The organism is Nonomuraea sp. NPDC049607 (assembly GCF_040675375.1).
GTDB lineage: Bacteria > Actinomycetota > Actinomycetes > Streptosporangiales > Streptosporangiaceae > Nonomuraea.
This window is the reverse complement of the sequence record NZ_JBFAOV010000011.1, coordinates 55,438-110,310: the sequence shown is the minus strand read 5'-3', so window position 1 is coordinate 110,310 and position 54,873 is coordinate 55,438. Positions and strand designations below refer to the sequence as shown.

Here is a 54,873-nt window from a genome sequence, read left to right as displayed (position 1 = left end):
TACTCCGGCGGCATGCGGCGCCGCCTCGACCTGATCACCAGCCTCATCCTGCGCCCCGAGGTGCTCTTCCTGGACGAGCCGACCACCGGCCTGGACCCGCGCAGCCGCGGCGAGATCTGGGACAGCGTCCGCGAGCTGGTGGCCGACGGCACCACGGTGCTGCTCACCACGCAGTACCTCGACGAGGCCGACCGGCTGGCCGACGACATCGCCGTCGTCGACCACGGACGGGTGATCGCCACGGGCACCCCCGACGAGCTGAAGGCCACGATCGGCGACCGCCTCGACGTCGTCCTCGAAGACCCCGCCGCGCTGCCCGCGGCGATGACCGTGCTGAACGCCCTCACCGGCACCGATCCCACCACGACGGGGGCCGACCGGCTCAGCGTCGCCCTGCCCGGCGGCCGCCTCCGACTCGCCGACGTCGTGCGCGACCTCGACCACGCCGGGGTCGCCGCCGCCGACGTGAGCCTGCGTCGCCCCACCCTCGACGAGGTGTTCCTGCGCCTCACCGACCGCAAGGAGACCGTTCGATGACCGCCCTCACCTCACCGATGGGCCGCCTGCGCTGGACGTTCACCGACGGGCTGACCCTGGTCGGCCGCGAGCTGAGCCGGCTGCGCCAGGAGCCCGGGCAGATCGTCGCCGCGCTGGTCTTCCCGGTCATCATGGTGGTGCTGTTCGGTTACGTCCTGGGCAGCGCCATCCAGGTGCCGGGCGGCGGCGACTACCGCGAGTACCTCATGCCCGGCCTGTTCGCGATGGTGACCTTCACCGCCGCGCAGGGGGTCATGGGCCGGATGGCCGCCGACGGCTCCCGCGGCGTGATGGACCGCTTCCGCTCCATGCCGATGGCGCGGCTGGCGGTGCCGTTCGGGCACACCGGCGCCGACTCCCTGATCGGCGTGCCGTTACTGGCGGCCATGGTGGTCACGGGCCTGCTGGTGGGCTGGCAGCCGCACCGCGGCCCGCTCCCCACCGCCGAGGCGTTCGCACTGATCATGCTGCTGCGCTACGCGCTGGGCTGGGTCGGGGTCTACCTGGGTCTGGCGGTGAAGGACGAGCGGATCGCCGAGGCGATGGTGCCACTGTTCCTGCCGGTCACGATGTTGTCCAACGCGTTCGTCCCGACCGGCGGCATGCCCGCCTGGCTGCGGTTCGTCGCCGACTGGAACCCGATCAGCGCGCTCACCGCCGCCATCCGGCAGCTGTTCGGCAACCCGGGCGTCGTGTCCGCGGACATGACGTGGCCGCTCGCGCATCCGGTGGCCGCCGTCCTGCTCTGGTCGGGCGCGCTGCTGGTGGTGTTCGTCCCGCTGTCGCTGCGCGCCTACATGCGCAAGGGACGCTGATCGGCCCTGTCCTCATGGGGCCGGGGACACCAGGCCGGCGTCGTAGGCGGCGATGACGAGCTGGACGCGGTCGCGGGCCCCGAGCTTGGAGAGCAGGCTGGCGATGTGGGCCTTGGCGGTGCCGGGGCTGATGTGCAGGCTCGCGGCGATCTCGGCGTTGGACAGGCCGCGCCCGGCCAGCGTCAGCACCTCGCGTTCCCGGGCCGTGACCCCGGGGAGCTCGCGCGGGCGAGGCTCGGGACGCCCGGCGAACTCGGCGATGAGCCGGCGGGTGACGCCGGGCGCGATCAGCGCGTCCCCGGCGGCCACGACGTGGACCGCGGACAGGATGTCCTCCAAGGCCATGTCCTTGACCAGGAAGCCGCTGGCCCCGGCCCGCAGGGAGGCGTGGACGTTGGCGTCGTCGTCGAACGTGGTGAGCATGATCACGCGGGTGGCCGGGGACTCGGCGGTGATGATCTGGGTGGCCTCGATGCCGTCCGTGCCGGGCATGCGGATGTCCATGACGACCACGTCGGGACGCGACCGCCGGGTGAGCTGGACGGCCTGGGCCCCCGTCCCGGCCTCCCCCACGACCTCGATGCCGGGCGCGGTGTCGATGACCATGCGCAGGCCGGCGCGGATGAGCGGCTGGTCGTCGGCGAGCAGGACGCGGATGGTCAACATGCCTCCACAGGGGCGTTCCGTCCGGACTCCCGCGCCGAGGCGGGACCGGGCAGCGGCAGGGTGGCGGTGACGCGGAAGCCGCCCTCCGGGCGTGGCCCGGCGCTGAGGCGTCCGTCGAGCAGGGCGGCTCTTTCGCGCATGCCGGCGATCCCGTACCCGCCTCCGGGCCCGGCCGGGGCGGTGGCGCGGCCGTCGTCGGTGATGTCGATGCGCAGCTCGCCGGGCGTGTGGTCGAGGACGACCCGGCAGTGACGGGCGTCGGCGTGGCGGATGACGTTGGTCAACGACTCCTGGACGATGCGGAAGGCGCACCGGTCCACCGCCGGGGGCAGCGGGCGCGGGCGGCCCCGGCGGCGCACGTCCACGCGGAGTCCGGCGGCCGCGGTCGTCTCGGCCAGCCGGTCGAGGTCGGCCAGCCCCGACCCGGGGGGCGGCTCCGCGGCGGCGGGGTGCTCGCGCAGCAGACCGAGCATGTGCCGTAGCCCCTGCAGAGTCTGCCGGCTGGCGGTCTCGATCGCGCCGAGGGCGTCGCGGGCCTGCTCCGGGCGGGTGTCGAGCACCCGGGCCCCGGCCCCGGCCTGGATGGCGATCACGCCGATGCTGTGCGCGACCATGTCGTGCAGCTCACGCGCGATGCGCAACCGGTCGGCGGTCACCGCCTGGAGCTCGGCCTGCGCGCGCAGCGCGGCACCGTACTCGCGTCGTTGCCGCAGGACCGTCCCCGCCGTCCAGGCGATCACGACGCCCAGGCCGAGCAGGACCGACAGCGCGAGGAAGCCCGGCGCGAGCACGCGCAGCCCCTGCCCCAGCAGGGCCGCGTGCCAGGCCGCCTCCTGGACGGTCAATGCGACGGCCGCCGCCACCAGCCCGGTACGGCGCGCGCGGGTGGCCGTGACGACGCAGACCAGCACGTCGGCCGCCGGCAGCAGCGGCCAGACCCGCTCGACGGGCTGCGCCGCCGCCACGGCCACGAGCAGTTCGGCCAGCAGCACCGCCAGCACCACACCTGGCCGCCGACGTGCCCAGACCAGCGGAAGCGCCATCGCGACGGCGACTCCCGCATGGACCGCGTCCGCCGGCAGCGGGTCCTCGCCGTCGGTCAGCGTCACGACGTACAGCAGCGGCAGGGACGCCACGACCGCGCACCAGGCGAGCGCCGTACGCACACCGTGCGGCAGCCGCTGCGTCAGGGGTGGCCTGGGCGTTTCTTCGCGCACCCGGACGATCGTAGTCATCCATGGACACCGCGGGCATCGGCCTACGGGCATAGGCCCGTGGGCCACCCCGCTCGCGCGTGAACCGGCCCGCGGCCAGATGTCCCGCCCGCCCTGCCTGCGACAACGTTGGCCGGGTGATCGAAGTCAACGAACTGACCAAGCGCTACGGCGAGGTGACGGCCGTCAACGGCCTGACCTTCACCGTGCGACCGGGCTGCGTCACCGGGTTCCTCGGCCCCAACGGGGCCGGCAAGAGCACCACGATGCGGATGATCCTCGGCCTGAACCGCCCCACCAGCGGAAGCGCCACCGTCGAGGGGCGCCCCTTCGCCCGGCACCGCGCCGGGCTGCGGCATGCCGGCGCGCTGCTGGACGCCGGCGACGTGCACGGCGGGCGCACCGCCGCCGCCCACCTGGGCGCGCTGGCCGCCGGCAACGGCCTGCCGCGCCGCCGGGTGGGCGAGGTGCTGCGGGACGTGGGCCTGGAGAGCGCTGCGCGCCGCCGGGTGGGCGGGTTCTCGCTGGGGATGCGCCAGCGGCTCGGCATCGCCGCCGCGCTGCTGGGCGACCCGCCGGTGCTGCTGTTCGACGAACCGGTCAACGGCCTGGACCCCGAGGGGGTGCGCTGGGTGCGCGGCCTGTTCCGCCGCCTGGCCGGCGAGGGACGCACGGTGCTCGTCTCCAGCCACCTGATGAGCGAGATGGAACACACCGCCGACCGGCTCGTCGTCATCGGGCGCGGCGAGCTGATCGCCGACGAGAGCGCGGCCGAGTTCGCCGCCCGCGGCACCGGCGCGGGCGTCATCGTGCGCACGCCCGACCCCGCCGAACTGGCCGCCGTCCTCACCCAGGCCGGCGCCCACGTGCGACAGGACGACGGCGACGCCCTGACCGTCACGGGACTGACCGCCGCCCGCGTCGGCGAACTCGCCTACGAGCGGCGCATCCTGCTGCGGGAACTCGCCCCCCGCGCCGCCTCGCTGGAGCAGGCGTTCATGGAGCTGACCGCCCGTCATGCCGACTACCGGGCCATGGACGGGGCCGGTGCGCCTTGACGGAACCCGCCCGCTTCCGCGGCCTGCTCGCCGCCGAATGGATCAAGCTCTGGTCGCTCCGCTCCACCCGGTGGCTGGTCGGCCTCGGCGTGCTGGCCATTGTCGCGTTCGCCGTCCAGAGCAGCCTGAACGCCCACCACAGCTGGCCCGGCTTCACGGCGCGGGAGAAAGCCCTGTTCGATCCGCTGAGCGAGGCGTTCAGCGGGCTGGCCGCCACCCTGCTCATGATCGGCGCGGGCACCGTCGGCGCGCTGACGATCGTCGGCGAGTACGCCACCGGCCTCATCCGCACCACCCTGGCCGCCGTCCCGGCCCGCCACCGGGTCGTGGCCGCCAAGCTCGTCGTCGTGGGCGCCGTCACGCTGGTGACCGGCGCGCTGGTCTCGGCGGCCACGTTCGGCGTCAGCCAGGCCATCCTGTCCGATCTCGGCGTCGCCGTCCGGCCGGGCGACCCCGGCGTGCTGCGCGTCCTGGCCGCCAACGCCCTGCTCGCGCCGGTGTCGGCGCTGGTCGGCATGGGCATCGGCGCGCTGGTGCGGCACACCGCGGGCGCGGTGGTCTCGGTCTGCGGCGTGCTGGTCATCGTGCCGACCTTCTTCCGGCCGACCGTCCACCAGTGGCTCAACGACCTGTACGCCCTGGTCCCGTTCTACGTCTGGCGCACCTGCCTGGGGCTGCCCCAGCTCCGCGACGACCCCGCCCTTCCCACGGTGACCGGCTCCTGGGCCGTCTTCGCGGCCTGGCCGCTGGCCGCCGCCGTCCTGACCCTCGTCGTCGTGCATCGCCGCGACGTCTGACCGTACTGAGAGGAATGCGATGATCTCGCCTCTGCTGACCGTCCCGCTGACGGCCTGCCTGGCCCTGACCGCCACGACCTGTGCCACGGCGACCGCGTCCGCCGCGCGAACCGGCGCCGGGTCCCCGTCGCCGGCCACCCTCCGGCTGGAACTGCCCCGCCCCACTGGCCCCGATCCGGTCGGCCGCGACACCCTGTACCTGGCCGACCAGAGCCGCAAGGATCCCTGGGTGCCCTCCTCGGGGCCGCGTCGGCTCATGCTCTCCATCCACTACCCCGCCCGTTCCGTCACCGGGCCGCCCGCCCCCTACATGAGCACGGAGGAGGCCGCGTCCCTCTTGCGGCGCAAGGCCCCCGGCGCCGACGTGCCCGCCGAGGTCATCAGCGGCATCCGCACCCACGCCCGCGCCGGCGCCCCGCCCGAGAAGGGCCGCCACCCGCTGGTGGTGCTCTCGCCCGGACTCGGCCTGCCCCGTGCCAGCCTCACCTCCCTGGCCGAGGACCTGGCCAGCCGCGGGTACGTCGTCGCCTCGATCGACCACGCCTACGAATCCTCCGGCACCGTCTTCCCCGGCGTCGGGCTGCTCACCTGCGCACCCCTGTGCGACCAGCCCAGACCTCCCGAGGGCGGCAAGGCCACCATCAGCAGGAACCGCGCCAAGGACGTCTCCTTCGTCCTGGACCGGCTGACCGGCCGCCATCCCGCCTGGAAACGCGCCGGCCTGATCGACGCCAGGCGCATCGGCATGGCCGGCCACTCGATCGGCGGCGACGCCGCCTCCACCACCATGCTCACCGACCCGCGGGTCAAGGCCGGGATCAACCTGGACGGAACCGTCGACGCCACCCTCCCCGCCACCGGACTCGGCAAGCGTCCCTTCCTGCTCATGGGCAGCCAACGCGACCACACGCCCGGCAAGGACGACACCTGGGACAAGACCTGGAAGGTCCTGGACGGCTGGAAGCGCTGGCTCACCGTCGCCCGCGCCGAGCACAGCACCTTCACCGACCTGGCCCTCGCGCAGAGCAGGCTCGGCCTGTCGTCCCCCGACGCCATCGACGCGGAACGCGGGACGGCGCTCACCCGCGTCTACGTCGCGGCCTTCTTCGACCAGCACCTCAAGGGCAGGAAGCAACCCCTGTTGGACGGCCCCTCCGCCGCCAACCCCGAGATCGCCTTCCACCGGCCCGAGTGACGGAGGACGCCCCTGACCCCGCGCACGGACGGGGGCGTCCAATCCCGGGGGCCCGTCGGGGGCATCCCTGATGCAGGCCGGGCGGCATCCCGGACAGGATGGACGACATGAAGATCACTGCGATCGCGGGCGGCCTGCTGGCCTCCGCGGTACTCCTGACCGGGTGCGGCCTGGACGCCATCGGCAAACCGAAGAACGAGGAGACCAGCACGTACCAGGTCAAGGAGAAGGTGCAGCGGCTTCACCTCAGAAGCGGCAGCGGGGACGTGACCGTCACCGAGTCGGACGCCACGAACGTCAGCGTGACCGAGAGGCTCTACTGGAGCAACGACAAGCCGCAGGCCGCGCACAAGGTGGAGGGCGACACGCTGTCCGTCTCCTACGACTGCCAGAAGTCGTGGGGCACCTGCGGGGTCGAGTACAAGGTGGAGGTCCCCAAGGGGACGCAGGTCCAGCTGAACTCCGGGTCGGGCGACCTGACGCTGAGGTCGCTCACCGGCCCTCTTGACGTCGAGGCGGGCTCCGGCGACATCAAGGGCGACGGCCTCGGCGGCAAGAAGCTCCTGGTCAAGGAGGGATCTGGCCAGGTCACCCTGAAGTACGCGGTCGCGCCGGAAGGCGTCGAGGTGTCGGCCGGCTCGGGCGACGTCGTGCTCACCGTCCCCGACGAGACCTATGACGTGCGGGCCAGAACGACCTCCGGTGACGCCGACGTCTCCGTCAAGAAGGACAGTTCCTCGCCGCGCAAGCTGTCGCTGACCACGGGGTCCGGAAACGTCACCGTCTCGGCCGGGTAACCGGCTTCCCCGCCCACAGCTGTTCCGGTCCGCAGGACGGGACGCGCCCGGCGCCGTCCCCGTCGGCCGGGTGCCGAGGGACGGGCGCCGGGCGCGGTGGGTCAGCCGGTGTAGTCGGTGGCCTTGGCGGTGCCGGCCGGCCACAGGTACTTGGCGTTGTCGGCCGGCGTGTAGCCGCGGTTGCCGTCGCCGGTGCGCGCCTGGACGCGGTTGTCGCGCCAGGTGGAACCGCGGGCCGTGCCGCCCCAGATGCCGCCGTACAGGAAGCCGTGCAGCTGGTCGAGCTCGGCCGAGAACACGTTCCCGGTCACGGTGATGTTCTTGGCGTTGTCGGCCGTGCCGATGCTGAGGGCGTAACCCCATCCGGAGATGTAGTTGTTCGTGACGGAGACGTCCTGATAGACACCCTTGCCCTGCAGCGCCAGGCCGTTGGTGTTGCCCAGGGACGCCAGGGTGTTGTGGTTGACGATCATGTGGCCGCCGTTGCCCTCGCTCTGCGGACCGATGCCGTCATGGTGGTAGACGTCCCGTGCGGTGTCGGCCATGTCGTGGATGTAGTTGTTCGTCCACGTCGAGGGTCGGCCGGGGAACCCGGTCACCATGATCAGGCCGGCGTTGCCCCAGATGTCGTTGTGGTCCATGACGGCGACGGCTTCCTTCATCGTCGTCATGAGCTGCCACGACTTGTCGAACGGCGTGCCCGGCTTGGCGTGCGCGGACGACACCTTGCCGTCGTTGCCCGGAGGCATGGCGTAGGAGCTGGGCTTGAACGTCGAGTACAGGAACTTGATGGTGGTGTCGGAGTAGATCTGCACCAGGTTGTCGTTGGGGTTCGTGCCCTCGAACAGGCAGCCCACGAACGTCAGGTTGTCACCGTAGATGTACACCTTCGAGGCGGTGAAGCGCTTGAAGGAGATGACGCTGTTGTCGGGGTACTCGACCCGCAACGGCTTGTCGGCGTTCATGCCGGCCGCGTAGTCGGTGAGCTTGCCGGGATAGGCGCCCAGCCCGAGGCCGGCGGCGTTCGCGGGGGTGCGGGAGTAGCCGGTGTTGGAGAAGTCCGGCCAGTAGCCCGAGCCGTCGTTGGGCCGCGCCGTGAGGGCGGAGCCGTTCGAAGGGGGCGGCGACGCGGTCGGCGTCTTGGTGGGGGTCGGTGTCTTGGTGGGGGTCGGTGTCTTGGTGGGGGTCGGTGTCGTGGTCTTGGTGGGGGTGGACGACGGCGTCGGCGTTTTCGTCGGAGTCGGCGTCTTCGTCGGCCTTGCGGTGGCGGTGGGACTGTGAGTGGGCCTGTGGGTGGGCCTGCGCTTGCGGGTCGGCCTGGGCGACGCGGTCGGCGTGGCGACCCCGGTGTTCCCGCTGGTCATGGCCATCAGGTCGGCGTCCTGGATGGCGGCCTGGCCGTTCCAAGCGTCCGCTCCGGCCACCATGACCGAGGCGACGAGCGCCGCGGCGGCCGAGACGCCGCCCCATCTGATCAGGCGGTTGACCAGGAAACGGCGCGATCGAAATAATTGCTGAGGTGACATATGAGGGGTCCCCGTGGTATTCGGCGATGAAATCTTCGGCCGGACGCCGAACACCATAAGCCATGATGATCACTTGACACAACAAACGGGAATTCGACCGGCGAGGGGCCGTTCTGACTCGGAACGGGCTTCCGGGGCGCTTAATCATTCGGCTGACAACTCGCAACGCGATGCGCTAAGGTCTCCGAAATTCCGACCTGAACGGCGAATCGCGAGCATTCATGGATCGGTAACGTCGCTTTCCGTGTCCGGAGCGGTTCGCTGTTAATTCACCGGCATGACGGTGACGTATTACCGGCCAGGCCGCGGGCACCGCGCTCGGCCGAGTGCCGAGCACGATGCCCGCGAAGGTCACTCCCCGGTGGTGAGGTCGGCGTAGAAGGCCCGCACGTCCTCCACCAGCAGCTCCGGCGACTCCAGCGCCAGATACGCCCCGCCCCCGGCCAGCTCGGTCCACCGCACGACGTTGGCATCGCGCTCGGCGAAGCGGCGGATCGTGACGTCCTCCCTGGCCAGCAGCACCCCGGTGGGAACCGTCACCCGGGGCTTGGGCGCGTAGGCGCCCGGGTCGTGGCCCATCTCGTAGTAGAGGTTGGCCACCGAGCCGGCGGTGGCGGTGAACCACATGACGCTCACGTCGGTCAGGATCCGGTCACGGGAGAAGGCGTCCTCGGGCAGCTCGGCGGCCGAGTCGGTCCACTCCTTGAACTTCTCCACGATCCACGCGAGCTGCGCGACCGGCGAGTCGGTCAGCCCGTAGGAGAGGGTCTGCGGCCGGGTGGACATGATCTGGTTGAAGCCGAGGCCCTCCTGCATGAAGTTCTGCATGATGCCCAGGCGTCGCTGCTCGTCCGCGGTGAACTCGCTCTCCTCCGGGGAGGGGAAGGCGACGAAGGCGTTGACGTGCACGCCCACCAGCCGCTCCGGCACCTGGCGGGCCAGTTCCAGCCCCAGGTTGGCGCCACCGCCGCCGCCCTGCGTGCCGTACCGCTCGTAGCCGAGCCGGGACATCAGCTCGGCGAAGGCGGCAGCCGTACGGGGGACGGTCCAGCCCGGCGAGGAGAGGTAGCCGGAGAAGCCGACCCCCGGGCACGAGGGGACGACCAGGTGGAAGTCTCGCGACAACGGTTCGAGGACGTCGAGGAACCCGATCACACCGCCCGGATTGTCGTGCAGGAGCAGCAGCGGCAGCGCGTCCTCCGAACTGGAACGCAGGTGGAGGAAGTGGATGTCCTCCCCGTCGATCTCGGTGACGAACTGCGGGTGCTTGTTGTACTCGGCCTCGGCCACCCGCCAGTCGAAGTCGTTGAGCCAGTAGTCGGCCAGCCCCTTGAGGTAGTCGAGCGGCACGCCCCTGCTCCAGCCCTGCCCCGCGATCTCCCCGGTCCACCGGGTGCGGCGCAGCCGTTCGTGCAGGTCATCAAGGTCGGCCTGGGCAATGTTCACACTGAAGGGCTTCATGTCCACAACGTTAGGCAACAGGCGACACGCCAGCATGAGTCATCTCATAGGTAATACTGCGACACATGCTTCGGGGGCGAACGCGCGAGACGCGCATCATTGACACGTTGCTCGCCGACGCCCGAACGGGTGTCAGCGGCGCCCTGGTCCTCCTCGGCGAGCCGGGCATCGGCAAGACGGCCCTGCTGGATCACGCCGCGGCGGCCGGCGACCTGCGGGTCCTGCGGACTACCGGCATCGAGGCGGAGGCCGAACTGCCGTTCGCCTCGCTCCACCTGCTGTTCAGGTCGGCGCTCGACCATCTGGACCGCATCCCCGAACGGCAGGCCGCCGCGCTGCGCGGCGCCTTCGGGCTCGGCCCGGCCGGCACGGGAGACCGGTTCCTGATCGGGCTGGCCGTCCTGTCGCTGCTCGCCGAGCTGGCGGAGGACGGCCCCGTGCTGTGCCTGGTCGACGACGTGCAGTGGCTCGACCATGCCTCGGCGGACGCGCTGGTCATCGCGGCCAGGCGGCTGGCCGGCGAAGGGGTGGCGATGCTGCTGGCCGCCCGCGCCGGGTTCACGGCGCCCGGCCTGACGGTGCTGGAGCTGGCGGGCCTGGACGAGGCGGCCTCAGGTGAGGTGCTCGACTCCGCCGCCCGCCCGCTGACCGAGGAGTTCCGGCGGCGCATCCTCGCCGAGTCCGCCGGCAACCCGCTGGCGCTCCTGGAGCTGCCGAAGTCCGGCGAGAGCCAAGGGGAGCTCTCGCTCACCTCACGGCTGGAGGAAGCCTTCGCCCACCAGGTGGACGGGCTGTCGGCGGCGGCCCGCGTCCTGCTCCAGGTCGCCGCCGCCGACGCCACCGCCGAGTCGGCGATCGTGCTGGCGGCGGCGCGCGTGCTGGGCTCCGCTCCCGAGCACCTGGAAGAGATCGGCGCGGCCGGTCTGATCCGGACGGCCGACGGCTCGCGGCTGGAGTTCCGGCATCCGCTGGTCCGGGCGGCCATCTGGCAGCGGACACCACTGGCCCGGCGCCTGACCATCCACCACACCCTCAGCCAGGTCCTGGAAGGCACGGCCGACGCCGACCGCAGCGCCTGGCACCTGGCCGCCGCCACGCTCACCGCCGACGAGCAGGTCGCGGGACGGCTGGAGGAGACCGCCACCCGGGCCCACGCCCGCAGTGGTTACGCGGCGGCGGCCGCGGCCTACGAGCGCGCCGCCGCGCTGAGCCCGTCGGCCGGGGAACGTGCCCGCAGGCTCACCTTGGCGGCCGAGGCCACCGAGTTCAGCGGTCGCTTCGATCGGGCCAGGGCTCTGGCGCTCGGCGCTGGGAGCCCGGGCGCCGAGCTGACCTCCCGGCTGATCCGCGTGCGGGCCTGCTCCGACTACGGCGAGGGCCACCTGCAAGGGGCGCACGCGATGTTGTCGGCCGGCGTGGACCACCTGGCCGCCACCGACCCGGGCTCGGCCGCGTGGCTGCTGCTGGACGCCGCCTCCATGATCTGGCTCGACGGCGACCGCGACATGGCCCACCGTACGGCCGAGCAGCTCGACGCGCTGGAGGTGCCGCCCGGCGACGACGTCGTCCCGGTCCACCAGCTGTGCCGGTGGTTCGTCACGCTCACCCTCGGCCGCCCCACCACCGAGCTGCCGCCGCTGGCCGAGGTGGTGGAGCGCGCCCGCGCCCAGGCCGGACCCGACCGGCGCGGCCTGTTGCTGATCGGCGGACTCGGCCTGGCCGACCAGGACGCCCGCACCCACCAGCTCGCCCTGGCCGCCACCGCCGCCATCCGCGCAGAGGGCCGCGTCGGGCTGCTGCCCCAGGCGCTGACCTTCATGGGCCACGTCGAACACGCCCGCGGCCGCTACGCCGACGCGCGCGCCTTCGCCGAGGAGGCCGTGAACATCGCCGCGGACACCGGACAACCCGCCTGGTCACGCCTGGCCACCGCGTTGCTGGATCAGCTCGCCGCCGTTCAGGGAGAGCCGCTGGACCCCGCCACCGCCACCCCGGCCGCGCTCGCGCTCCTCGACCTCGGCCAGGGCCGTCCCGAGCAGGCGCTGCTCGGGCTGGAGTCGCTGGTGTACGGCAAGGCACGCAACAGAACCCCCGCCATGCACCTGGTGCCCGACCTGGTCGAAGCGGCCCTGCGCAGCGGCAGGAGCGCCCGCGCGGCCGAGCCGTTGGCCCGGCTGGAATCCTGGGCCGGGATGCTGCGCCAGCGGTGGGCCGACGCCCTGGTCTCCCGCTGCCGTGCCCTGCTGGCCACCACCATGGCCCCGGACCCCGGAGCCGACGCGCACTTCCGCGCCGCGCTCGACGCGCACGAGCGCCCCTTCGACCGCGCCCGCACCGAGCTGCTGTACGGCGAATGGCTGCGCCGGGCCCGCCAGACCGGCGACGCGCAGGAGCACCTGCGGGCCGCGCTGGAGACGTTCGAGTGGCTCGGCGCGCGCCCCTGGGCCGACCGGGCGCGCACGGAGCTGGGCGCGACCGGCTGGAGCACCCAGCGCAACACCGGCGCCGACCGCTTCGCCCAGCTCACACCGCAGGAACGGCAGATCGTCAACCTGGCCGCCCAGGGGCTGTCGAACAAGGACATCGCCGCGCACCTGTTCCTCAGTCCGCGAACCGTCGGCCAGCACCTCTACAAGGCCTTCCCGAAACTCGGCGTGACCGCCCGCGCCCAGCTCGCGGAGCTCGTTCTCCCCTGACGACACCGGCGGACAGGAGCGTCGCGGTGGCGAGGCCGCCCCAGAGGGCGGCCGGGCCGTGGGGTGCGAGAGCGGTGATGACCGCCGGGGAGACGGCGAGGCCGAAGCCGGTGGAGAGCTGGAAGCGGGCGAGGGTGCGTCCCAGGACCTGCGCCGGGGCGAGGGCGGTGACGAGCGCGGTGGCGCTGCCCGCGTAGATGATCTCGCCGAGGGTGCAGACCACGGACACCGCCGCGACGGCCGGGGCGCCCCAGCCGGGTCCCAGGAAGGCGGCCGCGAGGAAGCCGAGGTAGGACGCGGTGAGCACCACCCCGGCGAACGCCAGCACGGACCGGCGGGAGAAGCGGGACATCAGGACGGTGACCGGAACCTGCAGCGTGACCACCAGGACCGTGTTGGCCACGAAGATGGCCGCCGACCACACCGGGGACGCGTGCATCTGCGTCACCAGGACCAGAGGAAGCGCGATCTCGGGGACGTTGAGGCAGAAGACGTAGATCACGTTGGCGGCCAGCAGCCCGCGCATCCGGGGTGCGGGCTCGCCGTCCCCGTCCCCGTCCGTGGCCGCGGCCGCGGCGGCGGCCGGATGAGCGTGCACGCGTACCGACCACGCCAGAGCCGCCGCCACGAGGTAGGCGAGCCCGGTGACGGCCGCCAGCGCCTGCAACGCGGCGGCGCCACCCGCCAGGCAGGCGGTGGCGAGGAGCGCACCGGCGCCCAGGCCGGCGTTGCGCAGCGCGCGGCCCCCCGCCAGGGCGGCGTCGCGCTCCCGGCCGTGGGAGAGCGTGGCCACGAGGGCGGCGTGGGCGGCCGGCCAGGCCTGGTTGCCGATGCCGAGGAAGAGCGCCGCCGTCGCGAACAACCAGACGTTCCCCGCCGGGGTGGCCGCCAGCAACACCACGCCCAGCACCCGCACCAGCATCGACGCCGCCACGACCGTGCTGCGCGCGCCCCGGTCCAGCCATCGGCCCACCGCGGGCATGCACCCGAGACCCGCGACGACACCGGCGGTCATGGCGGCGCCGGTGACCGGCCCGGACAGTCCGAGCACCGTCACCCCGTAGAGCAGCAGAAAGGGCCGCAGCAGGCCGGTGCCGAGCGCGTCCACGGCCAGGGCGACGGCGTAGCGGGGGCCTCCGGAGGCGCGGAGGAGGACGCGGAGCTGGACTCCGGTGGTGGGTGCCATGGCGCCAACGGTCGTGCCGGGTCGCCGCACGCGGCACGTCGGTTGACGGAGATCGTCAACCGACGCCGTCATCGGCCGTCCGGCCAGGGATGATGGAGGGATGACGCTGCGCATCGACATCACCGGGCTGCCGGCCGAGCGGCTGCGGTTCGCCGCCTCCCCGCTGGCCGAACTGACCGCGATGTTGCACGTCCTGGCCGAACCCGGGCATCATCCGCGGCTGGCCGGCTGGGCCGGGGACGTCTGGTCCGGGATGCCGCCGGAGCTGGCCGAGCGGTTGCGAGAGGCGGAGTTCCTCTGGCGTTCCTCGCGAGCCGATTTCCTGGTCCCGGCCCGGCCCCGCCAGACCCTCGCCGAGGAGCTGGACGATGTCGACCGGATCGACGACGAGACCTATGTGACCGCCGCGCTCGTCACCACGTGCGGCAGCAATCGGGTGCACTTCGCCGCGCCGTCGCCGCTCGCCGACGCGACCGCGCGCGAGCGGGCCCTCGACCTGGCCCAGGCGCGCGGCGAACGTCAGGAGGCGTTCGCGGAACGGCTGCTCGCCGACCCGGCCGCGGTGCGGGCGCGGGTGCGCCACACCCTCGAACAGTGCGCCGAGGCGTTCTTCGACGCCGCCTGGACAGGCGTCGCCGTGCGGCTGGCCACCGACCTGCGGCTGAAGAACGACCTGCTGAAGCGCCAGGGCATCGGGGCGGCTCTCGCCTCGGTCTCCGGCGCGGTCACCCTGACGCCGGACGGCAACCGCATCGTCGTGGACAAACTGCAGGACAATGCGACCGCCGCCCACGGCGCCGGGGTCACCTTCATCCCCAGTGACTTCGGCCGCCCGCACCTGGTGGTGGTCCACGCGCCCGGATGGCAGCCGGTGGTGCAGTATCCCGTGGCCGAGCCGGATCCGTCCGAGCCGGTGTCGCTGGAGACGGTCACCCTGCGGCTGGAGGCACTCGCCCATCCGGTACGACTGCGGCTGCTGCGCACCCTGGCCCGCGGCCCGCACACCACCGGCGAGCTGGCCCACGCCTGGGAGCTGTCGCCCCCGGAGGTCTCCCGCCACCTCGCCGTCCTGCGCCGCGCGGGCCTGCTCACGACCCGGCGGCACGGGCGCTACGTCCACTACACGCTCAACCTGCCCGAGATGACGACGCTGGGCACGGACCTGCTGGCGGCCGTCCTGCGCTGACCTCCGGCTCCTGTGTCGTCCGGCAGGCGGCCGGTCACCTGTCAGCTGGTGAAACGTCCCTCACGGGTGTACTTGCAGGCTCCGCTGAGGCAGTTGGGGCTGGACCCCCAGCCGTCGTCGTAGCTGACCCTGCGGTGGAGCTTGATCTTGCCCTTGACCTCTTCCGCCTGGTGCCCGGGGGCGACCTTCTCGTCCGCCTGCTTCCACCAACTGGTGCCGTTCCAGTAGTACAGCCGGTGCCGGGCCCACAGGGAGCTCGGCGAGCCCACCGGCAGGCAGTTGAAGATGAAGCTCTCCGCGCGACGCTCCTTGAAGCCGCCGAAGTCGAGGGTGGTGTACGACTTCGGCGCCAGGCCGGCCTGGGCGTTGTCGTGCCAGAGGTGCGACCCCCAGTGTTCGGCGGTGCACGACGCGGAGAGCACGGCCGCGGCCGGAGCGGTCAGGCCGCGTACGGTGACCGGCTCGCTGGTGATCCGCCGCCCCCGCAGCTCGGCGGGGAGGTCGGCGCCGTGGTCCTCGACGAGGCGCTGGGGCACCGGCACGTCGGGCGGCGTGATCTCCAGGTAGGTCTGCAGGTAGCTGTTGCTCCGGTCCCAGGCGATGAGCGGCGCGCTGCCGATGATCCCGACCTGGGACATCCCCACCTCGTCGGACGGCTGGCTGTCGGAGAAGCTCACGGTGAGACCGGTCGTGTACTCGATGTGCGCCAGGGGGATCTCCCGGTCGCTGTCCTCGGGTTCGGCCGCGGCCGGGGAGGAGGCGAGCATCAGCGTGGCGGCGATGGCGGCGATTGTCCTCATGTCACTCCTTGCGGTTGACGTTGCCGCGCAGAACGTTAGACACCGCCCTTTCAGCAACCTTAAACCTGAGCTCAGCGCACACCGGAGACCCGCGAGGAGAGGGTCGCCTTCGCTTCCCGCCGCCCCGGCTTGTGAGCCGTGTGCCTGCTCCTCACCTCAGGAGCTGGTCGGCGTTGATCTTCACCTCGAACTCGAAACGGTACGGGCTTCCTCCATTGGTCGGCACGGGCCACAGGTAGGGCAGTGGCTGGGTCAGGTCGAAGGAGATGGGCGGGTTGGTCGGCCGGACGGTGTCGACCGGATAGATGGTCCACCGCGGCGTCTGGTCCGGCGTCCCCGTTCCCGAGGTGGGCTGTGCGCTGGGCTGTGAGCTGGGCTGGGGACCCGGGTGGAAGGGCGGCGGGTCGATGTTGACGAACCACATGGTCGAGCGTGGGCCCACGTGGGGGGTGCTGGTGCCGCCTCCCCCGCCACCGGTGCCGCCGCTCGATCCGCCGCCCTGGGTGGCCGTGGCGGGCAGATAGTGGCGGTCGCTGGGATCGGCGTCGCACGGCTCCGCCGCCCCGGCCGGTGGGGGCGCCCCGTCGGCCGCCTTGAGGCGCAGCCCCAGCTCACCCGCGATCATCAGGGCGTAGTGACCCGCCAGCGCCTTCTGCCCCTGCTGGTTGGGATGCCCTGTCTGCTGCGTCATGTTGAAGTCGTCCCCTCCCTCGGCGGGAGTCCAGCTGAGGCTGCGAACGTAAGGGGTCTTGGTCCCCAGCTCGTGGCCGGCGAAGGCGTTCGCGAGGTCCAGCATGTCGGTGGCGATCCCGTGGTCGGCCAGGACCTGCTGCGCCTTCTTGATGGAGGCGGTCAGCCGAGGTCCGAGAGTGCGAAGAGGCTCCAGGTCCCCCGAGCTCACCAGCCACCTCATCAGGCCTCCCGGTGTGAGACCTTCCGCCAAGGGCTGGGGATAGTTGACCATCATGATCCTGGCCTTGCCGCTGGTGGCGACGTTCATCGCCCGCACCAGCCGCACCAGACGCGCCGAGAGGGTCGTCGGCTGCGTCAGCGGGCGGACGAACGGCGGACGCGGCGGCTCCGAGTCCGCCCATTCCTGCTCGGAGGTGCGGGTGACGTCGAGCAGCGGCGCGACCTCCGCCACGATGCTGTTCCGGAGGCCGATGTTCTTCGCGAGTATGGCGGTCAGCATGGGCCCGAAGCGGGCGTCGTTGCCGCCGAAGCCGGAGATCACCAGGTCGGTGGCGGCGTCCAGCCCCTCGTTCTGCGGCGGGTTGACGCGGCCGTGGTCGTTCTGGCCCACGAAGAAGTGCTCGGTGGCCGCGCCGGAGGAGGCGTTGAAACGGACGTCGAAGAAGACCTCGGGATTGGCGCGGCGCAGCAGGTCGATGGCCTGCAGGACCGCGGCGTCGGCCGAACGGTGACGGAAGTCCTCGTCGTAGTCGGCCTCGGTGTGACCCTCCGCCGGGACGCGGCCGCCGTTGGGACCGGGAAGGAAGCGCATGGGTTCGGGCAGGAAGCCGCGCTTGTTGTAGTAGAGTCCCGCCCCCTCCCCCGACATGTACGAGTCGCCATTGATGACGATCTTCACGACCCTCTGTCCGGGCAGCGGGACGCCCTGGCGGAACTGGGCGGGCTTGTCGTCCCCCCAGAACGGCGGCCCGCCCGGCCCGGTCCCGACCGGCGGGCAGGTGTCGGTCGGCGCGTATCGCTGCTTCAGGTACTCCAGGCCGCCGACGGCGGGGAGGTTCGCGAGCGATTCCGCGTCGTAGTCGTCGAGCAGCGGGACATCGGTGATGGGGGCGGCGTGCGCGGGTGTGAAGCCGGAGGTCGCGACCAGGGCCAGGGAGAGTGCTGCGCCTGCCAGCGCACGTGGCAGTGGCCCAGGTAAGAATCTTCGTGACATGCCGTCAACTATGAGCGGCACTCATCTGCGGGTCCTCCTGCTCAGGGAGGAAGCCGTTTCTCCGCCGACTGGCCGCCACCTCTCCTACGACAGGCCGCCGCACCACCACGTCCGTCATGGGTCCTTTGTCCCTGCCCGTGGCAGGGGAAGGCAGACATCGGCCAGTTGCGGGGAGTGATCTGGTGACACGTCAACGTCCCCCGGCGAGCGCACTGCTCGGCCGCCGGGTTCCGCGCTTCCCCGAAGGCGGGTCGGTCCGATCAGTTGTGCCCGGCTTCGCCCAAAGCCTTAACGCCCGTCCCGCGAACCGGGCGTGTCTCCCCGTCGAACACGAGCTGCGGAACGCAGCATCGAGCAGTGCGGGCGTAGAACGTCGAGGAGGCACGACCTGCCGTACGCGGGCCGCTCCCCGCGATCGACGGTTGTCGGCTATCGCCCGGTGTGCCGGAGGATCGCGGCGGAGATCCGAGGAATCACCGGCGGCGGGAACCCGTGCCCCATTCCCTCGATGGGCAGGAACTCGCTGCCGGGAATCGCCGCGGCCAGGGCCTGGCCATGAGCGAAGGGCGCCATGGGGTCGTCCGAGCCGTGAATCACCAGAGTCGGAGCGGTGATCGAGCCGACAAGCCCGGAACGGTCGCGGGAGGCGAAGGCCGCGAGGATGTGGTTCTTCGAGGCGTGGCCCGCATCGGTGGCGTTCTCGATCTCCCGCTCGATGATCGCGCGCGTGGCCGCCTCGTCGAACGCCGTCAGCCGTCCGGCGAGAATGCGCGCCAGCTTGAGATGCGACTCGACGTGCTCCTCCCGGGTGCTGGGCGGATTGGCGATCTGTTCGGCGTCCCAGGCGGCCAGCCGTGGATCGCGTACCGTGCCCCGGAAGGTGTTGGTCGCGGGGTCGAGGGGCTCGGCGCTCGACATGATGACCGTCAGGGTGCGCAGCCGGTCAGCGTGTTCGAGCGCGATCTCCTGGGCGATCATGCCGCCCATCGACGCGCCGACCACGTCCGCCGTGGCGATGCCCAAGCCGTCGAGCAGGCCGACCGCGTCCTGGGCGAGGTCGACCATGGTGTAGGGGTTGGCCTCGTAATCCACGCAGCCGGACAGCCCGGTGTCCCGGTTGTCGTAGCGGATGACGGACCGGCCTCCCTCCTGGAGAAGCCGGCAGAGCTCGTCGGGCCAGGTGGCGCCCCGGGCACCGAGCCCCATCACGAGCAGCAGCGCGGGGTCGGCGGGATCACCGAACGTCTCGCACCACAAACGGATCCCGTTGGCCTCGACTATGCGTTCCATCATGTTCTGCCCCTCGTTCTGGCTCGCACCAGTGGCGACGACTGGCGCTACGACGTCCCGTAAGAGGACGAGCGCTCACGGACCGTGCGCCGAGTCCGCTCCCACGGCGCCCTCCCATGGCAAAAAGTATATACAGATTAACTTTTTGCTTGATCCAGAGCCGTCACAACCCAGCCGGCACATGCAGGACGGCGAGCATCTGGGCCCGCAGGTGCACACTCAGCGCCCGGACGTCGTCGCTCAGCCGGGCGGCGAGCACCGCCGTCACCATCCCCATGACGGAGGTGACGGCGATCCGCGCCGCGAGGTCCGACAGCTCCGGCCGTACCTCGATCAGCAGCCCGACCCACTCCTCACGTATCTGCCGCATCTGGCGGTTGAGTCGCCGCCGATCCTGCTCCGGCAGCCACAGCAGCTCGGCCTGCATGATCAGAGTCAGACTCCGGTTCTCGACGGACGACCGGGAGAACCAGTCCACCAGGGCGATCAGCGCCTCCTGCGGGTCCCGGTCCCGGTCGGCCAGCGCGGCTTGCGTCCCCTCCTGAAGGCGTTCCAGCGACAACTCGATCAGGGCGAGGAGGATGGCCTGCTTGCCGGGGAAGTGCCGGTAGACCGCGGGGCCGGAGATGCCCACCGCGGCCCCGATGTCGTCGATCCCGGTATCGGCGTAACCACGCTCCACGAAGAGCCGGGCGGCCTGCAGCAGGATGACCCGCTTGCGCACCCCGTGTTTGCGCCCCTGCGAGATGAGGGATTCCAGCTCGTCGGACTCGGCCACGTACGTACCTCTCTGAAAGAAACGGGAACCATGGTTAACATATTGGATAGAGGCTGGCCAGGCACACCGCGGAGGGCACCCCGTCAGCTCCGCCGTTGCCGCCACAACCCTCGTCAACCAGACGAGGCCGCGGCCCGGTCGAGGCGGTCGCGGCCCTCGCGCAGCACCGGGGCCAGCTCCGGCGGACCCAGCACCTCGAAGTCGAATCCGCTGCGCGGTCCTCGTCGGCGCTCTCCTTGCGTCACTCGGCATCGGCCGGGACCAACGGCGCGGCCCAGTGCTTCTTGGTCTGGCACCAGGTGAGCCGGAAGGTGATGACGGCGCGGTTGCGGTCGAGGACCGGGGTGTAGCTCGCCCGCCGCGCCATCGGTGGTGTGGTGGATCCACTGCTGGGGTGGCGGTGGCGACATGCTGGTCGTCTCCCCTGGTGATGCAGGTGCACACCCCTATCGTCGCCCTGTCGCGGGCGCGGCGTTCGGTCAGGCCTTTGGTGCCTGGATGCGTGATCACCGAGGGGGTGCGCCGCGCGAACTGGGAGATCACGCTAAGGGTGATCGACGGGGACAGCAGCGACTCGCCCCGGGCCACCACGCGCACCGCCTGTAACAGCTCGGCCGGGTCGGCGTCCTTGAGCACGATTCCGCTGGCGCCGTCCCGCAACGCCTCGAAGACGTATTCGTCCAGGCCCAAGGTGGTCAGCATGACGACCCGCACCGATGCCGGCGCTGGATCGCCGGTGATCTCCCGCAGCGGGGTCAACGTCCCGTTCGGCCAGGCCGGCGGCCTGCCCGTGACCGGCCGTTACGAGAACGTCGAGTACGACAACCTCGCCGTCTGCCGGCAGCAGAGCAGCACCTTCCACATCCGCAGAGCCGACAACACCGCCGCGACGGTGTTGTTCGGCGACGGCACCCAGGGCGACGTCAGCGCGTCGAGGAACGTCACCATGTCCGGCCGGCCGCGAGCGCGGCGTGGTGGTCCTCACCGACGGCACGATCTCTCCCGTCGCCGGCCAGGCCGCGATCGTGCCGGCGACCGAGGTGAGCGAGACAGGTTTCAGCACCGAGACGAGCCTGAGGGCGGCACGCCCAGCCGCTCCACGACACGGGCCAGGCAGCGTGCGGAGCTGGACCAGCATGCCCAGCCGATCGACAGGGCCCCGGCCGCCGGGACTCGTGAACGCCGCGTCGGCCGCCGTCGGCGTGAACACCGGGTGGTCGGTGAGCACCTGCTTGACCTCGGCCGGTCACGGCTTGGAGGGAACGGCCATCCGGCAGCAACGCGGCCGGCGGCGCGCCCACCGCGTGCCGCGACGCCGAACAGACCGGTTACCGTCCCCGGTCGCAGCCGCACTCCGACCAGGGGGCCGCCCCCGGGCAGCGGTCCCCGCCGGACGCGTGTCTCCGGACCGGCCGGCCTGTTCCGTCAGGCATGACCAGCAGATCGACGGCGGGATGCGGCAACCCTCTCGGCACCACTTCCCCGCCACCAGGTGGGCCAGGTCGGCGGGCACGGGCAGAGTGGTCGCCAGTGCAGTCAACCCGGCGACCGCCACGTCCGCCAGCGATCAAGCGGCCCCAGGACGGGCACCGCGACATCGAACTCACTGCCCGTCTTGGCCGCCGTCGCGGGCGCGGCGCCAGATTCGATCAGCCGATCGGTGGTGCCAGGTACTCCAGCGCATAACCCTCGCCGGACGGGCTCACGCGGGCGATGCCGGGTGAGTCGAGGTGGGCGCCCGCCACGAAGTGCTGCGGCCGGATCAGCTGTTCCAGGAGGTCCGCTCGTGCGGCGCGGGCCTGGGACTGGTCGCCGTCGAACTCCCACGACACCTTCGGCCGGTCGAACTGGAGCGTGGGCACATGAACGGTGTCGCCCCAGACGAGAAGGCGGCCGGCGCCGCTCCTGACCTCGTAGACGGTGTGACCGGGCGTGTGGCCCGGTGTCGGGATCGCGGTGGCCCAGTCGTTGATCGCCACCTTCTCCGACACCGGCACGACCCGGTCGCGGATCGGCTCCAGCCGCCCCCTGAACACCGAGGTGTCGCCCGCGCCGATCCACACGCGTTCGAGTCCGGGGAACGCCTCCGCACCTTCCGGCGTGATCAGGCCACTCACGTGGTCCTCGTGGTTGTGGGTGATGGCCACGTCGGTGACCTGCGCGCGGTCGATCCCCGCCTCGTCGAGCGCGTCGTAGATCAGCCCCATGGTGGGGTCGTGCCAGACGTCGGACGCGCCGGTGTCGACGAGCAGCGACCGCGTGCCGTCGGTGACGAAGAAGGCGTTGACCGCCAGGCGCAGGTTGTCCCCGGCCAGCGGGACGGCGGCCGGCAGCTCGTGGAGCGTGCGCCCGTCCTCGTCGCGGAGCCGTGTCGGGGGCATGTCGATGTACCCGTCCCGCAACGAGACCACCTGTAGATCGCCGAATTCGAACGTGGCATAGAGCCGGCCACTCGACATCAGACGCATGGAAACCTCCGTCGTGCTGGGCGCACAGCCCGCCCGTCTTCAATAGAAGACTCTATCTTCTTTAGAAGAAACCCTACACTGTGCACAGCGACGTACCCATCGATCGAGGAGCACGGTGATCGAGCAACACGGCAACGCGGCCGGACCAGAGCACGGTGACGACCTGGCCGGCGCGTTCGGCGGCAACGTGCGGCGACGCCGCGAAGAGGCGGGCCTGACGCTGGAGCAGCTGTCCGCGCAGTCGTCGGTCAGCCGGGCGATGTTGTCCAAGGTCGAACGCGGTGAGAAGAGCCCGACGATCGGCGTCGCGTCCAGGATCGCCCACGCGCTCGACGCGTCGCTCTCGGACCTGATCGGCGCGCCGGCCGCCGCGTCCGGGGTGGCCATCGTCATGCGCAAGGACGATCGCCCGATCTTCCGTGACCCGGAGACCGGCTTCGAGCGGCACATGGTGTCAGCGGCCCCGGGCGCGGGAGGCGCCGAGATGATCGTCCACCACCTGCCCGCGCAGGTCTCCACCGGGCTGCTGCCCGCGTATCCGCCGGGCACGGAGAAGCAGCTCGTGGTGCTGGACGGCACCCTCACCGTCGCGATCGGCGAGATCGTCGAGACCCTGAACGCGGGCGACTCCCTGTTCCTCCAGGCCGACGCCGACCACGGCTTCGCCAACCGCACGAACGCCCGCTGCGAGTACATCATGTTCATCTCGCGCAGAACCTGATCGGCCGCGGCTTCCCGGCCTGGACGTGCTCGATCCATCGTCTGATGTCAGGCTGGGTACGTTCAGGTCGGTCCCCTGCGCCTTGGAGGTCTGATGCGGGCGGGCGTCGTGGTCACGGCACACCCCGGCGTGGAGGACCTCGCCGTGCGGGCCGAGGAGCTGGGCCTGCACAGTTTCTGGGTCAACGACACCCCGATGGTCCACGGCGACCCCTTCATCGCCCTGGGGCTGTGCGCGAAGGACACCAGCCGCATCAGGCTGGGCATCGGCGTGACCTCACCGGCGCTGCGCTCGGCCCCGGCCGCCGCGAGCGGGTTCGCCAGCCTCAACGCCCTGGCCCCGGGCCGGATCATCTGCGGGATCGGCACCGGCAACACCGCCCGCCGCACGCTGGGCATGCGGCCGACCACGGCGGCGACGATGGAGAACTTCACCGCCGCCCTTCAGGACCTGTGCGCCGGACGGAGCACCGAGTACCGCGAGGGCGACCGGGTGCGCGACGTCCGGTTCCTGCACGCCGGGGCGCACGTGAACACGGCCGACCCGATCGAGTTCGTCGTGGCCGCGCAGCTCGGGCCGAAGGCCGCCGCCGTCGCCGGCCGCCGCGGCACCGGCCTGATCTCCTTCGGCCTGCTCGACCCCACCGCCTGGCACGCGCTGCACGACGCCCGCCGCCGACACAGGCGCCTTCGCCGAGCGGCTCGGCCCTGAGGAACGCGAGGCGGTGCGGCGACTGCTCGACCGGCGCGGCACCACCGCCACCGCACCCGATCAGCACACCAAGCTCTACCCCGACTACCTCGGACGCATCGCGCCGCAGGACCGGGACCTGATCCTGCCCTCGCTGATGAACAGCCTGACCCTGGTCGGCACCCGCGACGACCTCCGCGCCCGCATCGCCACCCTGGAACGGGCCGGCATCGACGAACTGCTCATCCAGCCGGTGATCGACCCACCCGCCGAGATGGCCCAGCTCGCAGGCCTGCTCACCTGAGCAGATCGTCCTCGTCCCGCACATGCGCCGAGGCGGCCCCGGAGGGGGCCAAGGCCGGTTAACGGGCTGGGCGGGCGATCAGGGCCTCTATGCCGTCCAGCAGGAGGTTGAGGCCGAACCGGAAGTCGGCGTCCTCCGTCCAGCCGGTGGAGTCCCTGAGCAGGCCGGAACGCATCATGGCCGACAGTGCCGGGTACGTCGCGGGGTCCAGGACCTCGGTGAGTGTCTCGCCGTACTCGGCGGCCCCCTTGGCCCTGGCCGCGAGCTCCGTGCCGCCGGCGCCGAGCGAGTGCGTGAGGGTGGCGTCGGTGAGAGCGTAGCCGCTCAGCACCGTGGCGGCGTTGAACTTCTGGGCGTCGCCCAGCCCGGTGTCGGACAGCGCATCCAGGGCCCGGTCGAGCCAGAGCAGTCGCCGTGGGCCCATGGGCGGGGTGCTCTGGCGCAGGTCCAGCAGCCAGGGCCGGGACAGCAGGAGGTCGCGGGTGAGCCGGGTCCACGTGGCGAGGTAGTCGCGCCAGGACAGGTTCCCGCGTTCAGGCGGTGGGGGCACGGCGCTGTCCGCCATGACGGTCAGCAGTTCGTCCTTGTTGCCGACGTACCGGTAGAGCGCCATCGGAGCGACGCCCACCTGGGCGGCGACGTTGCTCATGGAGACGGCGGCCAGCCCCTCGGTGTCGGCGATCTCGATGGCGGCCGCCGTGATCGTGGCCAGGTCCAGGCGCGGCCTCGGGCCTCTGCGCGTGGTGGGTTCGCGGCCCCACATCCGCGCCACGACGGGTGGCAGCTCTGCCATCGAACATCCTCTCGTGCGGTCGGAATCTGTGTACGTCCTATAGTCTAGTAATTGCGTATGTCGTACAGAGTAGAGCGTATATACAACGGGAGGCGTCATGGAGATCCGTACGTTCGCGCCGAGCGACCGCGCCGAGCTGCGCGGGCTGTTCGAGCGCGTGGGCGAGGGCGCTCCCACGGCGTCGCTGTGGGGGCACGTGGACTCGGAGGCGGCCGTCTACCTGGACCCCTACATGGAGCTGGAGCCGGACTCGCTCTTCGTCGCCGTCGCCGGGGGCGCCCTGGTGGGCTACCTGACGGGATGCCTCGACAGTGCGAGGTTCCCCGGCGAGGGCGAGCGCATGGAGCAGGCGATGCGGACCTACCGGCTGGTCTTCCGTCCCAGGCCCGCGGCCTTCTTCGCGCGCAGCCTGGCCGATCTGGCGTGGGCCGCGATCCGCAGGCAGCCCGGGGTCGGCGAGTTCGCCGACGCCAGGTGGCCCGCGCACCTGCACATCAACGTGGCACCCGAGGCGCGAGGGACCGGCGCCGCCGACGGGCTGATGAGCCGATGGCTCGACCGGCTCAGGAAGGCCGGATCTCCCGGCTGCCACCTGCAGACCCTGGTCGAGAACGCCCGGGCGGTGCGGTTCTTCGAGCGCATGGGCTTCGCCGAGCACGGCCCGGCACCACTGGTGCCCGGCCTCCGGCACGACGGCCGGCGGGTCCACCAGCGGACGATGATCTGGAGCGCCGGCCGCGCTGTCGAGGAGGCCGGAGCGCGGACGTCCGCCGAACGTCACCAGTCCCGGCCGCACCGGGCCGTAGGGGCTGACGTGCCCGGGGACCGGCGTGCGCCCACCGACGACGAGCCGAAGCAGTGACGGTCAGCGCACCCTGGGCCGGCTGCCGGGCCGGGGTCCTGGGATTCCTCGTAGACCCTGGTCTTGGTGGGCCATCACCGGTGCGCGGCCTCACCGCTCGGACGGCACCTGCGCGCGCCCCATCAGGACCCGCAAGCCCTCCAGCAGGTCCGCCGGAGCCGGCGCGCCGTCCGGGTCCACCAGCCACTGCGCCGCCAGGCCGCCCACCAGCGTCTGGATCACCGCCCCCACCTTCTCGGAGTCGGAGCCGAACAGCTCCGCCAGCCCCAGCCTGGCCTGCCGTCCCGCCTCCGCGAACGACTCGCGCAACTCGGGGGTGCGCGCCATGTGCGCGACCAGCTCGAACTGGATCACCCAGAGCGGCCTGGCGCGGGTGAAGGACTCGATGACCTTGGCCCAGGTCGTCTCGAAGTCTCCCGGCTCGGCCAGGGCCCGGCCCAGGTCGTCGCCCCATTCCTGCATCGCCTCCACCACCGCCTCGTTGAGCAGCGCGTCCTTCGTGCCGTAGTGGTAGCCGATCGCCGCCAGGCTGACCCCGGCCGCGGTGGCGATGTCACGTGCGGTCGTGTGGAAGTAGCCCTTCTCGTAGAGGCAGAGCTTGGCGCCGTTCAGAAGATCCTCTCGATTTCCCATGACGCCATCTTACACATCCGTGTTGCACATGCGTCTAACACATGCGTACTATTCAGGACATGAAGAACATCCTGATCTCCGGCGCCAGCATGGCGGGCACGACCCTGGCCTACTGGCTTCGCGAGCACGGCTTCACCCCGACTGTCGTCGAGCGCGCCACCGACGTCCGCGAAGGCGGCTACAAGGTCGACATCCGGGGCGCCGCCCTCGACGTCGTCGAGAAGATGGGCCTGCTGGAGGAGATCCGTGCCCTCCGCACCGACGTCCGCACCGGCTCGGTCGTCGACGGCGAGGGCCGCAAGGTGGCCAGCATGGACGGCGACAGCTTCGGCGGCCGCGTCCACCAGGACGCCGAACTGCACCGCGGCGACCTCGTCCGGCTCCTCCACGAGGCGACTGACGGCGTCGAGTACGTCTTCGGCGACTCCATCGCCGCCATCGACGGCACCCGGGTCACCTTCGCCGGCGGGCTCGTCCGCGACTTCGACCTCGTCATCGGCGCCGACGGACTGCACTCCAACACCCGCGCCCTGGCCTTCGGGCCCGAGGAGCGCTACGTCCACGACATGGGCTACAACGTCTCGATCTTCAGCGTGCCCAACCACCTCGGGCTCGACCGCGAGGAACTCACCTACGTCGGCCCCGGCCGCACGGCGCTGCTCTACAGCACCCGCCAGGACACCGGCGCGAAGGCCATGTTCCTGTGGGCCGCCGCCGGCAGGGCAGGCGACCGCGCCGAGCAGCAGCAGGCCCTGGCCGACGCCTACCGCGGATCAGGCTGGGAGGTGCCGCGCCTGCTGGAGGCCATGACCGGCGCGCCCGACTTCTACTTCGACTCCATGAGCCAGGTGCGCATGGACACCTGGCACGCCGGCCCGGTCGCGCTGGTCGGCGACGCGGCCTACTGCGCCTCGCCCGCCTCCGGCCAAGGCACCAGCCTCGCGCTGGTCGGCGCGTACGTGCTGGCGGCCGAGCTCAAACGGGCCGGCGGCGACCACACCATCGCCTTCCCCGCGTACGAGGCGCGGATGCGCTCCTTCGTCGAGGCCAACCAGGCCCTGGGCACCGCCAACATCAAACGGATGGTCCTGTCGAGCCGTTCCCAGGTGCGCCTGTCGATGCTGATGCTGCGCCTGGTCGGCCTGCTGCCCGGCAAGGACCGGATCATGGCCAAGGTCGTCGAGCCCATCCACCGCGCCGCCACCGCCATCGACCTGCCCACCTGGTGACACCTCGCGGCCCGCGAGCCTGCGCAGAAACGACTCGTGTCCCCTGCCCTCGAAGTGAGCCTGACTTGTCAATGATCGTAGAAACGGCAGTCGTCCGCGAGATCGACGCCGAGACCATCATCTCGCCCACCGCCACCGGACGACTGCTGCTCGACTCCAGCGACACCGGCGGCGCGCTGAGCACCATCAGGATGACGCTCGCTGACGGCGCCGACGGCGCCATGCCCCACCACCACGCCACCTCGACCGAACTCTTCTACATCCTGGACGGCAGGGCGCGCGTCCTGGCAGGCGAGGAGATCGTGACCTTGGAGGCGGGCGACGTGGCGTCCGTGCCCCCGTTGACGCCCCATGCCTTCGCCGCGGCCCCCGGCTGCACAGCCGACCTTCTCATCATCGTCGCCCCTGGCATTCAGCGCTTCGAGTACTTCCGCCTGCTCGACCGCCTACGCAAAGGCGAGGCCACGCTCGAGGAACTGCTGGCCTCCCAGGACCTTTACGACAACCACTTCCTCGACAGCCCCGCCTGGACCCGCGACCGCCAGGCGTCCTGACCCCATCAGCTTTGAAGGAGATGTTCTGATGTCAGCAAAGGTGCCATCTCGTACCACTGTCGGTGTTTTTCTCGCTTTCGTCGGCGCCCTGTTCATCGGCTATGTCGGGGTGAGCTATCTGCTGGCCCCTCAATCCATGGCGCCCAACTTCGGCCTGCCGAGCTGGCCGCATGGCGAGGGTGCGGGATTCCTTGCCGTCAAGGGAGTCCGGGATCTGGCGTCCGGCCTGGTGATTCTCGCGGTCCTGATGACTGGTCACCGCCGGGTCCTGGGGTGGGTGATGCTGGCTGCGGCGCTCACCCCGATCGGCGACATGTTCATCGTGCTGCTCTCCGGTGGAGACCCCGCAACCGCCTTCGGCGTGCACGGCGCCACCGCCGCGGCGGTCGTCCTCGCCGGGGGCCTGTTGCTCAGCGGTTCCCGGACCGGGTCACCACGACCCGTCGCTTGACGGGCCGGCCCCACCGGCGTGGCGTTCCCCCGCGTTTGGGGCGGGCTGTGGGGTGGCGTCACGCGACGATCTTGGCGACCAGGCGGACGAGGGTGTCGCGAGCGTTGTCCGCGCCGTTCTGTCCCATGATCATGTGAACGAGCTGCGGCGTGGCGTACCACCATCCGGCCAGGGCGATCACAGCGTGGAGCAGTTCGCTGGGCGCGAAGTCCGCGTTCAGGGCACCCGCCTTCTGGGCGGCGGCGAGCGCTGCCAGCTTGGAGGCGTAGTGGGCGCCGCGCTGCTCCCCCGCCGCGATGGGGCCGGCGGCGCGGTGCAGCCCCTCCCAGTGCAGCAGACGGATGAACTGCGGATGCTCACGGTGGTAGTCGTACACGCGGCCGGCGTACTCCGGCAGGTCGCCGGCCAGGGCGTCGTCCAGCGGCACGGCCTCGGCGAGCTGTTTCAGCGCCCAGGTCAGCACGGCGGCGAACAGTTGCTCCTTGTTGCCGAAGTACTGGTAGATGCGCTCCTTGTTGACGCCTGCGGCGGCGGCCACCCGATCCAGCCGGGCCGCCTCCGGGCCGTGGTCGGCGAACTCCTGCACCGCCGCGTCCAGCAGGAGCTGCCGCGTCCTCTCCGTGTTCCAGGCCATGGCCGAAGCATAGCCGAAAATCCAACTGGACAGTTGGAGTCTGTCATGCCAGTATCCAACCAGTGAGTTGGAAATACACTTCGAAAGGCTTGATCATGACTCCCGCTCCCTCCGTTCACCGTCGCGCCGCGATCACCTGGCTGTCGGTCTATTCGATGATCATGCTGGTCCAGGTGGTGATGGGGCCCGTCCTCGCACCGCTGCCGCTTCCGCTGCGCACCCTCGTCCTCACCGGCATCGTGGTCCCCGCCGTGGTGTACGCCATCGTCCCCGGCCTCCTCCGCGTCCACACCCGCTTTCACCGGCGCCCCCGCTGACGCCGGAAGACCAAGTGTCAGTTTTCGAAGTCGTCTGCATGTGACCTGCTCTTTCGTGGCGCCACCTGTCCATAGGTCCTGGTCACCACATTGAGGACGACCGCGTGATCCGCGCGGACGGCCAGCACCACCCGGCCGCCCTGATCATTGACCAGGGCGTCGATGAACGCCCGTTGTTCGCCCGGGTCCTGGCACAGCGTGAACGTCTCCTCGAACTGGTCGACCACGACCACCTCGCCTGCGCCGGCCTCCGGCAGCGCCGCCCGCGGATGGGCGCCCGGCGTCACCACCCGCACCACGCGCGGCCGCAGCCTCGGCACCAGCCCCGCACGCAGCAGCGAGGACTTGCCAGAGCCTGACGGGCCCACCACCAGGACCAGGCGATGCGCGTCCACCAGCTCGGCCACCCGCTCGACCAAGCCGGTCCGGCCGGAGAAGTACGCCTGATCGGCGGTCTCGAACCTGGCCAGTCCCCGATACGGCGCCCGCGCCACCTCCCGTCCCTGGCGGTGGACTCACGGACGGCGGCGAGAGCCTCCTCCCACCGGGTCCGCCACTGCTGGCTGTCCCCGCCGCACGCCTGCACATAGGCCAGGGCGACCGGCAGGGTCGGCAACCGATCCCCAGCGGCGGCCTGCGCCAGAGTGGCGGCCGAACACGGCACCCTCGCGGCCATCGCGCGAAAGGACGGGCCGCCTGCCTCATGCCGGAGCTTGCGCAGTGCCACGGCGAAGGCGGCTACCGGGCCGTCCGCCGGATCGACCGGTCGTTCACACGATCCCCCATATCCCCGAATACGGGCAAACCAGCACAACGTACCCAGCCAGGTGGAGTTGATCAAGTTTTGTCCAGGCGGCGAATCGGGCTTCCAGACAATTCAGCAGCCACCAAGACTGGCCCCTGCCTGCCGTTATCCGCTCGGCGGGCTGACGTTTCACGACCTGGGCCGACCCAGGCAACAAGCGAGGAGAACTCATGCTGAGAAGGCTCATCCCGGCCGCCGTCGCCGCCGCCTCCCTGGCAGGGCTGGCGTTCGCGTCACCTGCGAGCGCTGACAGCCTTTCCTCTTCCACCCAGTACGGCTGCGCGGCCGGAGACTTCTGCGTGTACTCGACAGAGGTCATCTCCGCGGGAACGAAGATCAGCATCGGCCGGGGCGAAGATTACGGGCCGGTCAGCGTGGCCAGCAGCCCGTACAAGGGCGTCCGATCCTTCTTCAACAACGGCGTGGTCGCCACCTATGACCACGTCCTTGTCTCATACGTCTACTCGAACGGTGCCGCCTTCTCGAAGTGCATTCACCGCGCGGAGGACGGTGACCTCGGGGCGGGACACGAAACGGTCGACTCCCCCGTGACCGTCACCCGGATCCAGTGGAGAAAGGAAAACTGCGCCGCATAGTCCGCATCCGCCGATAATCCAGCGGTCCGGTCCGACGCCACGGAGGCCGTCGGACCGGACTGCCGAGGCCGCGCGACCCGGGACCGCCCCAACCGGGCCTGGGTCGCCGACTGGGCTGTCCGGTAGGGCGCTGGCGGTATGGCGGTGCGCACCCGCCGAGCTCAGCGTTCAGGCGCTCGAACTCGACCAGCGCGGCCACCAGGGACCCCGGCAGACATTCCACCGGCCGCCAAGACCAGCCCCTGCCTGCCGTTACCCGCTCGGCGGGCCGTCCCTTTCCCAACCTGGGCTTGCTCAGGCAACGAACGAGGAGAACTCATGCTGAAAAGGCTCATCCCGGCAGCCGTCGCCGCCCTCTCTCTGGCCGGGTTGGCGTTCGCGTCGCCGGCGAGCGCGGCACCCCTTCCCGATGGCATCTACGACTGCCCACGGGGATCCTTCTGCATGTATACGGAAGATGGGAGGCGGATCATCATCGGCTCGGACGAAGACTGGGGGCCGGTCAGCCCGGCCAACAGCCAGTACAAGAATGTCCGATCCTTCTTCAACAACGGCGTGGTCGCCCCCTATGACCACGTCCTTGTCTCATACGTCTACTCAAGCGGCACCGCCTACGCGAAGTGCATTCACCCCGCCGAGGACGGTGACGTCGGGGCGGGACACGAAACGGTCGACTCCCCCGTGACCGTCACCCGGATCCAGTGGAGAAAGGAAAACTGCGCCGCATAGTCCGCATCCGCCGATAATCCAGCGGAACAGGTCCGGTCCGACGCCACGGAGGCCGCCGGACCGGACTGCCGAGGCCGCGCGACCCGGAACCGACCAACCGGGACCGGATCGCCACCTGGGCCGTCCCGGGGTCGAGGATCCCGCTGCAGCTCATCACGGGTAAACCCCCGCACCACCGGGCGCTACGTGAAGCCATCGCCAAGGTCACCGAGGTCCTGGCGCCGTCCGGTCGGACCCGGCCGGCCGGAGCTGTGGGAGGTCACGGCCGTCACGTCACGGCTCGCGGACAGGCGAAGAAGCCCCAGGCCGCTACCGCTGATTCCGGCACTCAGCCTCCTCGAAGGCCCTTCTACGCCTGGGGGTCGAGGAAGACTCTGCCGATCGGGCGGTCCTCGACGACCCGGCGCTGTGCCTCGGCGGCCTGCTCCAGCGGATAGATCCGGTCGATCGCCGGTCGCAGGGCGCCTGCGGCCAGATGCCCGAGCAGGGTGCCGTAGGCGTCGGCGAGTTCCTGCTGGGCGAACGCGGTGAACAGGAATCCTTCGAGCCGGGCGGTCTTCCAGATCAGGTCGGTGACGTCGATGGCCGCCTTGGTGCCGGCCGTGTATCCGATGCTGACCACGACCCCGCCCTGACGCAACGCACCGAGCGCCTGACCGATGAGGTCGCCGCCGAGACCGTCGAGGACGGCGTCCACGCCGGCGCCGTCGGTCAGCCGGGCGACGCCGGAGGCCAGTGTTTCGGTTTCGAGGTCGATGACGTCGAGGCCGTCGGTCTGCGGGAGCGCCGCGAGACGGTCAGCGCCGCGGGCGGTGGAGATGACCCTGGAGGCGCCGAGGAGCGGGGCCACCTGCGCCGCGGCCGAGGCCACCGCGCCGTAGATGCCGGGCGCCAGCACGACCTGCCCCGGCTGGACGCGGGCGACTGCAGTGAGCGCCAACCAGGCGGTCAGATATCCCGCACCGGCCGCCAGGGCCGCGGCCTCGTCATCGCCGACCTGCTCCGGGATGGGAACGAGGTGGCTGGACGGGACGGCCGCCTCTTCCCGCCACGTGCCGTCGAGTTTCGTCCCGTAGCCCCAGCCGCACAGCAGGACGCGCGTCCCGGGCGCGGGTCCGGAGGCGCCGGGGTCGATCACCCGGCCCACGGCGCCGGCGCCGGGGACCAGCGGCAGCGGTTTGCGCATCGACGGGGGCAGCACACCGTTGCGGACCTTGTCGTCGAGTGGGCTCACCCCGGCACGGGTGATCTGGATCAGCAGCTCGGCGTCGTCCGGCGTCGGTCGCGGCACCTGGTCGATCCGCAGGTTCTCCAGGCCGCCGAACTCGTGGACCCGTACGGCGCGCATCATGCCGGCCGCTGCGCGTTGAGCCAGACGGTGCCCGGGTTGAGGCGGTCCGGGTAGCGCTGGGTCATCTCGTCGAAGAACGCCCGGGGGGTGGGCTTGGCGGCGACCACCTCAAGAGCGGTCCGCAGGTATTCGGCGGTCTCGTCGAGGATGCGTGGATCGTCCGGGCGATCCGGATCCTTGTGCCCGGCCACCACCGCTGCGGGCCGCAGGGCGCGGACCGTCTCGATGGCGTGGAGCCAGGCGTCGATGCCGCCGTCGAACCCGCCGTCGGCGAGGTACTGGTGCACGTTGTTGTACGCGACGTCACCGGCGACGACCAGGCCGAGCACCGGTACGTGCAGCACGGTGGAGTCGTCGCCGTCACTGTGGCCGACCTCGATCGGACGCAGCTCGTGCCCTTCGAGCACGAGTCCCCCGGCCGGCACCGGCTGGGCGGTCACCCGCAGGTCGGGAAGGTGCCCGGGGAACAACGTGTCCCAGAACGACCGGCGCCGCCCGCTGATCGAGGCGTGCATCAGCCGGATCGTGCCCTCGGTGGCGACGACCACCGCTCCCGGAAAACGCTCGGCCAGCAGCGACGCGCCGAACCAGTGATCACCATGACCATGGGTGATGTAGACGTGGGTCAGATTCTTGCCGGAGCGTTCGACCCGGTCGCCGACCTGCCGGGTCTGCTCGACGGTGAAGGGCGGGTCGACCAGGATCGCGTCGCTCGCGCCGTGGATGAGCGTCGTCGAGAGCGGCGACCACTGCTGTGGCGCGCCGGTCGGAAGCGTGCCGCTCGTGGGGATCTGTCCTGATACCCACACTTCATACGATGGCTCCGCGGTTGTGCTCACCTTGGGCATGCTTGCTCCTTGCCGCCAAGCTACTATCAATAGGCAAGAAGCTATCTAAAAGATAGTAATCCTGGAAGGTGAGTCATGTCACATCGCCAGCTGGATCCTGACGACATCCGGCCGTACTGCCCGTACTACGCCGCGGCGATGGACACCCTGAGTCGCCGCTGGGCCGCGACGGTGCTGCGCGCGCTGCTCGGCGGGGCCACGCGGTTCAGCGACATCGCGGCGGCTGTTCCCGGCATGACCGACAAGCTGCTGTCGCAGCGCCTGAAGGATCTGGAGGCCGACGGGCTCGTCGAGCGGGTCGTGCAGGCCACCACTCCGGTACGGGTCGACTACCGACTGACCGAGAAGGGCGCCGCGCTCGGCGCCGTGCTGCTCGACCTCAACCGCTGGGCGCTGGACTGGATCACCCTCCCCACCAACCCTTGAGGGGCGCTCGCCCGGCGGGTGATGCATTCGGGAAGGAGCGCGCCCGGGGCGGCGGAAAGGTGGTCGGATACCTGGGGCTCATCCACCGGGGGGACGAAGATGTTCCACCTGCTGTTCGTCGGCCGTCAGTCGATGCGCTGGCAGATCGTCACCGGCAGTCGTGGCGACCAGGTACGGGTGGCCTCGTCGTAGGCCTGCGCGTAGCCGTTCTTGCCTCCGGCGCAGGGGGCGGCGATGGTCGTCTCCACGTAGACGGCGCCGCCGGGCGTGACCGGGTGGGTGCGGGCGATCACCCACCTGGAGAACTTCGTGACGCCGTTGTTGAACTTGACGGTCACGAAGACGCGGCGGTCGACGGTGAAGTTGCCGCCGGCGACCTTGAGGTGGTCGTTGAAGGTGTAGGTGAACAGGAACGAGCGCGCCCGGGCGAGATCGTGGGCGTGGCTGGGGTTGTTGATGTCGGAAGGCGTGGGCGGCGACGCGTTCGCGGCGACGCTCATGGCCGGGACGGCCAGGGCGATGGCCGCGGCGGTGGCGGTCAGGCCGAGCAGGGTACGCAAGCTGCGGTTCATCGGATCCTCCTCTTGTATGGGGACTTGACCACCATTGAGAAGCAGACCGCCTGCAACGCACTTTCAACGGCCCAACCTGGTTCGGGCACGGCGAACGGCGCGCGCCATGAGCTCCGAACGCGTCCAGCCGTACCTCGCCGTAGGGCTGGACGTGCTGCCGAAACAGCGGCGTCAGCTCATCCCAGACGCATGCGCGGCGCCGACCGTTGATACGCTCTCAGGCGTGATCGAGAAGTTCATCCGTCTTCGCCGTAGCTGAAGCGGTCTGCCCGCCGGTCGTTCGACGACCGGCGCGATCTGAGGCGACCCCGCGGACAGGTGCGGTGGCACAAGCCGCGCACCACATGGGTTCCGCCCGCAGCCGACCGCCGGCCTTGTCCCACGGCTTGTCCTGTCGCGTTCTCACCCGGCAGCCGCACGCCGTTCCCGGCAAACGCTCGCCTACCAGGCCCACCATGACCTCGACGCGTGGGCGACCGAGCCGTCCACGCTGGCCGACGTCACCCTGCGGGACAACGTGGACGCGGTCGTCGACGTGGTCCGGCGCGTGGCGGAGCACGGGCCCGTGGTGCTGGTGGCGGCCAGCCTCGGCGGCCTGACCATCAGCGGTGTGGGCAACGTCATCCCCGACCTGGTGGATCGGCTCGTCCACATCTCCGCCTGGTCGTGCGTGCGGCGCGCCGACCCGATCGAGTACATGCAGGAGCCCGAGTTCACCGGCAACCTGATGGCCCCACTGGCCGCGTTCAACGTCGGCGACCCCGCCCGGCTCGGCGTCGGCCGGGCCAACCACCGCACCGCGGACCCGGAACTGCTCAACGCGCTCAAGGCCGCCACCATGGCGGACGTCAGCGACGAGCAGTTCCGTGCCTTCCTCAACATCCTGCAGCCGGACGAGTCCATCGCGGTGATGACGGCACCTGGGGCACCATCGCCCGCACCTACATCCGCCTGGCCGGCGACCGCTCACTGCCGGTGGCCATGCAGGACAGGCTGATCGCCGAAGCGGACGCCCTGACACCCGGTAACCCGTACGACGTGCACACCCTGGACGCGTCACATGAGGGGTTCGTGTTCAGGGCCGATGAGGTGGCCGCCCTTCTGGACAGGGCCGCGATCTAGCAAAGGGCCGGGGACGGCCGCCGGCCATCCCCGTTCCGTCCCTTCGGTCAGGCCGGTCCGTACGGCGCACGCCGGGACGAACCTGGCCTGCTGCGGGGCGATCCTGGTGGCGAGGCTGTCCCCCCGATGAACGGGACCTCCTGCCCGTGCGAACGAGACGGTTGGCTGGAAAGCACTCGGGCAGGGGCCGTGGCAACGGAAGGCCCTGCGGATGCCCTGGCTTCTCCGAGGACGGAGCCGGTCGGGCCCAGGTCCGGAAACAGGAGCAGTGGGACCGCCCGGTGCTCGACGCGCTCCTGGCCCGGTTTCAACGACTTCCGAAGGAAATTCATATACGTGGCGTAGTCCTGCATGCCCCCGGTGACGTCCGTGTCGACGAGCGGACGGACCCGGCGATCGTCCAACCCACCGACGCGATCATCCGCGTGACCGCGGCGTGCGTGTGCGGCTCGGACCTGTGGCCCTACCGCGGGATCCGGAAGCTCGACGGGCCGGCTCCGATGGGCCACGAATACGTCGGCGTCGTCGAGGAGGTCGGCAGCGAGGTCACCACGATCAAGCCGGGCCAGTTCGTGGTCGGCTCGTTCTGCGCCTCCGACAACACCTGCGAGATCTGCCGCTCGGGCTACCAGAGCGCCTGCGTCCACCGCGTCCTCATGGGCGCGATCGGCACCCAGGCCGAGTACGCCGTCGCCGCAGAGGCCGGACCTGGCAGGACCGTCGCGGTCGTCGGCGACGGGGCCGTCGGCCTGTGCGCGGTGCCGGCCGCCAGGCAGCTCGGCACGGAACGTGTCATCGCGATGAGCCGCCACGAGCCGCGCCAGAACCTGGCCCTGCGGTTCGGCGCCACCGACATCGTCACCGAACGCGGCGACGAGGGCGTGGCCCGGATCAAGGAGCTCACCGGCGGGCTCGGCGCGCACAGCGTCGTCGAAGCCGTCGGCACCCAGGAGTCGATGACGCAGGCCATCGGTGCCACGCGGCCCGGTGGACACGTGGGCTTCGTCGGCGTCTCCCACGACCTCGCCCTCCCCCTCGACCAGGCCGCCGAGGCCTACCGCGCCATGGACGAACGCCGCGCCAGAGCCCACGCGCCGACCCGGTCGACAGCTAGATCCAGCCGCGCTCCCGGGCCTCCAGGCCGGCCTGGAAGCGGGTCACGGCGTTCAGGTCGCGCATGACGGCGTGGATGCGGCGCTGTACGGTACGCAGCCCCAGCCCCAGTGCCCGCGCGATGGCCTCGTCCGTCAGGCCGCCCGCGAGCAGCCCGAGCAGTTCCCTGGTCAGCTCGTCGAGCTCATCGGTGTGCGCGGCGGGTCGGGGGGCGGCGCGTAAGGGCAACGCCCGCTGCCACTCCCGTTCGAACAACGCGATCAGCGCGTCGAGCAGGGCCGACTGGTGCAGGATGAACGCCGCGTCGATGGAGTTGGACCTGTTGCGGATGGGGATCAGCGCGAGCGCGTCGTCGGCGATCCAGATCTTGGCCGCCGCCTCGGCCACCACGCGGGCCTTCTCCCCGTGGGCGATGGACTCCTGGATGAGGCGTAACTTGCCGGGGACCTCCAGGGCCTCCCGGTCGTACACGGTGCGGTAGTCGATGCCCGACTTGAGCATGTGCCGCTCGCGCGCGACGTTGTCGCCGTGACCGCGCATGGCGTACGGGGGCTTGTCGATGTTGCGGAACATGACCTGGGCGCTGTCCTGCAGCGCGTACGCCCTGTTGACGATGTTGTCGGTCCCCGTGATGACCTCCACCTGCTCGGCCGGATGCGTCGCGTAGCGGGAGGCCAGGTTGAACGCGCTGGTCAGCTCACTGATGGCCGTACGTACCTGGTGAAGCTCCTCCTCGTGACGGGCGAGCAGCGGCCTGATGGCGATGTCGGGAGCGACGGCGACATAACGGGCGCGGCGGCCCGGCAGCCTGCTGGCGAGGCCGCGCCGCGCGAAGGCCGCCAGCGTACGGCCCGCGAGCAGCGGCGAGATCCCGCACTGGGTGGCGAGCTCGTCGGCGGACGATCGCGGGTTCTCGACGAGCGTCGCGTACAGACGGCTCTCGGCCGGTGAGAGGCCGATCGCTTCGAGCATCGACGGCTTCCCCTTCTCCCGGCGAAGAGGCGGCGGGTTACCGCCACCTGGCGGGTTTTGGCCCGTTCTGCGCTCTTGTGTCCTGACTGAATCCCAGATTAGGTCAGCGAGGAAACGATCTCCATCGCGTATGGGCGACGATGGACGATCTTTCAGTCTGGAGAGAGTTGTGCGCATGCTGTCCACCCCTCGGCGCCGCAGACTCGTGGCCTTACTCGCAGCCGCACTCGCCGTGCCGCTCGTCGCGGTGCCGGAAGCGGCCACCGCGACGACCGCGCCACCCCCGGCCGCCAAGACGGACGCGCGGGTGACCGGCACGCCACCGGTCAAGATCACGCTGATCACCGGGGACACCGTCACCTACACCAAGGACGGCAAGGGCCGCGCGTCGGCCACCCTGGAGCCCGGCGACGGCCGGGAGGCGCGGACGTTCCAGGCCCAGCAGGACGATCACGGCTACTACGTGATCCCCGCTGACGCCGGGCCTTACGTCACCAAGGGAATCCTTGACAAGGAACTGTTCAACATCGACTACCTGGCGGCCAACGGGTACGGGGACGCCAAGTCCGCACAGATCCCCCTCATCGTCCAGTACCCGCCGCAGACCAAGGCCGGCGACCTGGCGGGCAAGGCCAGGTCGCTGAAGGGCTGCGCGGAGCCGATGGTGCTGGACAGCATCGACGGCGCCGCGATCAAGGTGGACAAGAAGCAGGCCACCACGTTCTGGCAGTCCCTCGGACGGGACCAGGGCCTCGGCAGCGCCAGGTCCGCGGCGGGCGGCCTGCGCAAGGTGTGGCTCGACGGCAAGGTCAAGGCGTTCGACGACGTCAGCAACACGCAGATAGGCGCACCCGCCGCCTGGGCGGCCGGCTACGACGGCACGGGCGCGAAGGTGGGCATCATCGACACCGGGATCGACACCGCGCATCCCGACCTGCAGGGCATGATCGCCGCGGCGCGCAACTTCGTCCCCGAAGGCAGCCCGGGCGGCGGCAACCCTGACGAGGTCACCGACCGGTTCGGCCACGGCACCCACGTGGCCTCCATCGTCGCGGGCAGCGGCGCCGCCTCGAACGGCAAGTACAAGGGCGTCGCCCCCGGCGCCAAGCTGGTCATCGCCAAGGCACTGAGCGACAACGGGAGCGGCAACGACTCCGAGATCATCGCGGCGATGCAGTGGCAGGCGGCCGGCGAGCACGTCCGGGTGGTCAACATGAGTCTGGGCAGCTCGAACCCGACCGACGGCACCGACCCGCTGAGCCAGGCGGCCAACGGGCTCACCGCCCAGTACGGCACGCTGTTCGTGGTCGCGGCGGGCAACTCGGGCCCCGGCCGGTACACCGTCGGCGCTCCCGGCGCGGCGACCTCGGCGCTCACCGTCGGCGCGGTGGACCGGGCCGACAAGGTCGCCTCGTTCTCCAGCCGCGGTCCCCGCCTGAGCGACGACTTCGCGATCAAGCCGGAGATCACCGCACCCGGCGTGAACATCATCGCGGCGCGCGCGGCGGGCACCTCGCTGGGCTCGGGCAGCAGCATCCCGGGCGGCGGCCCGATCGACGACAACTACACCGCGGCGTCCGGCACCTCGATGGCCGCGCCGCACGTCGCGGCCGCCGCCGCCATCCTCGCCGCGCAGCACCCCGACTGGACGTCCGAGCAGCTCAAGACCGCTCTGACGGCCACCGCGAAGCCGGGCGACGACCCGCTCTACGACCAGGGCTCCGGGCGGCTGGACATCGGGCAGGCCGTCACCCAGCAGGTCTTCGACGACCTGGCGACGGTCTACGCCGGTTTCAGCGACCCGTACACCGGCCAGACGCTGACCAGGAAGGTGACCTTCCGCAACACCGGCAAGGAACCGGTCACGCTGAACCTGTCCATGACGCTGAAGCACGGCGACGCCCAGCCGCCCTCCGGGATGGCCACGCTCAGCCCGTCGTCGCTGACCGTCCCCGCGGGCGGGTCCGCGAGCGCGGACCTCGCCATCGAGCCCACGCTCGGCGACCCGGGCTGGTACGAGGGGCGCCTGACGGCCACGGCGGGCACGACCCGCCTGACGGCGCCGATCGCGTTCCGCAAGGGCGCCAGGACGGACACCGTGCGCGTCAGGTTCGTCGGCCGGCCGGAGTGGACGGTGCTCCAGAACGTGCTGTCCGCCGTGCGCGTCAGCGACACCGACCCGCTCCTCGAAGGGGAGCCGATGACCACGGACGTTCTGGACTGGCGGACCACCGACACGCCGGGCACGCTGGAGACCGAGCTCAAACTCGCTCACGGCGGCGTCTACTCCCTCAGCGCCACGCCTTCGTGGTTCACCAAGCCGGACCGGCAGATGCAGTACTCCGTGCTGCTCGCTCCCGAGATCAAGCTCGACGGCGACACCACGGTGACCCTCGACGCGACCGACGTCGAGCCCATCCAGGTGAACACGCCGCGCCCGTCAGAGCCGGTGTTCACGAACGTGATGGCCGCCCGCACGACCGCCTCGGGGCAGATGTACGCGAGCGCTTCGCTGCTGAGCTACCAGGTGCTCAACAGGGGCAAGTACTGGGTCACGCGGGTGCGGAAGGCGCCCACGGTGGGCACGTCCACGGTGCTCTTCGACCAGATCCGCCGCGCTCCCGAGGTCGAGCTGGCCGTGCCGGGGCTCCGGCTCAACCCCCACTACATCAGCGAGCACGACGCGCTGGTGCCGAAGTTCGCCGCCGACCGGCGGCTGAGCCTGACCACGGGCGACGACATGCGCGGCGGCGCGGACGCGCGCGGCAAACTCGTCTTCCTCCCGGCCAGGGACGCGCTCGACCCCTTCCTGGCCGACCTGGACCTGGCCATCAAGGCGGGGGCCGCGGGCGTGGTCACCAGCGACCGGTTCGCCTGGATCCTCCATGACCCCGCCTACGCGGCGCAGAACAGGATCCCGCTGTTGTGGATCGACAGCGGCGAGGCCGACCAACTCGGCAAGGCCCTGGCTCGCAAGCCGTACCCGAGCGCAGGCCTGCACGTCACGCCCACCACCCCGTTCGAGTACAAACTGGCCTATTACATGAAGGGGACCACAGCGGGCCGCCTGAACTTCGCCCCGAAGGCCCGCGACCTCACCGAGGTCGCGACCACCTACCACGCGCAGTTCCCGCCGCCGGCGGGCACGTGGGGGCCGGACGCGAACTTCATCGAGGCCGACCACACCTACTCCCCCGAGCAGCGCTTCAGCATCCGCGGCTCGCACAGTTTCACCGGGCCCACGACCAGGACCGAGTACTACAACGCGGCCGGCCGGGACGTGCTGTGGGGGCGTGACTACGCCTTCTTCGACCTCACCACCTCGGGCGAGGCTCGCGTCGCCAGCTCCCTGCGCGGCTTCGCCGGCGCCGCCAAGGAACGGGAGGACTGGAACGAATCCATCGTCCCCTCCCAGTTCACCACCGGCCCCGACCTGCCGGACTGGGTCACCTCGGCCGTCTACTGCGACGGTTGCCGCCAGGGCGACCGGCTGCGGCTGCGCGCGCTCACCTCGCTCGGATACGGCTACTACTCCGACGCCTCCAACCCGGGCCACATGTACCAGGGCGCTCCGGGGACCGAGGAGATCCACCTCTTCAGCGGCACCACCGAGGTCAAGCCGCAGTACGACGACATGGGCCTGCCCTACTACACCGTCCCCGCCGGGTCGGGCGCGTACCGGCTCACGGACTCGTGGAAGGACGGGTTCGCCGGCAAGCACTCCGGCACCGGCGTCGAGACCACCTGGACGTTCCGGTCCGCCCGTCCGACGGGCGACAGCGCCCCGCAGCCCTGCCTGGACACGGTGCTGTGGGGTGACAAGCAGCCCTGCGCCCAGGCGCCGCTGATCCACCTCGCGTACGGGCTCGGGCTGCCGGAGAACGACACCGTCCAGGCGGGCAAGCCGTTCACCTTCACCGTCAAGCCGCAAGGCGGCAGGTCGCCGTCGCTGCGAGGAGTCTGGATCTCCGCCGACAAGGGCGCGCACTGGACGGCTGCCACGGCGGTGGCCGGCGAGAAGGTGCTCGTGCAGAACCCCGGCGGGCCGGGCAGCATCTCGATCAAGGTCGAGGCGAAGGACAAGGACGGCAACTCCGTCCAGCAGGTCCTCGCCGACGCCTACTCCGTGAAGTAACCGCCGTAGCGGGGGCAGAAACATTCTGCCCCCGCTACCGCCCGGAGGCGCTCAGGGTACGGCGACGGCCATGGACGCCGTTGACGGTGTGCGTATCAGGTGACGGATGCTCAGCGACGGCTGGGCCCGCCGGTCAGTCGTTGCCTTCGATGATGCGGAAGTCGCGCTCGACGCCGTCGGGGAAGGCCACCAGCGCCTTTTGGTATGCCTCGCTCTCGTATGCCGCGACGGCCTGTTCAAAGCTGTCGAACTCGATCAGAACGACGCGCTGCGTGATTCCGGCCTCGTGGGCGACGACTCGACCGCCAAGGGACGGGAGGAGGGCCAGGTTGCGCCCGCCCCCGGCCTGGACAGCGGGACCGGCCAGCTTGTCGTAGGCAGCCAGCCGCTCAAGGTCGGAAATGACGGGGTAGACACTGACCCAGTAGCCCTTGGCCATGGAAGCCTCCTATGTTCGGCCGGACACGTCCGACTGCGAATTGACACTCAGATCGATCGATCCCGGCGACGGGTAATGCGGTCGGCTGAATCGTCATATGCGCAGGTTAGGGCTCGACAGGCGATCGAGGGAAAGACCGGTTCGGGCTAGACTCAGAACGGATCGTTATCAATCGGCAGGGAGGGCGCGTGGCGCCGGATACGGTGAGCCTGCGGTACTTCCTGGTGCTGGCGCAGGAGTTGAACTTCACCCGCGCGGCCGCACGCATCGGCATCGCACAGCCCGCACTCAGCGCCCGGATGCGCCGATTGGAGGCGGAGCTCGGTACGGCCCTGCTGGTCCGCAACACCCGTACCGTCGTCTTGACCAGGGCCGGTGCGGCTTTGGCGGAGTCCGCGCCACCCGCGCTGGCGGCGCTGGACCGGGCATGGGACACCGCCCGGAGCGCGGCGGCCGGTGAACTGGGCACGCTGCGCATCGGATACAGCCTCAGCACCGGGGCCGAGACGGCACCGGCCCTGGTGGACAGGCTGATGCGCGGCAGCAGCGGACTGGAGGTCGGCGCGGTCCCGATGGCGACACCGGAGATCTCCCCCGCGGTCGCCGACGGCCGCATCGATGCCGGGATCACCCGCGGTGAACAGCCGGGCCATGGCGTGCGCCGGTTCCTGCTGCGGCGTCAGCGCGTCGGGGTCCAGCTGGCGCAGCACCATCCGCTGGCCGAACGCCCGGAGATCGAGATCGCCGACGCGGCCGCGTATCCGCTGCGACTCCCGGACCGTGCGGCCAACCCCGTGATCCACGATCAGCTGTCCGCACTGTTCCGAGACGCCCGGCCACACCCCCGATTCCACACTCCCGCAGTCTCTTTCGACATGTCTCAGCACGACCTGCGCGACGGGGTCACCCTCGCCCCGGCCGGAGAAGCCGCGGTCATGACACAACCGGCCGGTCTCACCTGGCGACCGCTGCGGGGCGCGCCCAGCCTGACGATCCACCTGGTCCTCCCACGCGAGCCGTCGCCGCTGCACCGCCGCATCCGTGCCGTCGCCAAAACCCTGGCGCACGAGCTGCACTGGCTGCCGGACTGACGCGCAAGAGATCAAGCGAGAGACGGACGCCTGCGCCGGCGAGGCCGAAGACCTTGCGCCCGGCGGACTTCGCGGTGATGACCACGACGGCGGTCTTGCCGTCACCGGCCGCTCCCGGTCTCCAGGTCGAGGTCCTCGACGTTCAGCGCCAAGATCTCGGCCGCTCTGACCGCCGTTTCATAGAGCATCCGCCACAGCGCCCGCTCACGTAGGGGGATGTCGCGGCGCGAGAGCAGCCGGTGGATGGTGGTCTTGGCCACGGCGCGGGTCTCGTCGGCGGTCTCCTTGCGGCGTTCGGCGTCGGCCGGGACCGACGGTGCGGCCCAGTGCTTCTTGGTCTGGCACCAGGACTGCCAGGAGGCGACGGCGGCGCGGTTGCGGTTCCAGGTCGCTGGCGCGCTCGCTCCCCACAGCTCGGCGAGTGCGGTGCCGATCTCGGCGTCGGCCACCTCCGCCAGCGGCCGGTCGCGGCCCAGCCGGTCGATGACGCGGTCGATGGCCGAGGAACAGGCGCGGTTAGTGTTGGGGTTCGCCGTCCGCTGCGTGGCCAGGAAGGTGGCGGCGGCCGCGGCGAGGGTGACGTGCCCGCCGCGCAGCGCGGAGACTTTCGGGGCGGGGCTCATGCCGGCCGCCCCGTAACGTTGGCGATGTACCGGATAACGTGCCGGAGTCGCGCACCGCCCCGGCGAGACGTTCGCCAGGTCGTCGCGCCGCCATGATCGCTCATGAACGTGATAAAGATCGTTATCGCGTACATCTAGGTGATCACGCTCTTACCTCGACGGCCCCTTATACCGCGCCGCTCTGTGGGCCTGGGCCTGCCGCGAACTCATCGGCGTCCGAGACCGGCGAATTGGCTCTCGCCTCCGGCATACGGTCGGCTACGTGCGGGAGCGTCTGGGACGGCCACCCCTCACCGGCGCCCTGATCAAACTCGACAGATCAGCTGGCGGGTCAGTCATACGGACACTTCTCACTGAGCAGTACGAAGCCCACATCGGACCTGCGCACCCGTGAAGGCACTGCCGTTGAGTGCCCGGTGCTCGCCGGGCCTTGAGGCGAGAGATCCACCTGCACCGGCTTTTGATGTCGTACGTCGCCAGCGGTGTCATCGCTCCGGTTGTCGCCGAACCTTCTGCGGTGTTTGGATGGGATCATGGCCCTCGATGAGCTGCGCGATCTCCTCAATCGCCATGCTCGACCCGATCTCAGGACTCCCATCGAGGATGTCCTGATCTTCAAGGCCGAACAGCCTCGACCGCCAACACCGACGACCTATGGCAAGGTAATGGCGGTCGTCGCCCAGGGCACGAAACGTTTCGCGCTGGGCGACCATCTGTACGAGTACCGAGAGGGTCAATATCTCGTCGCCTCGGTCGACCTGCCGGTGACCGCGCATTTCGTGAAGGCCAGTCCTGACCTGCCGGGGCTCGGCGTCGGGTTGACCCTGCACCCGACGGCCATCGCCGAGGTGTTGCTGCAGGTCAGTCCAGGCGACCTGCCGGACCTCGGCGACGACGCGCCGTTCGGCCTGGCGGTCAGCGACGCCTCCGCCGAACTCCTCGACGCCGTTGTCCGCCTGCTGCGTCTGCTGGACCGGCCCAGCGACATCACCGTCCTCGCGCCGCTCGTCAAACGGGAGATCCTCTGGCGGTTGATCACCAGTGATCAGGGCGGGATCGTGCGCCAGTTCGGGCTTCCCGACAGCAGGCTCAGCCACATGGCCCGCGCCGTCCAGTGGATCCGTGACCACTACGCGCAGCCTTTCCGCGTCGAGGAGGTGGCCAAACTGGCGGGAATGAGCGTCTCGGCCTTCCACCGCAACTTCCATGCCGCCACCGCGATGAGCCCGATCCAGTTCCAGAAGCAGATCCGCCTCCAGCAGGCGAGGCTCCAGCTCGCCGCGGCCCCCGGTGACATCGCCGCCGTCAGCCGCCGCGTGGGGTACGACAGTCCGTCACAGTTCAGCCGTGAGTATCGTCGCCAGTTCGGCGTCCCGCCCAGTTGGGATGCCATGCGCCTCACTCCAGCACGCGATCGAGACGGATCGGCAGGGACCGTTGTCTGACCCCGGTGGCGTGCCAGACAGCGTTCACGATCGCCGCTGCCGTACCGACATTGCCGATCTCGCCCGCGCCCTTCATGCCCCCGGGGATGCCCGGTTCGTGGCCAGGCACGAAATCGGCTTCGATGTCGGGCACGTCGGCGTGTGCAGCGATGTGATAGCCGGCGAAGTCGGCGTTGACATGCCGACCGGTGACCGGATCGCGCATGCCCTCCTCGTGCAGGGCCATGGAGAGCCCGCCGATCATCCCGCCGATGACCTGGCTGCGGGCCAGGAGCGGGTTGACCACCCGGCCCACGGCGAACATCCCGAGCAACCGGCGCACCCGCACCTCGCCCGTTGCCGGGTCGGCGGTCACTTCGGCGAAGACGGCGCTGTAGGCATGGCGTTCGCGATCTGCGAGACCGCCGAGCGACTGGGTCGTGTCGATCGTGACCGTCCCGCGCCACTCCTGGCCGCGAAGCTTCTCCGCGGCCTCGGTGATCGCCCAGGCCCAGGACGTGGTGCCCCGAGAGCCGCCGGCGCTCCAGGCGGGCCCGAGGTCGCTGTCGGAGATCCTGAGCCGGATCCGCTCCGTGGCGACCTCCAGCGCGTCGGCGGCGATCGCGGTGAGCGCCGTGCGAGCGCCGGTGCCGAGGTCGGTGGCGCCGATGGCTACCGTGAATGTAGCGTCCGCCTCGGCGGTGATGGTCGCCGATGAAGGAAAGGCCCCGGCGCTGAACGAGGTGGCGGCCAGGCCGGTGCCGACCAGCACGGATCCCTCCCGCCGTAACCGCGGCCGATGATCACGCGTGCCCCAGCCGAATCTACGGGCGCCCTCGCGCAGGCACTCGACCAGGTTGCGGCTGCTGAACGGCAGGCCGGACACCGGACCGGTCGCCGGCTCGTTGCGCAGCCTGAGTTCGAGCGGATCGATGCCCAGCCGTTCCGCCAGTTCGTCCATGGCGGATTCGAGGGCGAACGATCCGGGCGCGGCGCCCGGTCCTCGCATCGAGTACGGCGGCAGGATGTCGAGCGGGACCGCGGTGAGCCGGGTACGGATCGCGCGCGCCGCATAGAGCGTCTTGGTCAGCTCCGTACAGCCCTCGATGTACTCGACCAGCGGCGAGATCTCGAAAGCCGACTCATGCCAGATCGCGCGCAGGCGGCCGTCGGCGTCGGCGCCGATCCGGATCCGCTGGTCGGTCGCCGGCCGCATCGCGGTGGTGAGGAACACCTGGGTGCGCGTGAGCGTGACCCGCACGGGCCGCCCGAATCGCTGCGCGCCCATCGCGGCCAGGATCAACTGCGGCCCGCATAAGCCCTTTGACCCGAACCCGCCGCCGACGTGCTCGGTGCGGATTCGCACCTTCTCCAGGCTCAGGGAGAAGAGCGTGGCCAGGGTGGCGGCAATGACGAACGGTCCCTGGTTGGAGTCGATGGCCTCCAGCCGCTCGCCATCCCACCACGCGGTCGCCGAGTGCGGCTCCATGGCGCTGTGATGTTCCTCGGGCGTGCGGTAACGCTCCTCGACCACCACCGAGGACGCGGCCAGTTCCGCCTCCACGTCAGCGACGTCCACGGGCCCGTCGAAGATCGTCGACGCCGGGCGGCCCGCCGGATGATCGGCGGTGAAGCCCGTGTCGTGCGGCTCCTCGTCATAGGTCACCGGCAGAGCGTGAGCCGCCGCTTGAGCCTGCTCGAAGGTCTCGGCCACGACGAGCGCGACAGGCCGCCCTGCGAAGGGGATCACCTCGTCCTGCAGCAGTTGCAACTGGCCGTCCGGGCCGAAGAATCCCCCGGCCTTCGGGTTGAGGCGGGGCGCGTTGCGATGGTGGATCACGCCCAGCACGCCGGGCAGGTCGCAGACCGCGCCGACGTCGATCTCCCGGATGCGGCCACGAGACACGGTCGCCAGAACGACCGCTCCGAAGGCCAGGCCCTCGATCGGGATGTCGGCCGCGTAGCGGGCGGCCCCTGTGACTTTGGCCGGGCCCTCGATCCTTGGCTGCGCGACCCCTACTGCCTTCATGGCTGGAGCTCCTTCAGCACGATCTCGATCAGGTTGCGCGCCAACGGCACCTTGTAGCCGTTGCCGGACAACGGTTCGGCAGCCGACAACTCCGCCTCGGCGGCGGCGCGGAAGCAGCCTGGATGGTCCACGAGAAAGGCTTCCGCCGTACGGCAACGCCAGGGTCGTGACGCGACACCGCCGAGCGCGATCCGCACCGAACCCTCCAGATCAAGGCCCGCCGCGATGGAAACGGTGGCGAAGGCGTACGACGCGCGTTCGCGGACCTTCCGGTAGCGCGAGCGCGGCGAGGCCGCGCGCTCCGGGAGGATGACCGCGGTGATCAGTCCCCCCGGCGGCAGCGCGGTCTCCAGATGCGGGGTGTCCCCGACCGGCAGGTAGAACTCCGCCAGGGGGATCTCGCCGGGACCGTTGAGGGTCTCGTAGCGCACAACCGCGTCGAAGGCGGCCATCGCCACCGCCATGTCGGAGGCGTGGGTGGCCACGCAGCTCGGCGTCCAGCCGAGGATGGCATGGTTGTGATGCACTCCGGCGATCGCGGGACATCCAGAGCCTGGGACCCGTTTGTTGCACTTCTGCGTGGCGAAGTAGGCGCACCGGGTCCGTTGCAGCAGGTTGCCGCCCACCGTGGCCATGTTGCGGAGCTGGCCCGACGCGCCGGCCAACACGGCCTGGCTCAGGGCCGGGTAGCGCCGCCGTACCTCGAGATGGGCTGCGAGGTCGCTGTTGGTCGTCATGGCGCCGATGACCAGTCCGCCGTCCGCCGCCTCGCTGATGCCGTCGAGCGGCAGTCGCCTTACATCGATCAACCTCGTGGGAGCTTCCGCCCCTTCCTTCATCAGATCGACGAGGTTGGTGCCGCCGGCCAGGTACCGGGCTCCGCCGCTACACGCTGCCAGCGCGTCACGGACGTCTGTCGCGCGCTGGTAGGCGAATTCCTTCATCGCCCCGCCTCCGTTTCCAGCACCGCGCGCACGATCGACGGGTAGGCGCCGCAGCGGCACAGGTTGCCGCTCATCCGCTCACGCACTTCGGCCGCGTCCAGTACCGGTGCCGGGCCGTCCGGTGTTACGTCGGTGGTGACCGCGCTGGGCCAACCCGCCGCGTGCTCGGCCAACATGCCGATGGCCGAGCAGAGTTGCCCGGAGGTGCAGTATCCGCATTGGAAGCCGTCGAACCGGATGAAGGCCCGCTGAAGCGGCAGCAGCTCGCCGTCACCCGTCAGGCCCTCGACGGTCGTGACATCGGCACCCTCGGCGGCCACTGCCAGCGTCAGGCAGGACACGATGCGCCTGCCGTCGAGCAGCACGGTGCAGGCGCCGCACTGGCCGTGGTCGCAGCCCTTCTTGGGGCCGGTGTGGCCGATGTCCTCGCGCAACGCGTCCAGCAACGTCGTTCGATTGTCGACGTCCAGCCTGTGCGCCATGCCATTGACGTGCAGGGAGATCTCGCTGTGGTGGTGGTTTGTCACTGTCCTTCCTTTCTTAGGTCTACGGAAGCAGCCCCGCACCGTTCGGACGATCCCCAAAGCTCGCGCGTCCTTGTCCGTTCCTGCTCTCGGTGACGATCAAAGCGACCAGGATGACCACCACGCCGGCCAGCCCGGCGAGCGGCGGCAGATCCATGGCGACCGCCGCCACCGCAAGGAGGACGCAGGCCACCACCAGGTAGCGCCAGGCCAATGCGCGGCGCATGCGGAGCCTGAACAGCAGATGTCCGACGAGGCAGAGCGCTGCGCCGCCGTAGAGCGCGAGCGCGGAGAACACTCCCAAGGATTCGCCGTCGCCGGTGTGGGCGACCACGGCCTCGATGCCCAGCGCCGTGAGCAGGATCCCGGCGATGATCGGGAAGTGCAGGTAGGTGTAGGCCTCGACAGCCAGGATGACCTGCCCCTCCCCACCCAGCCTGCTGAGCCGCTGCCCAGCCGCGTGGGCGGCGACGTCGAAGTACAACCACCACAGACACACCGTGACGCCGATGCCCAGGATGGCCGCGAGCAGCAGCGGCACGGTCGCGGGCTGCCCAGCGGCACCGACCCCGACGGCGATGACCGACTCGCCGATGGCCAGGATGATGAACAGACCATGCCGCTCGGTCAGGTGTGCCGGGCTGTGCAGCCGCCAGTGTCCGCGCCTGGCTGTGAGATAGATCCCAGCCCAGTCCACCAACAGGGCGACGGAGAACAGGAGCACCTGCGTCCAGCCGCCCAGTAGGGTCCCGGATATCAGCAGGGCCGCGCTCGCCAGCAGCGGCAGCCAGGTGATGGCGATCTGGCGTCGCAGACCGGGATCACCCTGGGCGGCCACGTCGTAGACCGCGAGGTGCACCGCTCGGACCAGCAGGTAGGCGCCCACCCAGACGAGGGCGCCCAGCCCGCCGTCCCACGCCTCCGGGATGGTCAGGCCGACCACGAACATCGCCGCCATCGCGACGACCATTCCGCCCCGCAGCAGACCCACGTCGGCCCGCGAGTGATTACCCAGCCAGGTGTAGCCGGACCACGTGCCCCACAGCAGGGCCAGCATCAGCAGTCCCCGGTACACGCCGCCGGCGTCGTGCTCGCCCGCCATGAAGCCGGTCAGCTGGGTTATCGCGAAGACATAGACCAGGTCGAAGAAGAGCTCGAAAGGCGTCGCCCGATGATCCTCTCCAGTCGGGCGAACGGCCTTGCCCTTGCGCAGCATGGCCGCTCCTAGACCAGGGCCGGGACGCGGGGTCTGCGGCAGAAATAGACGAACGCGGGTGGCAGGTTGGCCCACACCATCCGGCTGACCACGACCTCCTCGAATCGCCCGCCCAGAGCCCGCCGTAGCCGCCGGGCCGGCGGCGCCCAGCGTGTGTGCGCATACGCGAAGGTGGTGAACACGCCGTGCCGGCCCAAGACGCCGGTGAGGGCATCGAGCAGGTCGTGCTGCAGGATCGGGTCGAACGCCACCCAGGGCAGCCCGCTCACGATCACGTCCGCACAGTGGTGACCGCGCTCCGCGAGCACTTCGCGGAGATCCCGGGCGTCGGCCACAGCGACGTCGACCTGCGGGTATCGGGTGGCGAGACGCTGCGCGAACCGCTCATTGACCTCTACGGCCAGGTGGTGGCCACGTCCGTCGAGCCGACGCTGGATCGCCGCCGTGAAGGCACCCGTGCCGGGACCGAGCTCAACAACCAGCGGGTCACCCTCTCGTGGTACAGGCGCTGCGATCAGGTCGGCCAACGGCTCGCCACTCGGCGCGATGGCGCCGACGGTGAAGGGAGAGCGGACGAATTCATGGAGGAACGCGACGCGGTCGTGGACCTTCATCGCGCAACTCCCTCCGACAACCCCAAGGTGCGGACAAGCCACTCATTTCGCGTACGGCGAGCCGACATCGAGACATGCGCCTGCGGATAGAGCGCGTCGAAGCCGTGGAATCCGCCGGCCCAGATGTGCAGCTCAGCCTGGCCGCCGACAGCCCAGATCCCGCTCGCGTAGGCGACGTCCTCGTCGCGGAACACCTCAGCCGTCCCGGCGTCGATGTAGGTGGCCGGCAGGCCGGACAAGTCGTCGGCGATCGCGGGTGACAGGTAGCCGGATACCTCCCCGCCACCGATGACCGATCGCCAGCCGAACTCGTTCATCTCGCGGGTCCAGACTCCGGGCTCGCCTGAGTACTGGCGGCTGGAGACGGTGACGTTGCGGTGATCGAGCATGGGACAGATCAGCACCTGCGCGGCGATCGAGGGCGCGCGACGGTCACGTGCCATCAGAGTGAGCCCGGCGGCCAGGCCACCGCCTGCGCTGGCTCCCGCGACGATGACGCGGTCCGGGTCGATGCCCAGCTCGCCGGCATGCTCGACGACCCAGAGCAGGCCCTGATAGCAGTCCTCGACCGGGATCGTGCCGGTGGCCTCGGGAGCCAGCCGGTACTCCACTGAGACGACGACGGCGCCGAACAGGCTGAGCCAGTCCAGGGGGATGTCGATTTGCGAGAAGCGATCTCCCATGACCATGCCGCCGCCGTGGACCCAGTAGACACACGGGGCGGGGGCAGGCCCGATCCGGGCAGGAGTGAAGATTGACAACGGGACGGGAGCGGCGAGCTCGCGGTGGTGGGCCGCGCGGCCTTCGAGGAGCTCCTCGACCGACACCGAGGGCAGCAGGCGCAACTGGGCGAGCACCTCGGAGTCGAGGCCGGACATGAGTGGCAGGTCAGCGAGGAGCGTGCGCAGCTCGGGGTCGAGGTCGGGACGGGCCATGGTGGTCTCCTTCTTCACAGGACGGCCTTGCCGCCGACGGGAACCTCATCGGTGTACTGCGACTCCCCGGCCAGCAGCGGCCGCAGCGCAGCCACGAAAGCCTGGGCCTGCTCGGTCGCGAAGAACCTGGCATGGGCCTCCTGGCTGGCCCAGCCCTCGGTGACGTAGACGGTGTCCGGGTCGCCGGCCGAGCGGCCGACCAGGAAGACGAGGCAGTCGTCGTCCGGCAGGGACGGCGCGTCGAGCAGGGCCGCGATCAGGTCATCGCCCTTGCCGGGCTGCGCGGTCATGGAGGCGTGGAAGCCGTGGCTGATGGTCATGGGCCCACTTTCGGCGCCGCCCCGCCGTACGACATCAGTCATTCGACTCACGGGATGGCGACCGTGACCTAATCACTCAGGCAGTTAGGTCGTTTGACAGATGCCTGGTCCGGGCGCGTGCCCGACCATCGACAGGTGACGAGTCCTCCAGAGCCACCAGCCGTCCTACGCGCACGCGAGGTCCGTGATCGGGCATTGTTCGACCTGACCGACGGCCCGGTCACACCGTCGAACCGCGCCGAGCTGACAGCGGTTGCGCACCTGCTGAACACCTTGCTGTCCAGCTTGGTCGTGTCCTCGCTTCAGTTCGAGCAGCACGCGCTGCTCGTCCGCGCGCCGTCACACCGGCCGGTCTCGGAGTTCCTGTACGGCTGCGCCGACCGGGACCGAGCCGGGACGCGGCTGCTCGCGAACCGCATCGTCCAGCTCGGATTCACCGCCGGCTATGACCCGCAGCACCTGTCAGCGTTGTCGCGCGTCACCTTCCAGACATTCGCGGACGGCGACCTCACCGGCGTCGTGACGCAGAACCTCGTGGGTGCTCGGATCCTGGTCCAGACCTTGCAGGAGGCGGTGCGCTGGGTCGGGGCCGACGATCCAACCACCCGGCGCCTGCTGGAGCGGTTGCTGGAGGACAAGGAGGCGCAGGCCGACCAGCTCAGCGCGGGGCTTCAGGATCCGGTGAGAGCGCGTCCCGGAGTCCGGCACGAGACGTGACGCCGAGCTTGGGGAAGATGCGGTACAGGTGCGCACCGACCGTCCGGTGCGAGAGATACATCCGTTCCGCGATCTGCTTGTTGGTCAGGCCGCTCGCTGCAAGCCGAGCGATCTGCAGCTCCTGAGCCGTCAGGGCGATCAAGCCGGCCGACGATGCGTCAGCCAGCCGGTGTCCGGCGGCGCGCAGCTCGTTCCGCGTGCGCTCAAGCCAGGGCTCGGCGGTCATCGCGGCGAAGCCGTCGCACGCTGCGAGGAGATGCCGACGGGCCTCCGATGCCGATCTGGCCCTGCGCAACCTCTCACCGAGGATGAGCCGGACTCGCGAGGCGTCCCATACCCACCGTTCCGCGGCAGGACTCGACAGCAACGACTCCAACCGCGCCTTTGTCTCGTCGTCATCGAACACGAGGAACTCCCCTGCCGCCTGAATCAGCGCCATCCGGGTCGACAATCCGGCCACGCCGGCGGCCTGCATCGCCTCGACGTGCGCCCGGGCTTCGACCGTCCTACCGGTCCGAACCGCTGCCTCGACGAGATCGAACATGACCCACATGCAGTGGGGTACGTACGCGGCGAGGACACCGGGCGGGCTCATCGCCGCGGCGTGGTGGAAGGCCCGGTCGAAGTCTCCCTGGCCGAGCGCCGCGAGCGTACGCGGATGCTGCGCGAACAGGGCCGCAGCCGTCACACCGCGAGGTAGTGCCCAGTGGGTGATCTCGTCGGCGAGCGCGTACGCCTCGTCGAAGCGTCCCCGCCCGGCGGCGAGGATTGCCCTGTTGTACAGGAAATACCAGGCGAAGAAGGAGTAGCCGCTGGTGTCACAGATCTGCTGTCCCTCGCGGGCGAACTGCTCGGCTTCATCCCACCGGCCCACAAGGTAGTCGTCCAGGCACAGGTGCATGAGGGCGCCAAGGTGTCGCCGGGGCGCTCCTCCCTCCCGTCCCTGCCGGACCAGCCGCCACGAGGACTCACGGCAGTCGCCCAGACGATCCAGATAGACCGAGGCAGTCCCGACCCGCATGATCCGGGTGGGGTCTGTTTCGTCGGCGAGGGTAGCGAGGACGGCCCGGCTGCTCGCGAGCCCCGACGTCCCCGTGCGGACCGGGTCAGGAAAGGTTCTGCTTGCCAGCGACAGCACGTCGGGCGGTCGTGGCTCCAGCCTCTCCAACGCGCGATAGAACGGCTCCCAGTATTCCGGGGCACTGCCGTACCAGCACAAAAGCATCAACGTATGCATGGCCTCGATGAGCGCGGGATCGCGGGCATCGTAGCGGTGCTCTGCGGTCTCGATGGCGCCGACCAGGAGCCGGTGCGCCGTGGCCACATCGCCGTCCCCGTTGAGCATCAGGAAGGCGGCCGCGTTGGCCGCGTGGAGCGAGCCGGTGGAATCCGGAGCGGCCCGCCTTGCATCGTTCAGAAGCGCCTTCGCGTCGTCGATGGCTCCGCTCGCCTCGGCGCCGATGTAGGCGGCCTCGGAAAGGCGACGCCCCCGACCGGCGTCCGTGCCGCTCAGTTCGGCTGCGCGGATCAGCGCCGCGACAGCGGCGAACACGTCGCCGCGGAGCATGGTGCGATGCGCTGACTCCTCAAGCAGCTCCGCCACACTCTCGTCCGGGCCGACGGCGGCCGCAGCGAGGTGCCACGCGCACCGTTCCCGGTCACCCGTCAGGGCAGCGGCAAGAGCGACGTGCGCTGTCCGCCGCTCCTCGTGCGTGGTCCCAGCGACGATCGCCGATCGGATCAGCGGGTGCCGGAACGCGATCC

At 70.6% G+C, this 54,873-nt stretch carries 56 protein-coding genes and 1 pseudogene (2 of these 57 cut by a window edge); 27 read left to right on the top strand and 30 right to left on the bottom strand.

Features of this window, described 5'->3' with window-relative positions; translation table 11 throughout:
* A protein-coding gene (locus AB0J97_RS22830; RefSeq protein WP_364091693.1) for an ATP-binding cassette domain-containing protein crosses the window boundary here: on the top strand, positions 1–537 show its 3' portion. 408 nt of this gene lie to the left of the window's left edge; the window shows 537 of its 945 coding nt (coding positions 409–945); its start codon lies off the left edge, out of view; it ends in the stop codon at positions 535–537.
* On the top strand, positions 534–1,352 hold the full coding sequence (locus tag AB0J97_RS22825) for an ABC transporter permease (RefSeq protein WP_357709186.1): 819 nt from the start codon (positions 534–536) through the stop codon (positions 1,350–1,352). The genes AB0J97_RS22830 and AB0J97_RS22825 overlap by 4 nt, the downstream gene beginning before the upstream one ends.
* 12 nt (positions 1,353–1,364) lie before the next feature.
* Here the strand turns inward: AB0J97_RS22825 and AB0J97_RS22820 are convergent, their stop codons facing one another.
* Both AB0J97_RS22820 and AB0J97_RS22815 read right to left on the bottom strand, forming a co-directional pair.
* Positions 1,365–2,018 carry a response regulator transcription factor gene (locus AB0J97_RS22820; protein ID WP_364091690.1) on the bottom strand — a complete coding sequence of 218 codons (654 nt, stop codon included), beginning with the start codon at positions 2,016–2,018 and terminating at the stop codon, positions 1,365–1,367.
* Complete coding sequence (locus tag AB0J97_RS22815) at positions 2,012–3,235, bottom strand: histidine kinase (protein WP_364091688.1); 1,224 nt, start codon at positions 3,233–3,235, stop codon at positions 2,012–2,014. The genes AB0J97_RS22820 and AB0J97_RS22815 overlap by 7 nt, the downstream gene beginning before the upstream one ends.
* A gap of 134 nt (positions 3,236–3,369) precedes the next feature.
* Between AB0J97_RS22815 and AB0J97_RS22810 the strand changes: the two genes are divergently transcribed.
* The 4 genes from AB0J97_RS22810 (at position 3,370) to AB0J97_RS22795 (ending at position 7,079) form a co-directional block, all read left to right on the top strand.
* Entirely contained in the window at positions 3,370–4,290 is a 921-nt protein-coding gene (locus tag AB0J97_RS22810; RefSeq protein ID WP_364091686.1) for an ATP-binding cassette domain-containing protein, read from the top strand.
* A complete protein-coding gene (locus tag AB0J97_RS22805) occupies positions 4,287–5,087 on the top strand; it encodes an ABC transporter permease subunit (RefSeq protein WP_364091684.1) in 801 nt (266 codons plus the stop codon). The genes AB0J97_RS22810 and AB0J97_RS22805 overlap by 4 nt, the downstream gene beginning before the upstream one ends.
* A gap of 19 nt (positions 5,088–5,106) precedes the next feature.
* Positions 5,107–6,282, top strand: coding sequence for an alpha/beta hydrolase (locus AB0J97_RS22800; protein ID WP_364091682.1), 1,176 nt, complete (start codon positions 5,107–5,109; stop codon positions 6,280–6,282).
* 107 nt (positions 6,283–6,389) lie between these two features.
* Positions 6,390–7,079: a DUF4097 family beta strand repeat-containing protein gene (locus AB0J97_RS22795; RefSeq protein WP_364091680.1), complete on the top strand. Its 690-nt coding sequence runs from the start codon at positions 6,390–6,392 to the stop codon at positions 7,077–7,079.
* 101 nt (positions 7,080–7,180) lie between these two features.
* On the opposite strand, the gene AB0J97_RS22790 is transcribed toward AB0J97_RS22795, so the two are convergent.
* Positions 7,181–8,605: a hypothetical protein gene (locus AB0J97_RS22790; protein WP_364091678.1), complete on the bottom strand. Its 1,425-nt coding sequence runs from the start codon at positions 8,603–8,605 to the stop codon at positions 7,181–7,183.
* A 351-nt stretch (positions 8,606–8,956) separates the two neighbouring features.
* A complete protein-coding gene (locus AB0J97_RS22785; protein WP_364091676.1) occupies positions 8,957–10,066 on the bottom strand; it encodes an epoxide hydrolase family protein in 1,110 nt (369 codons plus the stop codon).
* 65 nt (positions 10,067–10,131) lie between these two features.
* Here AB0J97_RS22785 and AB0J97_RS22780 point away from each other — a divergent pair, with 65 nt between their 5' ends.
* Positions 10,132–12,762, top strand: coding sequence for a LuxR C-terminal-related transcriptional regulator (locus AB0J97_RS22780; RefSeq protein ID WP_364091674.1), 2,631 nt, complete (start codon positions 10,132–10,134; stop codon positions 12,760–12,762).
* Here the strand turns inward: AB0J97_RS22780 and AB0J97_RS22775 are convergent.
* Positions 12,668–13,948, bottom strand: a complete 1,281-nt coding sequence (locus tag AB0J97_RS22775) for an MFS transporter (protein ID WP_364091672.1) — start codon at positions 13,946–13,948, stop codon at positions 12,668–12,670. The genes AB0J97_RS22780 and AB0J97_RS22775 overlap by 95 nt on opposite strands.
* Positions 13,949–14,048: 100 nt before the next feature.
* Here AB0J97_RS22775 and AB0J97_RS22770 point away from each other — a divergent pair, with 100 nt between their 5' ends.
* Positions 14,049–15,134: a DUF5937 family protein gene (locus AB0J97_RS22770; protein WP_357708416.1), complete on the top strand. Its 1,086-nt coding sequence runs from the start codon at positions 14,049–14,051 to the stop codon at positions 15,132–15,134.
* Between the two features lie 41 nt (positions 15,135–15,175).
* Here the strand turns inward: AB0J97_RS22770 and AB0J97_RS22765 are convergent, their stop codons facing one another.
* The 5 genes from AB0J97_RS22765 to AB0J97_RS22745 form a co-directional block, all read right to left on the bottom strand.
* Positions 15,176–15,934: a hypothetical protein gene (locus tag AB0J97_RS22765; RefSeq protein ID WP_364091670.1), complete on the bottom strand. Its 759-nt coding sequence runs from the start codon at positions 15,932–15,934 to the stop codon at positions 15,176–15,178.
* 151 nt (positions 15,935–16,085) lie between these two features.
* Positions 16,086–17,840, bottom strand: a complete 1,755-nt coding sequence (locus AB0J97_RS22760) for a hypothetical protein (RefSeq protein WP_364091668.1) — start codon at positions 17,838–17,840, stop codon at positions 16,086–16,088.
* A 429-nt stretch (positions 17,841–18,269) separates the two neighbouring features.
* Positions 18,270–19,133 carry an alpha/beta fold hydrolase gene (locus AB0J97_RS22755; RefSeq protein ID WP_364091666.1) on the bottom strand — a complete coding sequence of 288 codons (864 nt, stop codon included), beginning with the start codon at positions 19,131–19,133 and terminating at the stop codon, positions 18,270–18,272.
* A 160-nt stretch (positions 19,134–19,293) separates the two neighbouring features.
* Positions 19,294–19,908, bottom strand: coding sequence for a TetR/AcrR family transcriptional regulator (locus AB0J97_RS22750; protein WP_357708409.1), 615 nt, complete (start codon positions 19,906–19,908; stop codon positions 19,294–19,296).
* Between the two features lie 241 nt (positions 19,909–20,149).
* Entirely contained in the window at positions 20,150–20,275 is a 126-nt protein-coding gene (locus AB0J97_RS22745; RefSeq protein WP_364091665.1) for a hypothetical protein, read from the bottom strand.
* Positions 20,276–20,410: 135 nt separating this feature from the next.
* On the opposite strand from AB0J97_RS22745, the gene AB0J97_RS22740 reads away from it, so the two are divergent.
* The gene (locus tag AB0J97_RS22740; RefSeq protein WP_364091663.1) at positions 20,411–21,343 is read left to right on the top strand and encodes a hypothetical protein; all 933 of its coding nucleotides are present in this window, start codon (positions 20,411–20,413) and stop codon (positions 21,341–21,343) included.
* A gap of 214 nt (positions 21,344–21,557) precedes the next feature.
* Here AB0J97_RS22740 and AB0J97_RS22735 read toward each other — a convergent pair whose 3' ends face one another.
* A complete protein-coding gene (locus AB0J97_RS22735) occupies positions 21,558–22,376 on the bottom strand; it encodes an MBL fold metallo-hydrolase (protein WP_364091661.1) in 819 nt (272 codons plus the stop codon).
* 115 nt (positions 22,377–22,491) lie between these two features.
* Between AB0J97_RS22735 and AB0J97_RS22730 the strand changes: the two genes are divergently transcribed.
* From AB0J97_RS22730 to AB0J97_RS22720, 3 genes are all read left to right on the top strand, one after another.
* The gene (locus AB0J97_RS22730; protein ID WP_364091660.1) at positions 22,492–23,097 is read left to right on the top strand and encodes an XRE family transcriptional regulator; all 606 of its coding nucleotides are present in this window, start codon (positions 22,492–22,494) and stop codon (positions 23,095–23,097) included.
* A 93-nt stretch (positions 23,098–23,190) separates the two neighbouring features.
* The gene (locus tag AB0J97_RS22725) at positions 23,191–23,808 is read left to right on the top strand and encodes an LLM class flavin-dependent oxidoreductase (protein WP_364091658.1); all 618 of its coding nucleotides are present in this window, start codon (positions 23,191–23,193) and stop codon (positions 23,806–23,808) included.
* Between the two features lie 13 nt (positions 23,809–23,821).
* Entirely contained in the window at positions 23,822–24,091 is a 270-nt protein-coding gene (locus AB0J97_RS22720) for a hypothetical protein (protein WP_364091656.1), read from the top strand.
* 58 nt (positions 24,092–24,149) lie between these two features.
* Here AB0J97_RS22720 and AB0J97_RS22715 read toward each other — a convergent pair whose 3' ends face one another.
* Positions 24,150–24,884, bottom strand: coding sequence for a TetR/AcrR family transcriptional regulator (locus tag AB0J97_RS22715; RefSeq protein WP_364091653.1), 735 nt, complete (start codon positions 24,882–24,884; stop codon positions 24,150–24,152).
* Between the two features lie 97 nt (positions 24,885–24,981).
* On the opposite strand from AB0J97_RS22715, the gene AB0J97_RS22710 reads away from it, so the two are divergent.
* Complete coding sequence (locus tag AB0J97_RS22710) at positions 24,982–25,746, top strand: GNAT family N-acetyltransferase (protein WP_364091651.1); 765 nt, start codon at positions 24,982–24,984, stop codon at positions 25,744–25,746.
* 90 nt (positions 25,747–25,836) lie between these two features.
* Here the strand turns inward: AB0J97_RS22710 and AB0J97_RS22705 are convergent, their stop codons facing one another.
* Positions 25,837–26,379, bottom strand: a complete 543-nt coding sequence (locus AB0J97_RS22705; RefSeq protein WP_364091650.1) for a TetR/AcrR family transcriptional regulator — start codon at positions 26,377–26,379, stop codon at positions 25,837–25,839.
* Between the two features lie 59 nt (positions 26,380–26,438).
* Here AB0J97_RS22705 and AB0J97_RS22700 point away from each other — a divergent pair, with 59 nt between their 5' ends.
* The 3 genes from AB0J97_RS22700 (at position 26,439) to AB0J97_RS22690 (ending at position 28,613) form a co-directional block, all read left to right on the top strand.
* Positions 26,439–27,608 (top strand): FAD-dependent monooxygenase, encoded by a 1,170-nt coding sequence (locus tag AB0J97_RS22700; RefSeq protein ID WP_364091648.1) that lies wholly within the window; start codon positions 26,439–26,441, stop codon positions 27,606–27,608.
* 71 nt (positions 27,609–27,679) lie between these two features.
* Positions 27,680–28,162 (top strand): cupin domain-containing protein, encoded by a 483-nt coding sequence (locus AB0J97_RS22695; protein WP_364091646.1) that lies wholly within the window; start codon positions 27,680–27,682, stop codon positions 28,160–28,162.
* Positions 28,163–28,190: 28 nt separating this feature from the next.
* Positions 28,191–28,613, top strand: a complete 423-nt coding sequence (locus AB0J97_RS22690) for a DUF4267 domain-containing protein (protein ID WP_364091644.1) — start codon at positions 28,191–28,193, stop codon at positions 28,611–28,613.
* Positions 28,614–28,671: 58 nt separating this feature from the next.
* Here AB0J97_RS22690 and AB0J97_RS22685 read toward each other — a convergent pair whose 3' ends face one another.
* Positions 28,672–29,247, bottom strand: a complete 576-nt coding sequence (locus AB0J97_RS22685; RefSeq protein ID WP_364091642.1) for a TetR family transcriptional regulator — start codon at positions 29,245–29,247, stop codon at positions 28,672–28,674.
* A gap of 95 nt (positions 29,248–29,342) precedes the next feature.
* On the opposite strand from AB0J97_RS22685, the gene AB0J97_RS22680 reads away from it, so the two are divergent.
* Positions 29,343–29,564 carry a hypothetical protein gene (locus AB0J97_RS22680; RefSeq protein ID WP_364091640.1) on the top strand — a complete coding sequence of 74 codons (222 nt, stop codon included), beginning with the start codon at positions 29,343–29,345 and terminating at the stop codon, positions 29,562–29,564.
* Positions 29,565–29,581: 17 nt separating this feature from the next.
* On the opposite strand, the gene AB0J97_RS22675 is transcribed toward AB0J97_RS22680, so the two are convergent.
* Together AB0J97_RS22675 and AB0J97_RS22670 are read right to left on the bottom strand one after the other, a co-directional pair.
* Positions 29,582–30,058 carry a hypothetical protein gene (locus tag AB0J97_RS22675; protein WP_364091638.1) on the bottom strand — a complete coding sequence of 159 codons (477 nt, stop codon included), beginning with the start codon at positions 30,056–30,058 and terminating at the stop codon, positions 29,582–29,584.
* 77 nt (positions 30,059–30,135) lie between these two features.
* Positions 30,136–30,291, bottom strand: a pseudogene (locus tag AB0J97_RS22670) (helix-turn-helix domain-containing protein); the annotation flags it as partial.
* 248 nt (positions 30,292–30,539) lie between these two features.
* On the opposite strand from AB0J97_RS22670, the gene AB0J97_RS22665 reads away from it, so the two are divergent.
* Both AB0J97_RS22665 and AB0J97_RS22660 read left to right on the top strand, forming a co-directional pair.
* Positions 30,540–30,965, top strand: a complete 426-nt coding sequence (locus tag AB0J97_RS22665) for a hypothetical protein (RefSeq protein ID WP_364091636.1) — start codon at positions 30,540–30,542, stop codon at positions 30,963–30,965.
* 318 nt (positions 30,966–31,283) lie between these two features.
* Positions 31,284–31,694, top strand: coding sequence for a peptidase inhibitor family I36 protein (locus tag AB0J97_RS22660; RefSeq protein WP_364091634.1), 411 nt, complete (start codon positions 31,284–31,286; stop codon positions 31,692–31,694).
* A gap of 349 nt (positions 31,695–32,043) precedes the next feature.
* Here AB0J97_RS22660 and AB0J97_RS22655 read toward each other — a convergent pair whose 3' ends face one another.
* Positions 32,044–33,045 (bottom strand): zinc-binding dehydrogenase, encoded by a 1,002-nt coding sequence (locus AB0J97_RS22655; protein WP_364091632.1) that lies wholly within the window; start codon positions 33,043–33,045, stop codon positions 32,044–32,046.
* Positions 33,042–33,854 (bottom strand): MBL fold metallo-hydrolase, encoded by an 813-nt coding sequence (locus tag AB0J97_RS22650; protein ID WP_364091630.1) that lies wholly within the window; start codon positions 33,852–33,854, stop codon positions 33,042–33,044. The genes AB0J97_RS22655 and AB0J97_RS22650 overlap by 4 nt, the downstream gene beginning before the upstream one ends.
* Positions 33,855–33,968: 114 nt before the next feature.
* Here AB0J97_RS22650 and AB0J97_RS22645 point away from each other — a divergent pair, with 114 nt between their 5' ends.
* Positions 33,969–34,319, top strand: coding sequence for a helix-turn-helix domain-containing protein (locus AB0J97_RS22645; RefSeq protein ID WP_364091628.1), 351 nt, complete (start codon positions 33,969–33,971; stop codon positions 34,317–34,319).
* Positions 34,320–34,444: 125 nt separating this feature from the next.
* Here the strand turns inward: AB0J97_RS22645 and AB0J97_RS22640 are convergent, their stop codons facing one another.
* Entirely contained in the window at positions 34,445–34,891 is a 447-nt protein-coding gene (locus tag AB0J97_RS22640) for a hypothetical protein (RefSeq protein WP_364091626.1), read from the bottom strand.
* Positions 34,892–35,408: 517 nt separating this feature from the next.
* Between AB0J97_RS22640 and AB0J97_RS22635 the strand changes: the two genes are divergently transcribed.
* From AB0J97_RS22635 to AB0J97_RS22625, 3 genes are all read left to right on the top strand, one after another.
* Positions 35,409–35,888: a hypothetical protein gene (locus AB0J97_RS22635; protein ID WP_364091624.1), complete on the top strand. Its 480-nt coding sequence runs from the start codon at positions 35,409–35,411 to the stop codon at positions 35,886–35,888.
* The gene (locus tag AB0J97_RS22630) at positions 35,873–36,013 is read left to right on the top strand and encodes a hypothetical protein (RefSeq protein ID WP_364091622.1); all 141 of its coding nucleotides are present in this window, start codon (positions 35,873–35,875) and stop codon (positions 36,011–36,013) included. Before AB0J97_RS22635 ends, AB0J97_RS22630 begins: the two co-directional genes overlap by 16 nt.
* A 332-nt stretch (positions 36,014–36,345) precedes the next feature.
* Positions 36,346–37,194, top strand: a complete 849-nt coding sequence (locus AB0J97_RS22625; RefSeq protein ID WP_364091960.1) for an alcohol dehydrogenase catalytic domain-containing protein — start codon at positions 36,346–36,348, stop codon at positions 37,192–37,194.
* On the opposite strand, the gene AB0J97_RS22620 is transcribed toward AB0J97_RS22625, so the two are convergent.
* Entirely contained in the window at positions 37,124–38,098 is a 975-nt protein-coding gene (locus AB0J97_RS22620) for a helix-turn-helix domain-containing protein (RefSeq protein ID WP_364091620.1), read from the bottom strand. The two genes, AB0J97_RS22625 and AB0J97_RS22620, sit on opposite strands and share 71 nt — an antisense overlap.
* 175 nt (positions 38,099–38,273) lie before the next feature.
* Here AB0J97_RS22620 and AB0J97_RS22615 point away from each other — a divergent pair, with 175 nt between their 5' ends.
* Positions 38,274–42,233, top strand: coding sequence for a S8 family serine peptidase (locus AB0J97_RS22615; RefSeq protein WP_364091618.1), 3,960 nt, complete (start codon positions 38,274–38,276; stop codon positions 42,231–42,233).
* Positions 42,234–42,366: 133 nt separating this feature from the next.
* Here the strand turns inward: AB0J97_RS22615 and AB0J97_RS22610 are convergent, their stop codons facing one another.
* Positions 42,367–42,672 carry a DUF1330 domain-containing protein gene (locus AB0J97_RS22610; protein WP_364091616.1) on the bottom strand — a complete coding sequence of 102 codons (306 nt, stop codon included), beginning with the start codon at positions 42,670–42,672 and terminating at the stop codon, positions 42,367–42,369.
* Positions 42,673–42,860: 188 nt separating this feature from the next.
* On the opposite strand from AB0J97_RS22610, the gene AB0J97_RS22605 reads away from it, so the two are divergent.
* Positions 42,861–43,763, top strand: coding sequence for a LysR family transcriptional regulator (locus AB0J97_RS22605; protein WP_364091614.1), 903 nt, complete (start codon positions 42,861–42,863; stop codon positions 43,761–43,763).
* A 101-nt stretch (positions 43,764–43,864) separates the two neighbouring features.
* Here AB0J97_RS22605 and AB0J97_RS22600 read toward each other — a convergent pair whose 3' ends face one another.
* Entirely contained in the window at positions 43,865–44,386 is a 522-nt protein-coding gene (locus tag AB0J97_RS22600) for a hypothetical protein (RefSeq protein ID WP_364091612.1), read from the bottom strand.
* A gap of 533 nt (positions 44,387–44,919) precedes the next feature.
* On the opposite strand from AB0J97_RS22600, the gene AB0J97_RS22595 reads away from it, so the two are divergent.
* Positions 44,920–45,831: an AraC family transcriptional regulator gene (locus AB0J97_RS22595; RefSeq protein ID WP_364091610.1), complete on the top strand. Its 912-nt coding sequence runs from the start codon at positions 44,920–44,922 to the stop codon at positions 45,829–45,831.
* Here AB0J97_RS22595 and AB0J97_RS22590 read toward each other — a convergent pair.
* The 7 genes from AB0J97_RS22590 to AB0J97_RS22560 all read right to left on the bottom strand — a co-directional run bounded on the left by AB0J97_RS22590 (position 45,785) and on the right by AB0J97_RS22560 (position 52,392).
* The gene (locus AB0J97_RS22590) at positions 45,785–47,839 is read right to left on the bottom strand and encodes a xanthine dehydrogenase family protein molybdopterin-binding subunit (RefSeq protein WP_364091608.1); all 2,055 of its coding nucleotides are present in this window, start codon (positions 47,837–47,839) and stop codon (positions 45,785–45,787) included. The two genes, AB0J97_RS22595 and AB0J97_RS22590, sit on opposite strands and share 47 nt — an antisense overlap.
* Entirely contained in the window at positions 47,836–48,783 is a 948-nt protein-coding gene (locus AB0J97_RS22585; RefSeq protein ID WP_364091606.1) for a xanthine dehydrogenase family protein subunit M, read from the bottom strand. The genes AB0J97_RS22590 and AB0J97_RS22585 overlap by 4 nt, the downstream gene beginning before the upstream one ends.
* Positions 48,780–49,265 (bottom strand): 2Fe-2S iron-sulfur cluster-binding protein, encoded by a 486-nt coding sequence (locus AB0J97_RS22580; protein WP_364091958.1) that lies wholly within the window; start codon positions 49,263–49,265, stop codon positions 48,780–48,782. Before AB0J97_RS22580 ends, AB0J97_RS22585 begins: the two co-directional genes overlap by 4 nt.
* Positions 49,266–49,329: 64 nt before the next feature.
* Positions 49,330–50,523, bottom strand: a complete 1,194-nt coding sequence (locus tag AB0J97_RS22575) for a low temperature requirement protein A (RefSeq protein ID WP_364091604.1) — start codon at positions 50,521–50,523, stop codon at positions 49,330–49,332.
* Positions 50,524–50,531: 8 nt separating this feature from the next.
* Positions 50,532–51,137: an SAM-dependent methyltransferase gene (locus AB0J97_RS22570; RefSeq protein ID WP_364091602.1), complete on the bottom strand. Its 606-nt coding sequence runs from the start codon at positions 51,135–51,137 to the stop codon at positions 50,532–50,534.
* The gene (locus tag AB0J97_RS22565; RefSeq protein WP_364091600.1) at positions 51,134–52,090 is read right to left on the bottom strand and encodes an alpha/beta hydrolase; all 957 of its coding nucleotides are present in this window, start codon (positions 52,088–52,090) and stop codon (positions 51,134–51,136) included. Before AB0J97_RS22565 ends, AB0J97_RS22570 begins: the two co-directional genes overlap by 4 nt.
* A complete protein-coding gene (locus AB0J97_RS22560) occupies positions 52,087–52,392 on the bottom strand; it encodes a putative quinol monooxygenase (protein WP_364091598.1) in 306 nt (101 codons plus the stop codon). Before AB0J97_RS22560 ends, AB0J97_RS22565 begins: the two co-directional genes overlap by 4 nt.
* Before the next feature lie 195 nt (positions 52,393–52,587).
* Here AB0J97_RS22560 and AB0J97_RS22555 point away from each other — a divergent pair, with 195 nt between their 5' ends.
* Positions 52,588–53,109 (top strand): ferritin-like domain-containing protein, encoded by a 522-nt coding sequence (locus AB0J97_RS22555; RefSeq protein ID WP_364091596.1) that lies wholly within the window; start codon positions 52,588–52,590, stop codon positions 53,107–53,109.
* Here AB0J97_RS22555 and AB0J97_RS22550 read toward each other — a convergent pair.
* A protein-coding gene (locus tag AB0J97_RS22550) for an AAA family ATPase (protein ID WP_364091594.1) crosses the window boundary here: on the bottom strand, positions 53,051–54,873 show its 3' portion. The gene runs 937 nt beyond the window's last position; the window shows 1,823 of its 2,760 coding nt (coding positions 938–2,760); its start codon lies beyond the right edge, outside the window; its stop codon occupies positions 53,051–53,053. The genes AB0J97_RS22555 and AB0J97_RS22550 overlap by 59 nt on opposite strands.

Coding starts and splice junctions, on each gene's coding strand:
- AB0J97_RS22780 (WP_364091674.1), top strand. CDS start 10,132: ATGCTTCGGGGGCGAACGCGCGAGACGCGCATCATTGACACGTTGCTC.
- AB0J97_RS22575 (WP_364091604.1), bottom strand. CDS start 50,523: ATGCTGCGCAAGGGCAAGGCCGTTCGCCCGACTGGAGAGGATCATCGG.
- AB0J97_RS22585 (WP_364091606.1), bottom strand. CDS start 48,783: ATGAAGGAATTCGCCTACCAGCGCGCGACAGACGTCCGTGACGCGCTG.
- AB0J97_RS22735 (WP_364091661.1), bottom strand. CDS start 22,376: ATGCGTCTGATGTCGAGTGGCCGGCTCTATGCCACGTTCGAATTCGGC.
- AB0J97_RS22725 (WP_364091658.1), top strand. CDS start 23,191: ATGCGGGCGGGCGTCGTGGTCACGGCACACCCCGGCGTGGAGGACCTC.
- AB0J97_RS22620 (WP_364091620.1), bottom strand. CDS start 38,098: ATGCTCGAAGCGATCGGCCTCTCACCGGCCGAGAGCCGTCTGTACGCG.
- AB0J97_RS22630 (WP_364091622.1), top strand. CDS start 35,873: ATGCAGGACAGGCTGATCGCCGAAGCGGACGCCCTGACACCCGGTAAC.
- AB0J97_RS22680 (WP_364091640.1), top strand. CDS start 29,343: ATGACTCCCGCTCCCTCCGTTCACCGTCGCGCCGCGATCACCTGGCTG.
- AB0J97_RS22770 (WP_357708416.1), top strand. CDS start 14,049: ATGACGCTGCGCATCGACATCACCGGGCTGCCGGCCGAGCGGCTGCGG.
- AB0J97_RS22820 (WP_364091690.1), bottom strand. CDS start 2,018: ATGTTGACCATCCGCGTCCTGCTCGCCGACGACCAGCCGCTCATCCGC.
- AB0J97_RS22570 (WP_364091602.1), bottom strand. CDS start 51,137: ATGAAGGTCCACGACCGCGTCGCGTTCCTCCATGAATTCGTCCGCTCT.
- AB0J97_RS22715 (WP_364091653.1), bottom strand. CDS start 24,884: ATGGCAGAGCTGCCACCCGTCGTGGCGCGGATGTGGGGCCGCGAACCC.
- AB0J97_RS22595 (WP_364091610.1), top strand. CDS start 44,920: ATGGCCCTCGATGAGCTGCGCGATCTCCTCAATCGCCATGCTCGACCC.
- AB0J97_RS22655 (WP_364091632.1), bottom strand. CDS start 33,045: ATGATGCGCGCCGTACGGGTCCACGAGTTCGGCGGCCTGGAGAACCTG.
- AB0J97_RS22765 (WP_364091670.1), bottom strand. CDS start 15,934: ATGAGGACAATCGCCGCCATCGCCGCCACGCTGATGCTCGCCTCCTCC.
- AB0J97_RS22745 (WP_364091665.1), bottom strand. CDS start 20,275: ATGGCGCGGCGGGCGAGCTACACCCCGGTCCTCGACCGCAACCGCGCC.
- AB0J97_RS22710 (WP_364091651.1), top strand. CDS start 24,982: ATGGAGATCCGTACGTTCGCGCCGAGCGACCGCGCCGAGCTGCGCGGG.
- AB0J97_RS22660 (WP_364091634.1), top strand. CDS start 31,284: ATGCTGAAAAGGCTCATCCCGGCAGCCGTCGCCGCCCTCTCTCTGGCC.
- AB0J97_RS22590 (WP_364091608.1), bottom strand. CDS start 47,839: ATGAAGGCAGTAGGGGTCGCGCAGCCAAGGATCGAGGGCCCGGCCAAA.
- AB0J97_RS22795 (WP_364091680.1), top strand. CDS start 6,390: ATGAAGATCACTGCGATCGCGGGCGGCCTGCTGGCCTCCGCGGTACTC.
- AB0J97_RS22800 (WP_364091682.1), top strand. CDS start 5,107: ATGATCTCGCCTCTGCTGACCGTCCCGCTGACGGCCTGCCTGGCCCTG.
- AB0J97_RS22640 (WP_364091626.1), bottom strand. CDS start 34,891: ATGAACCGCAGCTTGCGTACCCTGCTCGGCCTGACCGCCACCGCCGCG.
- AB0J97_RS22665 (WP_364091636.1), top strand. CDS start 30,540: ATGCTGAGAAGGCTCATCCCGGCCGCCGTCGCCGCCGCCTCCCTGGCA.
- AB0J97_RS22690 (WP_364091644.1), top strand. CDS start 28,191: ATGTCAGCAAAGGTGCCATCTCGTACCACTGTCGGTGTTTTTCTCGCT.
- AB0J97_RS22755 (WP_364091666.1), bottom strand. CDS start 19,133: ATGATGGAACGCATAGTCGAGGCCAACGGGATCCGTTTGTGGTGCGAG.
- AB0J97_RS22705 (WP_364091650.1), bottom strand. CDS start 26,379: ATGGGAAATCGAGAGGATCTTCTGAACGGCGCCAAGCTCTGCCTCTAC.
- AB0J97_RS22560 (WP_364091598.1), bottom strand. CDS start 52,392: ATGACCATCAGCCACGGCTTCCACGCCTCCATGACCGCGCAGCCCGGC.
- AB0J97_RS22700 (WP_364091648.1), top strand. CDS start 26,439: ATGAAGAACATCCTGATCTCCGGCGCCAGCATGGCGGGCACGACCCTG.
- AB0J97_RS22760 (WP_364091668.1), bottom strand. CDS start 17,840: ATGTCACGAAGATTCTTACCTGGGCCACTGCCACGTGCGCTGGCAGGC.
- AB0J97_RS22790 (WP_364091678.1), bottom strand. CDS start 8,605: ATGTCACCTCAGCAATTATTTCGATCGCGCCGTTTCCTGGTCAACCGC.
- AB0J97_RS22685 (WP_364091642.1), bottom strand. CDS start 29,247: ATGGCCTGGAACACGGAGAGGACGCGGCAGCTCCTGCTGGACGCGGCG.
- AB0J97_RS22785 (WP_364091676.1), bottom strand. CDS start 10,066: ATGAAGCCCTTCAGTGTGAACATTGCCCAGGCCGACCTTGATGACCTG.
- AB0J97_RS22600 (WP_364091612.1), bottom strand. CDS start 44,386: ATGAGCCCCGCCCCGAAAGTCTCCGCGCTGCGCGGCGGGCACGTCACC.
- AB0J97_RS22580 (WP_364091958.1), bottom strand. CDS start 49,265: ATGGCGCACAGGCTGGACGTCGACAATCGAACGACGTTGCTGGACGCG.
- AB0J97_RS22775 (WP_364091672.1), bottom strand. CDS start 13,948: ATGGCACCCACCACCGGAGTCCAGCTCCGCGTCCTCCTCCGCGCCTCC.
- AB0J97_RS22695 (WP_364091646.1), top strand. CDS start 27,680: ATGATCGTAGAAACGGCAGTCGTCCGCGAGATCGACGCCGAGACCATC.
- AB0J97_RS22825 (WP_357709186.1), top strand. CDS start 534: ATGACCGCCCTCACCTCACCGATGGGCCGCCTGCGCTGGACGTTCACC.
- AB0J97_RS22615 (WP_364091618.1), top strand. CDS start 38,274: ATGCTGTCCACCCCTCGGCGCCGCAGACTCGTGGCCTTACTCGCAGCC.
- AB0J97_RS22645 (WP_364091628.1), top strand. CDS start 33,969: ATGTCACATCGCCAGCTGGATCCTGACGACATCCGGCCGTACTGCCCG.
- AB0J97_RS22610 (WP_364091616.1), bottom strand. CDS start 42,672: ATGGCCAAGGGCTACTGGGTCAGTGTCTACCCCGTCATTTCCGACCTT.